The organism is Enterococcus sp. DIV0574 (genome assembly GCF_051711125.1).
Lineage (GTDB): Bacteria > Bacillota > Bacilli > Lactobacillales > Enterococcaceae > Enterococcus_D > Enterococcus_D gallinarum.
Genome location: NZ_JBIOMA010000001.1, coordinates 522,501 through 580,171, shown reverse-complemented (window position 1 = coordinate 580,171; position 57,671 = coordinate 522,501). Strand labels below are relative to the sequence as shown.

The 57,671-nt window shown below is 41.5% G+C and carries 49 protein-coding genes, 3 tRNA genes, 2 rRNA genes, 1 pseudogene and 1 other annotated feature (2 of these 56 cut by a window edge); of the genes and pseudogenes, 10 read left to right on the top strand and 45 right to left on the bottom strand.

Annotated elements, in window-relative coordinates:
• The 7 genes from IGJ45_RS02835 to IGJ45_RS02805 all read right to left on the bottom strand — a co-directional run.
• Positions 1-951, bottom strand: partial view of a CTP synthase gene (locus IGJ45_RS02835; protein WP_003127367.1) — the 5' portion only. Its footprint begins 654 nt before the window's first position; 951 of the gene's 1,605 nt are visible here — the first part of the coding sequence; it begins with the start codon at positions 949-951; the stop codon falls past the left edge of the window.
• Between the two features lie 555 nt (positions 952-1,506).
• Positions 1,507-2,847, bottom strand: coding sequence for a type I glutamate--ammonia ligase (glnA, locus tag IGJ45_RS02830; RefSeq protein WP_021149242.1), 1,341 nt, complete (start codon positions 2,845-2,847; stop codon positions 1,507-1,509).
• Between the two features lie 46 nt (positions 2,848-2,893).
• Positions 2,894-3,274 (bottom strand): MerR family transcriptional regulator, encoded by a 381-nt coding sequence (locus IGJ45_RS02825; RefSeq protein WP_003127364.1) that lies wholly within the window; start codon positions 3,272-3,274, stop codon positions 2,894-2,896.
• Positions 3,275-3,532: 258 nt separating this feature from the next.
• The gene (gene hflX, locus IGJ45_RS02820) at positions 3,533-4,771 is read right to left on the bottom strand and encodes a GTPase HflX (RefSeq protein WP_003127363.1); all 1,239 of its coding nucleotides are present in this window, start codon (positions 4,769-4,771) and stop codon (positions 3,533-3,535) included.
• Positions 4,768-5,688 (bottom strand): tRNA (adenosine(37)-N6)-dimethylallyltransferase MiaA, encoded by a 921-nt coding sequence (gene miaA, locus IGJ45_RS02815; RefSeq protein ID WP_005471628.1) that lies wholly within the window; start codon positions 5,686-5,688, stop codon positions 4,768-4,770. The genes hflX and miaA overlap by 4 nt, the downstream gene beginning before the upstream one ends.
• Entirely contained in the window at positions 5,688-6,431 is a 744-nt protein-coding gene (locus tag IGJ45_RS02810) for a glycerophosphodiester phosphodiesterase (protein WP_005471627.1), read from the bottom strand. The genes miaA and IGJ45_RS02810 overlap by 1 nt, the downstream gene beginning before the upstream one ends.
• A gap of 312 nt (positions 6,432-6,743) precedes the next feature.
• Positions 6,744-7,262 carry a hypothetical protein gene (locus IGJ45_RS02805; RefSeq protein ID WP_003127360.1) on the bottom strand — a complete coding sequence of 173 codons (519 nt, stop codon included), beginning with the start codon at positions 7,260-7,262 and terminating at the stop codon, positions 6,744-6,746.
• Between the two features lie 179 nt (positions 7,263-7,441).
• On the opposite strand from IGJ45_RS02805, the gene clpP reads away from it, so the two are divergent.
• Positions 7,442-8,032, top strand: coding sequence for an ATP-dependent Clp endopeptidase proteolytic subunit ClpP (gene clpP / locus IGJ45_RS02800; protein WP_003127359.1), 591 nt, complete (start codon positions 7,442-7,444; stop codon positions 8,030-8,032).
• A gap of 83 nt (positions 8,033-8,115) precedes the next feature.
• Here clpP and IGJ45_RS02795 read toward each other — a convergent pair whose 3' ends face one another.
• The 3 genes from IGJ45_RS02795 to IGJ45_RS02785 form a co-directional block, all read right to left on the bottom strand.
• Positions 8,116-8,658 (bottom strand): gamma carbonic anhydrase family protein, encoded by a 543-nt coding sequence (locus IGJ45_RS02795; protein ID WP_003127358.1) that lies wholly within the window; start codon positions 8,656-8,658, stop codon positions 8,116-8,118.
• 215 nt (positions 8,659-8,873) lie between these two features.
• Positions 8,874-10,631 (bottom strand): ABC transporter ATP-binding protein, encoded by a 1,758-nt coding sequence (locus IGJ45_RS02790; RefSeq protein ID WP_003127357.1) that lies wholly within the window; start codon positions 10,629-10,631, stop codon positions 8,874-8,876.
• Entirely contained in the window at positions 10,628-12,361 is a 1,734-nt protein-coding gene (locus tag IGJ45_RS02785; protein ID WP_005471624.1) for an ABC transporter ATP-binding protein, read from the bottom strand. The genes IGJ45_RS02790 and IGJ45_RS02785 overlap by 4 nt, the downstream gene beginning before the upstream one ends.
• A gap of 407 nt (positions 12,362-12,768) precedes the next feature.
• Here IGJ45_RS02785 and IGJ45_RS02780 point away from each other — a divergent pair, with 407 nt between their 5' ends.
• The gene (locus IGJ45_RS02780; protein WP_003127351.1) at positions 12,769-12,981 is read left to right on the top strand and encodes a DNA-directed RNA polymerase subunit epsilon; all 213 of its coding nucleotides are present in this window, start codon (positions 12,769-12,771) and stop codon (positions 12,979-12,981) included.
• 2 nt (positions 12,982-12,983) lie between these two features.
• A complete protein-coding gene (rnjA, locus tag IGJ45_RS02775) occupies positions 12,984-14,663 on the top strand; it encodes a ribonuclease J1 (protein ID WP_003127349.1) in 1,680 nt (559 codons plus the stop codon).
• Positions 14,664-14,904: 241 nt separating this feature from the next.
• Here the strand turns inward: rnjA and IGJ45_RS02770 are convergent, their stop codons facing one another.
• The 6 genes from IGJ45_RS02770 to IGJ45_RS02745 are packed head-to-tail and all read right to left on the bottom strand — an operon-like array spanning position 14,905 to position 22,332.
• Positions 14,905-17,967 carry an alpha-mannosidase gene (locus IGJ45_RS02770; RefSeq protein ID WP_147587117.1) on the bottom strand — a complete coding sequence of 1,021 codons (3,063 nt, stop codon included), beginning with the start codon at positions 17,965-17,967 and terminating at the stop codon, positions 14,905-14,907.
• A 56-nt stretch (positions 17,968-18,023) separates the two neighbouring features.
• Complete coding sequence (locus IGJ45_RS02765) at positions 18,024-19,565, bottom strand: extracellular solute-binding protein (RefSeq protein ID WP_147587118.1); 1,542 nt, start codon at positions 19,563-19,565, stop codon at positions 18,024-18,026.
• A 40-nt stretch (positions 19,566-19,605) separates the two neighbouring features.
• Entirely contained in the window at positions 19,606-20,208 is a 603-nt protein-coding gene (locus tag IGJ45_RS02760) for a DUF624 domain-containing protein (RefSeq protein ID WP_003127346.1), read from the bottom strand.
• Positions 20,209-20,220: 12 nt separating this feature from the next.
• Complete coding sequence (locus IGJ45_RS02755; protein WP_003127345.1) at positions 20,221-21,114, bottom strand: carbohydrate ABC transporter permease; 894 nt, start codon at positions 21,112-21,114, stop codon at positions 20,221-20,223.
• A gap of 11 nt (positions 21,115-21,125) precedes the next feature.
• Complete coding sequence (locus IGJ45_RS02750) at positions 21,126-22,088, bottom strand: ABC transporter permease (RefSeq protein ID WP_131731879.1); 963 nt, start codon at positions 22,086-22,088, stop codon at positions 21,126-21,128.
• A 19-nt stretch (positions 22,089-22,107) separates the two neighbouring features.
• Positions 22,108-22,332 (bottom strand): helix-turn-helix transcriptional regulator, encoded by a 225-nt coding sequence (locus IGJ45_RS02745; protein ID WP_003127343.1) that lies wholly within the window; start codon positions 22,330-22,332, stop codon positions 22,108-22,110.
• 158 nt (positions 22,333-22,490) lie between these two features.
• Here IGJ45_RS02745 and IGJ45_RS02740 point away from each other — a divergent pair, with 158 nt between their 5' ends.
• A complete protein-coding gene (locus IGJ45_RS02740) occupies positions 22,491-22,829 on the top strand; it encodes a helix-turn-helix domain-containing protein (protein WP_003127342.1) in 339 nt (112 codons plus the stop codon).
• 56 nt (positions 22,830-22,885) lie between these two features.
• Here IGJ45_RS02740 and IGJ45_RS02735 read toward each other — a convergent pair whose 3' ends face one another.
• The 10 genes from IGJ45_RS02735 to ezrA all read right to left on the bottom strand — a co-directional run bounded on the left by IGJ45_RS02735 (position 22,886) and on the right by ezrA (position 34,945).
• Complete coding sequence (locus IGJ45_RS02735) at positions 22,886-23,086, bottom strand: cold-shock protein (protein WP_003127340.1); 201 nt, start codon at positions 23,084-23,086, stop codon at positions 22,886-22,888.
• A 149-nt stretch (positions 23,087-23,235) separates the two neighbouring features.
• Entirely contained in the window at positions 23,236-23,916 is a 681-nt protein-coding gene (gene radC, locus IGJ45_RS02730; RefSeq protein WP_003127339.1) for a RadC family protein, read from the bottom strand.
• Between the two features lie 66 nt (positions 23,917-23,982).
• A complete protein-coding gene (locus IGJ45_RS02725) occupies positions 23,983-24,657 on the bottom strand; it encodes an HAD family hydrolase (RefSeq protein ID WP_003127338.1) in 675 nt (224 codons plus the stop codon).
• Positions 24,650-25,963 (bottom strand): bifunctional folylpolyglutamate synthase/dihydrofolate synthase, encoded by a 1,314-nt coding sequence (locus IGJ45_RS02720; protein ID WP_005471605.1) that lies wholly within the window; start codon positions 25,961-25,963, stop codon positions 24,650-24,652. Before IGJ45_RS02720 ends, IGJ45_RS02725 begins: the two co-directional genes overlap by 8 nt.
• A gap of 255 nt (positions 25,964-26,218) precedes the next feature.
• Positions 26,219-28,858 (bottom strand): valine--tRNA ligase, encoded by a 2,640-nt coding sequence (locus tag IGJ45_RS02715; RefSeq protein WP_003127336.1) that lies wholly within the window; start codon positions 28,856-28,858, stop codon positions 26,219-26,221.
• 84 nt (positions 28,859-28,942) lie between these two features.
• Positions 28,943-29,169 (bottom strand) — a binding site (T-box leader).
• A gap of 41 nt (positions 29,170-29,210) precedes the next feature.
• Positions 29,211-29,705 carry a thiol peroxidase gene (tpx, locus tag IGJ45_RS02710; RefSeq protein WP_003127335.1) on the bottom strand — a complete coding sequence of 165 codons (495 nt, stop codon included), beginning with the start codon at positions 29,703-29,705 and terminating at the stop codon, positions 29,211-29,213.
• A gap of 72 nt (positions 29,706-29,777) precedes the next feature.
• Complete coding sequence (locus tag IGJ45_RS02705; protein ID WP_003127334.1) at positions 29,778-30,425, bottom strand: redox-sensing transcriptional repressor Rex; 648 nt, start codon at positions 30,423-30,425, stop codon at positions 29,778-29,780.
• A 257-nt stretch (positions 30,426-30,682) separates the two neighbouring features.
• Positions 30,683-31,882: a tRNA uracil 4-sulfurtransferase ThiI gene (gene thiI / locus IGJ45_RS02700; protein WP_003127333.1), complete on the bottom strand. Its 1,200-nt coding sequence runs from the start codon at positions 31,880-31,882 to the stop codon at positions 30,683-30,685.
• Between the two features lie 45 nt (positions 31,883-31,927).
• On the bottom strand, positions 31,928-33,073 hold the full coding sequence (locus IGJ45_RS02695) for a cysteine desulfurase family protein (protein WP_005471603.1): 1,146 nt from the start codon (positions 33,071-33,073) through the stop codon (positions 31,928-31,930).
• A 150-nt stretch (positions 33,074-33,223) separates the two neighbouring features.
• A complete protein-coding gene (gene ezrA / locus IGJ45_RS02690) occupies positions 33,224-34,945 on the bottom strand; it encodes a septation ring formation regulator EzrA (RefSeq protein ID WP_003127330.1) in 1,722 nt (573 codons plus the stop codon).
• Positions 34,946-35,313: 368 nt separating this feature from the next.
• Between ezrA and IGJ45_RS02685 the strand changes: the two genes are divergently transcribed.
• Entirely contained in the window at positions 35,314-36,663 is a 1,350-nt protein-coding gene (locus tag IGJ45_RS02685; RefSeq protein ID WP_003127329.1) for an aspartate kinase, read from the top strand.
• 123 nt (positions 36,664-36,786) lie between these two features.
• Here IGJ45_RS02685 and IGJ45_RS02680 read toward each other — a convergent pair whose 3' ends face one another.
• From IGJ45_RS02680 to IGJ45_RS02670, 3 genes are all read right to left on the bottom strand, one after another.
• Positions 36,787-37,299, bottom strand: a complete 513-nt coding sequence (locus IGJ45_RS02680) for a haloacid dehalogenase (RefSeq protein WP_003127328.1) — start codon at positions 37,297-37,299, stop codon at positions 36,787-36,789.
• Positions 37,300-37,366: 67 nt separating this feature from the next.
• Positions 37,367-38,206, bottom strand: coding sequence for a Cof-type HAD-IIB family hydrolase (locus IGJ45_RS02675; protein ID WP_003127327.1), 840 nt, complete (start codon positions 38,204-38,206; stop codon positions 37,367-37,369).
• Between the two features lie 8 nt (positions 38,207-38,214).
• Positions 38,215-39,045 (bottom strand): DUF72 domain-containing protein, encoded by an 831-nt coding sequence (locus tag IGJ45_RS02670; protein WP_003127326.1) that lies wholly within the window; start codon positions 39,043-39,045, stop codon positions 38,215-38,217.
• 85 nt (positions 39,046-39,130) lie between these two features.
• Here IGJ45_RS02670 and IGJ45_RS02665 point away from each other — a divergent pair, with 85 nt between their 5' ends.
• Positions 39,131-40,099 carry an asparaginase gene (locus tag IGJ45_RS02665; RefSeq protein WP_005471602.1) on the top strand — a complete coding sequence of 323 codons (969 nt, stop codon included), beginning with the start codon at positions 39,131-39,133 and terminating at the stop codon, positions 40,097-40,099.
• A gap of 114 nt (positions 40,100-40,213) precedes the next feature.
• On the opposite strand, the gene IGJ45_RS02660 is transcribed toward IGJ45_RS02665, so the two are convergent.
• The 6 genes from IGJ45_RS02660 to IGJ45_RS02635 all read right to left on the bottom strand — a co-directional run bounded on the left by IGJ45_RS02660 (position 40,214) and on the right by IGJ45_RS02635 (position 47,036).
• On the bottom strand, positions 40,214-40,972 hold the full coding sequence (locus IGJ45_RS02660; protein WP_003127324.1) for an acyl-ACP thioesterase domain-containing protein: 759 nt from the start codon (positions 40,970-40,972) through the stop codon (positions 40,214-40,216).
• Between the two features lie 15 nt (positions 40,973-40,987).
• Complete coding sequence (locus IGJ45_RS02655; RefSeq protein ID WP_005471595.1) at positions 40,988-41,818, bottom strand: fructosamine kinase family protein; 831 nt, start codon at positions 41,816-41,818, stop codon at positions 40,988-40,990.
• A 14-nt stretch (positions 41,819-41,832) separates the two neighbouring features.
• Complete coding sequence (locus IGJ45_RS02650; protein WP_005471589.1) at positions 41,833-42,609, bottom strand: tyrosine-protein phosphatase; 777 nt, start codon at positions 42,607-42,609, stop codon at positions 41,833-41,835.
• Between the two features lie 237 nt (positions 42,610-42,846).
• The gene (locus IGJ45_RS02645; RefSeq protein ID WP_003127320.1) at positions 42,847-44,235 is read right to left on the bottom strand and encodes an L-cystine transporter; all 1,389 of its coding nucleotides are present in this window, start codon (positions 44,233-44,235) and stop codon (positions 42,847-42,849) included.
• A gap of 338 nt (positions 44,236-44,573) precedes the next feature.
• Complete coding sequence (locus IGJ45_RS02640) at positions 44,574-45,902, bottom strand: aminopeptidase C (protein ID WP_005471586.1); 1,329 nt, start codon at positions 45,900-45,902, stop codon at positions 44,574-44,576.
• A 117-nt stretch (positions 45,903-46,019) separates the two neighbouring features.
• Positions 46,020-47,036: an acyltransferase family protein gene (locus IGJ45_RS02635; protein ID WP_005471584.1), complete on the bottom strand. Its 1,017-nt coding sequence runs from the start codon at positions 47,034-47,036 to the stop codon at positions 46,020-46,022.
• 205 nt (positions 47,037-47,241) lie between these two features.
• Between IGJ45_RS02635 and IGJ45_RS02630 the strand changes: the two genes are divergently transcribed.
• Positions 47,242-47,631 (top strand): GntR family transcriptional regulator, encoded by a 390-nt coding sequence (locus IGJ45_RS02630; protein ID WP_003127317.1) that lies wholly within the window; start codon positions 47,242-47,244, stop codon positions 47,629-47,631.
• Positions 47,628-48,998, top strand: a complete 1,371-nt coding sequence (locus tag IGJ45_RS02625) for a PH domain-containing protein (protein ID WP_003127316.1) — start codon at positions 47,628-47,630, stop codon at positions 48,996-48,998. Before IGJ45_RS02630 ends, IGJ45_RS02625 begins: the two co-directional genes overlap by 4 nt.
• A gap of 277 nt (positions 48,999-49,275) precedes the next feature.
• On the opposite strand, the gene IGJ45_RS02620 is transcribed toward IGJ45_RS02625, so the two are convergent.
• Together IGJ45_RS02620 and IGJ45_RS02615 are read right to left on the bottom strand one after the other, a co-directional pair.
• Entirely contained in the window at positions 49,276-49,836 is a 561-nt protein-coding gene (locus IGJ45_RS02620; RefSeq protein ID WP_003127314.1) for a YdeI/OmpD-associated family protein, read from the bottom strand.
• Between the two features lie 322 nt (positions 49,837-50,158).
• Positions 50,159-50,232: transfer RNA gene (locus IGJ45_RS02615), tRNA-Asn, on the bottom strand.
• Positions 50,233-50,406: 174 nt separating this feature from the next.
• Here IGJ45_RS02615 and IGJ45_RS02610 point away from each other — a divergent pair.
• Positions 50,407-50,479: transfer RNA gene (locus IGJ45_RS02610), tRNA-Thr, on the top strand.
• Positions 50,480-50,647: 168 nt separating this feature from the next.
• On the opposite strand, the gene IGJ45_RS02605 is transcribed toward IGJ45_RS02610, so the two are convergent.
• The 4 genes and pseudogenes from IGJ45_RS02605 to IGJ45_RS02590 form a co-directional block, all read right to left on the bottom strand.
• Positions 50,648-51,085, bottom strand: a complete 438-nt coding sequence (locus IGJ45_RS02605; RefSeq protein WP_003127312.1) for a helix-turn-helix domain-containing protein — start codon at positions 51,083-51,085, stop codon at positions 50,648-50,650.
• Positions 51,086-51,088: 3 nt separating this feature from the next.
• Positions 51,089-52,660 carry an ATP-binding cassette domain-containing protein gene (locus tag IGJ45_RS02600; RefSeq protein WP_003127311.1) on the bottom strand — a complete coding sequence of 524 codons (1,572 nt, stop codon included), beginning with the start codon at positions 52,658-52,660 and terminating at the stop codon, positions 51,089-51,091.
• Positions 52,661-53,007: 347 nt separating this feature from the next.
• Positions 53,008-54,617, bottom strand: a pseudogene (locus tag IGJ45_RS02595) (ATP-binding cassette domain-containing protein).
• Positions 54,618-55,099: 482 nt separating this feature from the next.
• Positions 55,100-55,534: a universal stress protein gene (locus IGJ45_RS02590; RefSeq protein WP_003127309.1), complete on the bottom strand. Its 435-nt coding sequence runs from the start codon at positions 55,532-55,534 to the stop codon at positions 55,100-55,102.
• Between the two features lie 527 nt (positions 55,535-56,061).
• Here IGJ45_RS02590 and IGJ45_RS02585 point away from each other — a divergent pair.
• Entirely contained in the window at positions 56,062-56,406 is a 345-nt protein-coding gene (locus IGJ45_RS02585) for an iron-sulfur cluster biosynthesis family protein (protein ID WP_003127308.1), read from the top strand.
• Between the two features lie 100 nt (positions 56,407-56,506).
• On the opposite strand, the gene IGJ45_RS02580 is transcribed toward IGJ45_RS02585, so the two are convergent.
• The 4 genes from IGJ45_RS02580 to IGJ45_RS02565 form a co-directional block, all read right to left on the bottom strand.
• A complete protein-coding gene (locus tag IGJ45_RS02580; protein ID WP_003127307.1) occupies positions 56,507-57,157 on the bottom strand; it encodes an HAD-IA family hydrolase in 651 nt (216 codons plus the stop codon).
• A gap of 201 nt (positions 57,158-57,358) precedes the next feature.
• Positions 57,359-57,432, bottom strand: a tRNA-Asn gene (locus IGJ45_RS02575).
• Positions 57,433-57,440: 8 nt separating this feature from the next.
• A 5S ribosomal RNA gene (rrf, locus tag IGJ45_RS02570) occupies positions 57,441-57,556 on the bottom strand.
• An 82-nt stretch (positions 57,557-57,638) separates the two neighbouring features.
• Positions 57,639-57,671 (bottom strand): 23S ribosomal RNA (locus IGJ45_RS02565) (it continues 2,882 nt past the right edge of the window).

Sequence of the window (57,671 nt, the reverse complement as noted above, 5' to 3'; positions counted from 1 at the left end):
ACCAGAATGTTTCAATGCTTCAACAACAGACAGATACGCATCTGGCAATTCCACATATTTCCCTACCAATGCAATGCGGACTTTCTTTTTCAAGTTCAATACTTTTTCCTCTAATGCTTGCCATTCTGTCATATCAGCTACTGGCGCATTCAATTTCAAGTGATCACAAACGATTTGATCCATTCCTTGTGCTTGTAAAGCCAATGGGATCGAATAGAGTGTTTCTACATCTCGGGATTCGATAACCGCTTCAGGTGCAACATCACAAAATTGGGCCAATTTGTTTTTTGTTGATTGGGACACAGGTTGTTCAGTCCGAACCACTAGGATATTTGGTTGGATACCCAATCCTCGCAACTCTTTTACACTGTGTTGCGTTGGTTTGGTTTTCATTTCACCCGCTGCCTTTAAGTAAGGAATCAACGTTGTATGAATGTACATCACATTGTCCGAACCAACGTCAGCTTTCATTTGGCGCAACGCTTCTAGAAACGGCAACGACTCGATGTCGCCAACGGTTCCGCCGACTTCAGTGATGATGACATCTGAATCGGTCATTTTTGCTGCCCGCATGATTTTTTCTTTGATTTCATTGGTGATGTGCGGAATTACTTGGACAGTTGCTCCTAAGTATTCCCCTTTACGTTCTTTGCGCAAAACTTCTGAATAGATTTTTCCAGTCGTTACATTTGAGTATTTGTTCAAGTTGATGTCGATGAAACGTTCATAATGGCCTAAGTCCAAATCTGTTTCTGCACCATCATCGGTCACGAATACCTCACCATGTTGGTATGGGCTCATCGTTCCTGGATCAACATTGATGTAAGGATCAAACTTTTGGATCGTTACTTTTAAGCCACGATTCTTCAATAAGCGTCCTAGTGATGCTGCCACAATACCTTTACCGATCGAAGAAACCACACCGCCGGTTACAAAAATATATTTTGTCATAAACTGAAAAACTCCTTTTAAACTATTTTGCAGGAAAAGTACTTAGAAAATAAGAAAAGCTCCCTATCCATAAATGAATAGGGAGCGAAAATTCTAAATCACTTTCTGACTCTTTTTCAAGAGTGCCCAAACAGAATGATACAATCTTGCCTAGCAAAAGTCAAGCAAACTTTTCTCGAATCCTTTCTGGATGCGGATACATCGAAAAATCGCTGATTTCGATGAACATTCAATCGCTAAACTTCTTTCTTACTTTCTTAATGGATTCTTTGGGTCTGCTTGTCATAATGATTCTTGTAGAGGAAGCTCGGTGCTTTACTTGTTTTGTTACAAATGATCAGAAATCGTTTTCTTATCATTTTTGCGAAAACAAGGTGCAGGTTCGATTCCTGTCTTCTACTTTGAATAGATAACAGAACAAAACCGCTAGATTGGTTTTCTCTAGCGGTTTCTTTTTTTGTATCGGTTGTCACAGACGCTTCAATAGATTCTAAGGACCATCTTCCAATGACTTATTCGTTTGTTGCCTCTGCAGATCGAACGACTAGTAATTGATTAGTACAATTCAAGGTACTGCTCGCGTTCCCACTCAGAAACTGTTTGACGGAAAGCGGCCCATTCCAAACGTTTGGCTTCCACAAAGTTCGCAAAAATGTGTTTGCCCAATGCATCGATCATCACGTCATCTTTACGCAATTCTTTGATCGCATTGTGGATCGTTGATGGCAGGTCTTCGATTTGTGCTTCTGCACGTTCTTCTTCATTCATCACATAAATGTTGCGGTCCACTGCAGGCGGCGGTGTCAACTCACGACGGATACCATCTAAACCGGCTTGCAGCAAGACAGCCATTGCCAAATACGGATTAGCGGATGGATCAACGGAGCGCAATTCTAACCGGGTGGACAAGCCGCGAGATTCAGGAACACGAATCAGTGGTGAACGGTTGCGTCCTGACCAAGCAACATAAACCGGTGCTTCGTAACCTGGGACCAGACGTTTGTAAGAATTGACTGTTGGGTTGCAGACTGCTGTATAAGCACGGGCATGTTCAATCAAACCGGCTAGGAAATGATACGCCGTTTGGCTCAACTGCATTGGTCCTTCTTCATCAAAGAAGACATTTTCTTTTCCATTGAACAAGGACATATTGCAGTGCATACCTGACCCATTGATGCCATATAATGGTTTTGGCATAAATGTCGCATGCAAACCGTGTTTGCGGGCAATCGTTTTGACAACTAATTTGAAAGTTTGGATGTTATCGCACGCTTCTACCGCATCGGCATATTTAAAGTCGATTTCGTGCTGGCCTGGTGCTACTTCGTGGTGGGAGGCTTCTACTTCAAAACCAAGGCTTTCTAATTCTAATACGATATCGCGGCGGCAGTTCTCACCTAAGTCAGTCGGTGCAAAATCAAAATAGCCGCCTTTGTCATTTAGGTCTGTTGTGATTTCGCCATCTTCATCTAATTTGAAAAGGAAAAATTCCGGTTCAGGCCCAAGATTGAAAGAAGTAAAACCTAGAGATTCCATATCTGATAGTGACCGTTTTAAATTGCCGCGAGGATCGCCAGCAAATGGCGTGCCATCAGGGTTGTAGATATCACAAATCAAACGAGCGACTTTGCCATGCTCACTTTCCCATGGGAAAATCATCCAAGTAGATAAATCTGGGTAAAGGTACATATCACTTTCTTCAATCCGTACGAATCCTTCAATGGAGGAGCCATCGAACATCATTTTGTTCTCAAGTACTTTTTCCAATTGGCTAACTGGTACTTCTACATTTTTGATCGTTCCCAAGATGTCAGTAAACATCAAGCGCAAGAAACGTACATTCTCGTCTTTAACGATTTGTTTGATATCTTCGGCTGTTCTTTCAATTTTCGGCATAATATCCCTTCCTTTGACCTTTATTCTTTCGTGCCACAACATTGATCTACATTAGCGGACCTTTTTGTTGGAATGGCTGTTGTTGATTCAGACCACCTTGCGCTAGGAGTTCGTCATAAAAGATTCGACGAACATCTTCGTCAGTCAGTGGCGGTTTGTTCTTTGCTTCTTGTTCTTTGGCAATTTTCATCTCGTACACACGTTTGATCCCAGCCATATTCAAACCATCTGACAGATAGTCTTTGATTTCTAATAGCGTATCGATATCATTTAATGAATACATGCGTCGATTACCATCACTGCGTTCTGGATGGATCAGTTCTTGTTCTTCATAGTAACGAATTTGACGAGCCGTCAGATCCGTTAGTTTCATCACTGTTCCAATCGGAAAGACAGACATCGAACGCCGCAACTCTTTTTCCCGCATAACGTGGCGCCTCCCTCATTTAGATGATCCTGCATAACTTAATTGAAACTATACCAATTGTTTTTTCCACTGTCAACCCTTCATGTAAGAAAAAGTGACATAGACATTTATTTTTTTCTGTTTGGCAGAACAATCACTAGAAAACCATCCTTTTACTGGTCGAATGAAAAAAATTTCCAGTGGTAATAACTGAAAAAAAAACTGCGTGCAGGTATTAGAATTCCCTACACACAGCTCGACCACTTCATTTCCTGAGCGTTACTCTTCAATTGTTGGATAGATCCCGGCAGAACCTGGCAATGCAAAACCTTTTAGGTGATAGGTTTGATCTTCCTCGTCAAAGTCATTGGTAAGCAAGAGTGTTTCCCGCTTCAAACGGCTCAATCGCTTGCCTTCATTGGCAGCTAAAACGGTTTGATAAGGCTGCATGATTTGCATGAGTTCCATTTTAATTGCTTGGATCAGTTGTTCTTTCCCTTTACTGCTCTTGGCAGAAATCAAAACATTGGGGAACAGCGTCGGCACAAATTGTTCTGGATCAATGCGATCAGCTTTATTATAGATCGTCAGAACTGGGACTTGCGTCAATGATAGTTCTTCCATCAATGCTAAAACTGTTTTTTCTTGCTGTTGCCGATCATGAGAACCAGCATCAACCACATGCAGCAGCAGATCCATATTTTGACTCTCTTCTAATGTAGAATGAAAGGCATCGATCAATTGTGTCGGCAGTTCTTGAATAAAGCCGACAGTATCGGTAACGGTCACTTCCAATCCTTCCGGCAACCGCCAACGCTTTGTCAAAGGATCTAACGTCGCAAACAGTTGGTCTTGCTCATAGGTATCCGCACTAGTCAATAAATTCAAAATCGTTGATTTCCCAGCATTGGTATACCCGATCAAACCGATCTGAAAGACTTGACTGTCGCGGCGTTTCTGACGGGTACGATCACGATGAGCAGCGACTTCCTTCAACTCTCGTTTAATGATCGTGATCCGATTACGGATATGGCGTCGATCCGTCTCCAGTTTGGTTTCTCCTGGTCCTCTCGTTCCAATACCGCCCCCCAGACGGGACATATTTTTCCCTTGTCCGATCAATCGAGGCAGCAAATAATCTAATTGTGCCAGCTCTACTTGCAGTTTTCCTTCTTTTGAACGAGCGCGCATAGCAAAGATATCTAAAATCAATTGGACACGATCAATAACTGGCGCCCCTAATTCTTCACCAATCAACTGGCTTTGTCGGGGTGTCAATTCATGATTGAAAATCACCAAATCAGCTTCATGGGCATCCACTAACTGTTGCAGTTCCGCCAATTTTCCTTTTCCGATCACTGTTTGCCGATCAACTTGCGGCCGTTTTTGGATCAGTGAAAAAATCACCTCTCCGTTTGCTGTTTTGGTCAAACTTTTCAATTCATTCATTGAGGACGCAAAGGTCGAATAATTTCGTTCTGTTTCTACGCCAACAAGGATTACGCGTTCTTGTGTCATTCCTTCTCCTCCAACCATTGGTCGATCGCTTTTTCGATCGAAGATACGTCCTCAGGATGCTGGACAAGATCGACCCATCTAGGAGCGAGACGATTCTTGAACCAAGTCAGTTGCCGTTTGGCGTACCTGCGAGACTGTTGTTTGATTTGTGCGACCGTTTCTTCTAATGAACATGTACCGGCAAAATAAGGGGCAAATTCTTTGTACCCGATTCCTTTTGCTGCTTGGGTCTCAGGATGGATCAGCACCTGTTGTGCTTCCGCAACCAAACCTGCTTCCACCATTTGATCGACTCGCTGATCAATACGCTGATACAACAACTGTCGGTCTGTGGAAAGCCCAATCATAAAATAATCGTATACCGCTTCCGGTGCAGTAGTCGGGGCTGCAATGCTTATTCCCGTTGTTTCCAAGACTTCCAACGCGCGGATCACTTTACGTTCATTGTTGTAATGGATCTTTGCTGCGGCTAAAGGATCTAATACCTGCAACTTTTGCCATAGCGCTTCTTTGCCAATTCTTGCTGCTTCTTGCTGGTAGCGCTGCCGAACGGAAGGATCACTTTCCTCAGCGGCTCCTAATTGATAGTCATAGAGTAAAGCCTGGATGTACAATCCGGTTCCCCCTGCTACGATAGGCAGATGACCTCGTTGATGGGTGGCCGTGATCAACTCACGGGCTTCTTTTTGAAATTCTGCCACAGAATAGGATTCATGGCTGTCGCGAATATCGATCAGATGATGAGGGATTCCTTGCATTTCTGCAGCTGTTACCTTGGCTGTCCCAATATCTAAGCCACGATAGATCTGCATGGAGTCGCCGCTGATCACTTCTCCCTGATACTTTTTCGCCAGTTCGATGCTTAAGGCCGTTTTTCCAACCGCAGTCGGTCCGACTACCACAATCACTTTTTCCATCAATGAGCTTCCTCCTGAACCTTCCTTTGGACTTCCCGGACTCGCTCAGGAAAATTGGTAATAATTCCCGTGACCCCTACTGCAAGACAGTGACGAATTTCTGCTTCTGTATCGACTGTCCAAGGACGAATGGCAATCGGATAATCCGCGATCTGTTCCTCATGTTTCTTGACCCACTCATAGGCAGGATGAATCCCTTCAATGTAAGGGCGCGACAATGCTAACGGAGGTTTCGCCTCCGATTTTCCCATAATAAAGTCAAAGGTTGCTTGCGGTTCAATCGCATACAATCGATCCAATGTGTCAACATTGAATGAACAATACCAATGAGTAAAGGGCCAGCTTTGACTGGCTAACAATTCAGATACTTTCTTTTCGATCCCTTGATACTCGTAATGGTCTGTTTTCAATTCAATCGTTAAAATACCACGATAATTCTTTGCTGCTAAAAGATCGAGGACTTCCTTCAACGTCGGCACTTTTGTGGCGGCATAATCTTCTGAGAACCAGCTGCCGGCATTCAATTCTTTTAGTTCTGTCAGCGTTTTATCACAAATTCGGCCTTTGCCGTTCGTAGTGCGATCGACTGTTTCATCATGCATTACGATCAGGTGACCATCCTTTGATAGATGAACATCTAGTTCAATGATATCGGCTTTGACCCGAACTGCTTCTGCAAAGGCTGGTAACGTGTTCTCTGGACGGTCTCCACTACTGCCACGATGGGCAACGATTTGTACCATTTGTTTCACTCCAATCTTTTTCTATTTTACCACGGAACCCCATAGAACCAAACTCCTACTCCTTGTGCCATCCTCATTTTCTAAAGGCATCGCTAGGATTTGTATATATCAGAGAATCGACAAAAAAAGAGGCTATGACAGAAGTTTTTCCACAAAATGATCCTCCCAACAATCATGAAATTGCTCCTACTCTGCAGCAGGTCTTCATCAAATACACGATGCAGAGCGCAATTCCGTTCACGTCCTTCGGATCATCTCGTTGCAACTTCTGTCACAGACTCAATGTTATAGCCCCATTCTCGATTGACTCGACTATAATGGTTTAGAAAAATAAGTTAATGGTTCATTGGTCAAATTTTTCATTTGCGTTTTGCGCTCATTGACCATTTCAGTCAGTGTATCCAAGAAATTCTCCATGATGACACGACCGCCTTTATACGTATAACCGCCGATCTTCACCGTTTCTTCTGGTGAAAGGATCACTCTGCGGGTACCGATTTTCTTGAAAAATTCTTCTAAAAAATAATTCGGCAAATAAAAGTTATTCTGTGCGGCAAAAGACTGTAAATAAGCAAAATCATCGATCGTTATATAACAGTCATCGAAAGCATCGAAACTGACATATTCGTCCATCAGGATCACCCGTTTTTGTAAAATTTCGCTGATTTTCCTGTTCAATTGGAGAAGTGTCTCGATTTCTTTGACTTTATGCTCCAACAGCCGTCGCCGTTTTTCTTTTTGTTCATCGTAACGAATTCTGAGATTGAAGATGATCGTTACTAATAAGGCGCCTACTAATACGCCGATAAAACCTGCAATCGCTACTGCCATTTTCTTCTGACCCTTTCATGCTTACTTTCTTTTTATTGTATCATAATTTAAAAGAGAGGCAAAAAAGATAACGAACTTTTTATTTGACCTTTATTGACCTAATGGGTATACTTACTTTTAGATATTGCAAAAACTTTGTGCTAAACTATATCTATATCGATTTTTAGGAGGACTAAAAAATGAATTTAATTCCTACAGTCATTGAACAATCATCTCGTGGCGAAAGAGCCTATGATATCTATTCTCGTCTATTAAAAGACCGCATCATTATGTTAAGTGGTCAAGTAACAGATGATTTAGCCAATTCGATCATCGCCCAACTTTTATTCTTGGATGCACAAGATTCTGAAAAAGATATCTACTTGTACATCAACTCACCAGGCGGAAGCGTCACAGCCGGACTAGCAATCTTTGATACCATGAACTTCATCAAAGCAGACGTGCAAACGATCGTTATGGGGATGGCTGCCTCAATGGGTTCATTCTTATTGACAGCTGGTGAAAAAGGCAAACGCTTTGCTTTGCCAAATGCTGAGATCATGATCCACCAACCATTAGGTGGCGCACAAGGACAAGCAACAGAGATCGAAATCGCAGCTCGTCACATTTTGCAAACTCGCGAACGCCTAAACAAAATCTTGTCTGAGCGAACAGGTCAACCAATCGAAGTCATCGAAAAAGACACAGACCGTGATAACTTCATGACTGCTCAAGAAGCAAAAGATTACGGCTTGATCGACGAGATCATGGAATCAAACAGCTTAAAATAATTCATCCATCAAAAAACCAGCTGTGCTGAAGCACGCTGGTTTTTTTGCGTCATTAAACGAGATCCGATTGACTTCGCTTGCCATTAATAAACATATTTCCCTTGCAAGTAGTCTTTTCCCAAGGAAACATAATGGGCGATATTGGCTTTGTTTTTGGCAATTTCTTCCTCTGTCAACGGACGAATCACTTTAGCAGGACGTCCAAAAGCCAGCACATTGGGCGGAATGATCGTTCCTTGAGTAACTAAAGAACCGGCACCAATCAAACTGTTTTCACCGATAACTGCATGGTTCAAAACAATGGAACTCATGCCGATTAAGGCCCCTTTTTCAATCTTACAGCCATGAAGCATGCACTGATGACCGACAGTCACATCTTCTGCAATGATCGTGGGTGCATCATGATCCACATGAATGATCGTCCCATCTTGAATATTGGTCCGCTCACCTACTCGAATATAATTTGCATCTCCCCGCAAAACTGCTTGGAACCAGACAGTCGCCTCACTGCCGATGGTGACATCTCCGACGACAGTCGCATTTGGCGCGATAAAGTTTTGCGTACTAGCAGTTTCTGCGTTTAGTTGATTTCGTTTTTGGCTATTTGTCTCTTTTTTCCGATCCATTGTTAAACTCCTTTAGGATTTTTCTTTCTCCACTACACTTTACTACTACACTTTACTACTATACTTTACTACTATACTACTCTATTCCTGTACCCATGATACCATGAATAACTATGAAAACCACGAATCAGTCCGTAAGAGAACAGCGACTATATGCGGATATCTTCACACTTCATACAAAAAAAAGAGTGCGGCTGACACCACACTCTTTTGACCTATTCTGCTTCTTCTGAAAACTGACTCTGATAAAGCTGACTGTAAAATCCCCCAGCTGCCAGTAGTGTTTCATGATTGCCTTTTTCTATGATTGCTCCTTGATCCATGACTAAGATCAAATCGGCTTCCCGAATCGTAGACAACCGGTGAGCAATGACGAAACTGGTTCGTCCTTCCATCACTTTGTCCATCGCTTTTTGGATCAACGCTTCGAGCCGTGTGTCCACAGAGCTTGTTGCTTCATCTAAGATCAAGATTTTCGGATTAGAAATGACTGCTCGAGCAATCGTCAAGAGTTGTTTTTGACCAAGCGAGATATTATCCCCTTCGGAATTGATAAACATCTCATAACCGTCCGGCATCGTCCGGATGAAATGATCCACATTGGCTGTTTTAGCTGCATCGACCACTTCATAATCGGTCGCATCTAACTTACCAAAACGAATATTGTCTCCGATCGTTCCTTCATACAACCAAGCATCTTGCAGAACCATGCCGAATAACGAACGGACATCGCTGCGGGCCATTTTCTTCGTATCAATACCATCAATCTTGATCGCCCCTTCGTTGACATCGTAGAAACGCATCAACAAATTGATCAATGTGGTCTTTCCGGCTCCAGTTGGTCCGACGATCGCTACCGTCTGACCAGCTTTCACTTCAAAGTTCAAATCTTTGATCAGCGGTTTCTTCGGATCATAGGCAAAACCGACATGTTCAAATTGAACATCCCCATGAAATTCCGCTGGCAATGGAATATCTGTTTGGTTGACTGGTTCTTCCGGTTCATCCAAAATCTCAAAAACCCGTTTTGCAGCTGCCGAAGCACTTTGTAAGACAGAGGAAAGCTGGGTAATATTCCCCATTGGCTGACTCACTTGCCAAATGTATTGGATAAAGGCTTGCAGTTGCCCTACCACGATCACACCGCCAATTACATAGAAACTTCCCATAACTGCCATAGCAATATACGTAAAGTAGGCAGTCATTTGAACTAACGGCATCATCAATCCCGAGACGAAGGCCGAACGGAAGCCGTAATAGCGCAGTTGGTGATTGACTTTTTTAAAGCCGTCAAGTGTTTGTTTTTCTCGTCCATAGACTTTCAATACACTGAAACCAGTCATATTTTCCTGAACATAACCGTTCAAGTCTCCTAATGCATTTTGCATGCCTTGGAAGTCTTTTTGCGATTTCTTGACGATCGTTCTTGAAATGATCAATGACGTTGGAATCATGATCAATGCGATCAACGCCATAAACGAATTGATATAAAACATCATCGCTACCGCCATGATGATTCCTAGAAAGGCATTGACGATCCCGATCAAGGCTTGCTGCATCGCACCACTGACTGCATCCACATCGTTCGTTACCCGTGACAAGATATTTCCTTGCTGATTTTTGTCAAAATATGAAACAGGCAAGCGGTTGATCTTTTCTTCAATGTCTTGACGTAAATCACGCATCGCAGATTGAACGACATTTGTGATCAAAAGCCCTGACATTAATTGTGAGAAACAATACCCTACACCGACAACGGTGATCCAGATCAAACAAACGATGATGTAATCAAAATTCAGCGGCTCTCCCGCTGCAATATTCCGACTGATCTCTGTTGTAGGCAATCCGGACACATACGGCAATGCCGCGTTAAAGCCAACTGTAGCGACAGTAAAAAGTAAGACTAAAATAAAGGAGACTTTGTAGGGTTTGATGTAGCGCCCTAAACGTTTTAAAGAAGAGAATGCTTTCATTGTGCCAACTCCTCCTCTGATAATTGTGATGCTGCAATGTCGTAATAAACCGAGCAGTTTTCCAACAGTTCTTTGTGGGTGCCGATACCAACTACATCGCCTTCATTCAACACAATGATTTTATCCGCGTGCATGATCGTCCCCACACGTTGCGCCACGATCAAAACAGTTGATTCGGTCGTTTCTTTTTTCAAACGCGCCCGTAATTTGGCATCGGTTTGATAATCCAGTGCAGAAAAACTATCATCAAAAATATAGATCTCGGGACGACGGATCACCGCACGAGCGATCGCCAGCCGTTGTTTCTGACCACCAGAAAAGTTCGTGCCTCCTTCTGCTAGACGTGCATCAAAGCCATCCGGTGTTTTAGCAATAAAATCAGCTGCTTGTGCGATCTCAACCGCACGTTCTAAGTCCGCTTGTGTCGCATCTTCTTTCCCATAGCGCAGATTTTCTGCGATCGTTCCAGTGAACAGCAACGCTTTTTGGGGAATAAATCCGATCTTATTTCTCAAAGCGGACAAGCTGTACTCGCGAACATCGATCCCATCAATCAAAACCTGTCCTTTTGTGACATCATAAAAACGAGGGATCAATTGGATCAATGTTGATTTCCCGCTTCCAGTACTGCCGATGAAAGCAACTGTTTCACCAGGAGAAGCAGTAAAACTAACATTGCGGATCACAGGACTCTCAGCATGTCCCGGATAGGCAAATGTCACATTCTTAAATTCCACATATCCTTTGGTCTTGCCTTCTGTCACTGGCTGTTCGGCTTCCACGATTTCTGAAGTCATATCCAATGCCTCCTGAATCCGTCGGGCTGAGACCGCTGCACGTGGATACATCGTAAATATAGTCGCAAACAACATGAATGAGAATAGAGCATGGAAGATGTATTCGATAAAAGCAATCAAGTCACCGACTTGCAGTTGCCCATTTTCGATTTGAATACTTCCTGACCAAATGATCAGTACCATCACGATATTGAATAAGAAGAAAAAGCCCGGCTGTGCTGTCGCCATCAAACGGAACAAGCTGCGAGAGCTGGATGCATACGCTTGATTGACTTTGCTAAAGCGTTTCTCTTCAAATTTCTCATTTACGAACGCACGGATGACCCGTAAACCAGACAAGTTTTCCCGCAAAATACCATTGATCTTATCCAAATTGGCTTGCTGCTTGTTAGACAACGGCTCGGAAATCTTTGCGATGGCTATCACAGCAATCAACAAGATCGGCAGTGCCCCTAACACATACATCCCTAATTTTGTACTTGTCCGCATGACCATATACAAACTGACCGCAAACATCATCGGCGTCATCAATCCAATCCGCAGAATATTCTGCAAGAACAACATGATTTGATATGCATCATTGGTCACCCGAGTAATCAAGGATGAAACACCGATTTTTTCATATTCCGTATGTGAATAACCTTGCACCTTTTCAAAAAGATCATCTCGAACATCTGCTACGATATTCGTTGTGATTCTTGAGGTAAAGTACCCTAACATAATATTCATTGCGATCCCTGTCAAAGTAATAGCAATCATTGCCATTCCCATCTTCCAGATATACTCTCGGTCACCATTTCGAATACCGACATCGATCATTCGAGCCAGCAATGTGGGTAATCCTAGTTCAATCAAAATAAATCCAAACACACAGATGAAATTAAAAACCAACAGTTTTTTATTGCGCATTGTGTAATGCCACATTAATTTCAAAAAAGCCCCTCCTTTTTTTACACATTATTTTTACTATATCATAGTCCCAATTTCAAGTAACCCACTTCCCGAAGAAAAAAAGGAGATATTTTAAAGTATTTTTTTAAGGATGACCAAGGGAAGCCCTTTCAAACCAACTAGTTTCTATACTTATTTACTTTTCTATGATAAACTAATACTACTTGTAATGGAACGATTTACAAAAACCGGTGAATTTTTTATGACAACATTTGGAAAGCAAAGACGAGGCTTTCTCTTTTTTCTCACAACGATTGTCTGGAAAAAGCATGTAGCGGTCCACTGACGACCCCCACTTTTCAGGTCACTTATCTAGGGCCTTGATTTTGTGATGCACCGAATCGAACAAAACGATAAACTACTGCATTAGCAGATAAAGGAGAATTTGTATGATTTACAAAGTTTACTATCAAGAAACAAAAGACCGCAACCCAAAAAGAGAACAAACCCATTCCCTGTACATTGACGCAGAAAGCGCGGTTGCTGCACGCCGTACAGTCGAACAAAACACCCCATATAACATCGAGTTTATTCAAGAACTTGATGAAAAACATCTTGCGTATGAAAAAGAGAACGCTGATTTCAAATTAGCGGAGTTTTAATAATGAAAGTTTCTCTAAAAAATAATGAAACTGGCGTATTCGGCGTCGGCGGACTAGGCGAGATCGGAAAAAACTGTTATGGGGTTCAATTCCAAGACGAGATCATCTTGATTGATGCCGGGATCAAATTCCCGGAAGATGAACTACTTGGAATCGACTATGTGATTTCCGATTATAGCTACATTGTCCAAAACATCACGAAAGTCAAAGGGTTAGTCATCACTCATGGTCATGAAGATCATATTGGTGGTATTCCTTACCTTCTGCGTGAAGCAAATATCCCAATCTATGCTGGTCCATTAGCATTGGCTTTGATTACCAACAAGTTGGATGAACACGGGTTACTGCGAGATGCTACATTACATGAGATCAATGAAGATACCGTGATTCGCTTCCGCAAAACATCGGTCAGCTTTTTCCGAACGACCCACAGTATTCCTGATGCGCTAGGCGTTGTGGTGAAAACACCTTCGGGAAATATCGTAGCAACTGGTGACTTTAAGTTCGATTTCACACCCGTGGGCGAACCAGCAAACCTACACAAAATGGCCAGAATCGGAGAAGAAGGTGTGCTATGCCTCCTTTCTGACAGTACCAATGCTGAGATTCCGACCTTTACCAAGTCAGAAAAAACGATTGGTAGTTCGATCCGCAAGATTTTCGAAAAAATCGAAGGCCGGATCATCTTTGCCAGCTTCGCTTCCAATATTTTCCGTTTGCAACAAGCAGCAGATGCTGCGGTTGCCACAGGTCGTAAGATCGCTGTCTTCGGTCGAAGTATGGAAAATGCGATCGTTAATGGGCAGCGCTTAGGTTATATCAAAGTCCCTGACGGTACATTTGTCGAATCTCATGAGATCAATCGCTTACCAGCTAATGAAACCATGATCCTATGTACTGGCTCTCAAGGGGAACCAATGGCAGCCCTTAGTCGGATCGCCAATGGTACTCATCGACAAATTCAGATCCATCCAGACGATACGGTCATTTTCTCTAGTTCACCGATCCCTGGAAATACGACTAGTGTCAACCACTTGATCAACTTGCTGTTAGAAGCAGGTGCACATGTGATCCACGGGAAATTGAATAATATCCATACCTCGGGACATGGTGGTCAAGAAGAACAAAAATTGATGCTTCGTTTGATGAAGCCTAAGTTCTTTATGCCGGTCCATGGAGAGTTCAGAATGTTGAATATCCATACCCAACTGGCACAAGATGTCGGCGTTCCAAAAGAGAACTGTTTTATTATGGAAAACGGTGATATGCTGGCGTTAACTGCAGATTCTGCTCGTCGAGCAGGTCATTTCAATGCGGGTGATGTCTATGTTGATGGTAGTGGAATTGGCGACATCGGTAACGTTGTCTTACGAGACCGTCGTATCTTATCAGAAGAAGGCTTAGTGCTAGCCGTAGCCACCGTCGACTTGACGAAAAAAGAAGTCTTAGCAGGACCAGACATTCTTTCCCGCGGATTCGTCTATATGCGGGAATCTGGCGAGATGATCAATGAAGCACAACAGATCCTGTTCCGTGCCCTCAGAGAAGTCTTGAACCAGCCAGATCCTAGCGAACATAAAATGCGAGAAGCCATGTCAGCTGCTTTGCAACCCTTCTTATTTGAAAAAACAGAACGTCACCCAATGATTCTTTCGATGATCATGACACCTGACGACCACTAACAAAAAAACTCGACCAAACCCTCAATGGAAGTGGTCGAGTTTTTTATTTTTCATCCTACTGACTTCCTTAGGTTTAAGACTCTCTTCTTTCGAAATTGGACGCAGGATTATCGGTACTGTCTCTTGCCACAGCTATTTAAAACTACTTTGGAAACTTAGCTATATTGGAGGCTATATTAAAAACTGTCTTAAAAACGATCTAAGAAGTGATCTCACCGATACATCTCTTCAGGAGAACTATCTACTTTTCGCTAAGCACCAGTTTAATGGTTTTAACTTCATATGGATGCAATGAAAATGCGATCGGCTCCGCTTTTAACTCTTCGCTAGCTTCTTCCATCATGTTCGTCTCTTGCCAGCGAATTTTGCCAGTTCCATGACAGTGAATGGTGACGTCGCGATCGCTCCCTAAATGGTCATAGCAACGCAAAATCCACCCGCTTTGATCTTCCGCTAACTTCAATGCGTCGATTATCAAACTTTCATCAGCCTCGATTTCAAGAGGAATACTTGCCATCTCTGTTTGAAGTTGACTCAATGGTGCATTGATCTCCCAAGCTTCTTCCATCACCTGACCAGTTGCAAAATCTCCTTGATGCGGAAATAGGCTGTAGGTAAGCGTGTGGGAACCAAGATCTGCCTGAGGATCCGGGTATGTTGCTCCTTTTAATAAAGATAATCGCAGCTGATTGCCTTTGATATCGTAGCCGTATTTGCAGTCGTTCAAAAGGGCCACCCCGTAATCCATTTGTGCAACATCCGCCCACTGATGACCTACTGTCTCAAATTTGGCGATATCCCAGCTCGTGTTCCAGTGAGTTGGACGCTTCACATTCCCATGCTGAATATCAAAAATAGCTTCTGTCGCGCGAATATTGACATCAAATTTCACTTTCAACAATTGCTGGCGTTCTTGCCAATCCACCGTGGTAACAAAATCAATTCGCTTCGTATGAGCATAGAAATAGATTTTTTGTAAAATAGTTGACTGCCCAAAAGTGACTTGCTGTTCTAAGACAGTAAACAAAGGATTGTTCGCGATGACTTGAATGCCTGCACTGCTTAGCTCCGTGCCTTTTTCTTGATAAAAAAGATCGATATCCCACGCATCGAAATTCAATGGTTTGTCTTCAAATAATTGAAAGACATTCCCTGTCCCAGCAAGCACTTCTCGTTGTGCGGTTTTGTCATAGATCTGGGTCAAATGCCCCGCCTCATTCCATCGGACTTGATAAAACGGAGTCTCGAGTTGGTCTTTTTCACTAACGGACACTGCTTCCAATGGCAACGCACAGATACAATCCGGCAAAAGACTCGCTTGGAATGCTGGCAAATGTACCAGAGCGTAACAGGAACCGTCGAAGAAAACTTGCTGCTGTTCAGGTACCGTGCCCGGTGCTACTGCAATGATGCTTGTTCGCTGCCAAGCGGCTGTATTGATGATACGTAATTGTTGTTCTTCTGTCTCAAGAGCAGTTGTCAGAGCATGAAGCTGCTTTTGACAAGCAAGTGCTTCGTTCCGATAATCTTGATAGACTTCTTTGATGGAAGAGCCCGGGATAATGTCATGAAATTGATTCTTCAAGACGCTTTTCCAAAGCTTTTCGAATACTGCAGCAGGATAAGCCGTTCCTGCTGTCATAGACTGAAGACTGTACAAACATTCAAGTTCCCGCAAGCGTATTTCAAACCAGCGATTCATTTTCTTGATAAAGGCCTGCGAAGTATAGGTACCGCGATGGTACTCCAAATACAGTTCCCCATCCCAGATTGGTAGATCGTTCGAATTTTGGTCGACAGTTTCATGTAACTCTTCAAAAAAGTCAGCAGCCCGACCCGTTTTAAGCATCGGTAATCCCGGAATCTCAGCCATCTTTCTGCGGTTTTCCAACATTTCTCGGGTGACACCACCGCCGCCATCTCCATGTCCATAGGAAATCAATAGATGTTGATTCAATGCTTTATTTTGATAGCTGCGATATACTCCTAAAACCGTCTCCGGGGTCAGCAACCCATTATACGTGTAAAACCAATTGGATTTTTCTGTCCAGCTGCCACCACCTGGAACGGGTGTCGTGATGAAATGCGTCAAAATTTCAGAGCCATCGATCCCCTTCCATAGAAAGGTGTCGTTTGGCATGCGATTGTATTGATTCCAACTTATTTTCGTCGTCATAAAGGTATTGATTCCACTTTTTTTCAGAATCTGCGGCAACGCCCATGAATACCCAAAAACATCCGGCAGCCAGAGATAGGTGCTTTCCCGCCCGAATTCCTCGCGAATAAACTTTTTTCCGTAGAGAATCTGGCGAATAAGGGATTCGCCACTAGGCAGATTACAATCTGCTTCGACCCACATGGCGCCATCAACTTCCCAGCGGCCTTCTGCGATTCGTTGTTTGATTTGCACATACAATTCAGGATAGTCCTCTTTGATATATTGGTAAATTTGCGGCTGAGTTTGAAGGAACACATATTCTGGGTATTCTTTCATCAATTTCAAGACTGTAGAAAAGCTGCGGGCCGCCTTTTCACGCGTGTGCTTCAACTGCCAAAGCCACGCAAGATCAATGTGGGTGTGTCCAATCGCTGTGACTTGAACCAAGTCACTTTTGGGAAGTGCTTGCAGCGCCTCTTTTAGAAAAAGATGTGCTTCCCGCAAACTATCATAAAACTGCGGTGATCCTTTTTCTCGCCAATCGATCCGTTGAAACGAACCATTCAACATCTTGAGCAGCCGAACCTTCCGGTCATGATCCTCTGCTAATTGCTGGATCGTTTCTAAAATCATTTTAGAAAGATAAAAATAATCGTTGGCTTCTTCATCCAAACAACCGATAAATGCAGCTTTCAGTTCATGAATCAGCTGTCGTTCCTCGCCACCGCCTTCTAGTCCAGACCATAGCTTCAGCGCAACGATCACTTCTTTTCCTAAATTTGCAGGTTCTAATAGAAATTCTTTGTGGTTGGCGTCGATTCCCTGAACAGGGACACCATCAATAAATAAAAGTGATTCAAAACCAGAGTTATTGCCGCCACCAGTTTTTCCAAAATCAAAAAACAATATATTCATCTTCGGGGGAATGGTGACTTTCGCTTGAAGCCATAAATAGCGATCCCTTCCTTGCCACGTTTCCCCTATGTGCATGACTTGTTCAGTCGAAAAGAGTGGCGGATATTTCTGACACTTTGTCTGATCCTCTGTGACAAACCATTGCTGGATCTGACGCTTGTTTCGATACCTCAATGCCTCGATTTCTTGAATGCGGTGCTTGATTTTTGCTTCTTGCATAAAATAATCCATTTTGTTCTGCTCCTTTGGCATTCACTTGGTTTTCCTACTGCTTATTCGCCCTTAAGTTAGTCTTGATTAAAGCGTTCAAATTGTTGCCGACGGATCTCCAATAAGCGTTGAGCACCGATACGATCCAATTGCTGCACATAGTTGGTCCAATCCTTTTCAAAATTCCATTCACCTGTAATGAACTTTACCCGCGATTGTTCCACATGGGTTGAGATATCTGTAACGATCGTTGACAATTCTGCTGCTTCTGCTTCGGTTGCCATAAATGTCGGCAGCATGTATTCCGGCATATATTCTTCTTTGACATCATCATAGACAGCCGGTTCTTTGCCAAACGCTCGATCTCTGATTTCTTGATCCAATTCCGCATAAGGGAAATAGCCTCCATACACATTATCGACCCACTGGAAAGCACCGAGTTGCGGCCCGTTTTGATAGTTTAAGATTTCGTCAATATAGACCATGTGCCCATCTTCGTCAACTTCATAGGTCACTCCTTCTTCTCCTAAATAAGCAAAAATCTGCCCTTCAGGACTATAGAAGTAATCCACCCACTCAAGAAGTAATCCTGGATCTGCTGCATCCTTCGTAATGATAAATGCTGAAGTACCAGAAACAGGCGGTTCCGTATAAAGTGTCTTGTCGCCATAAGGTCCTTCAATGACATTGATCGGCGTATACGTTTCTGGTCCAAATGGGCCAATGAAATCAGGATCGACCCACTGGAAGAGACCAACTTTGTCTTGGGCAGCATCCGCTCGCCATTTGTCATCATCCACGCCGGCAAAGGATTGTTTTGCAACTAATCCTTCTGCATACAACTCTCTTAGGTACATCCAGACTTCCCGCATCCGTTCATGGTTGATGGTCAACTGTAATTGCCCCGCTTCATCCACAAACAGCATATTCCCCATCGCCTGTCTGCCGCCTGTCCCCAATCCATAGGAAGCCATGAAGACCTTTTCCAGTCCGCCGGCTAACCAGCCACTTGGCATATAATACCCTTCTCGTCCTTCCCCGCTCGCTACAAAAGCAGCTAGAACCTCTTTCAGTTCATCTGTTGTACGAGGGACATCCAAGGACAATTCATCCAGCCAATTTTGATTGATATACAGTCGAACCGTTCGCCCGCCGCTCATTGGATCCAAAGACATATACGGCAGCGAGTACATATGACCATCCGGTGCTGTTAACGTCTTTTTGACAATCGGATTTTCATCTAAGATTTTTTGCAGATTCGGTGCATGTTCGGCAATCAGATCTTCTAATGGAATGAACAATCCTTGCTGTCCGTATTTCACGATCTCATCATTGCTCCAGCCGGTCTGATAAAAGGCATCAGGCAGCTTTCCTGATAGAATCAAATTCTTCTTTTCCCCAAACTCTTTTACTTCTTCCCACTGTACTTTGACTCTAGACTTCTTCTCGTACTCTTGCCACATCCACAGGTCTTCGCTTTTCGGCCTCACGTCTGTAAAATCATTCCTCATTAAATGAATCGACTTTACGTCATCTGCTACTTTTTCACTTGGACTAGATTGGCAAGCCGACAACAGCCAGACGAAGGACAACAAAAACAATAGCACTCCTTTTTTCATACAGTTCTCTCCTTTTTATACAATCGAACAACGGGCGACATCAAAAATAGACTCCTTTCATTTTGTTAAATTTATTGAAAAACAAGAAACCTATCCCATAAGCAGGCAATCCGATCCCTAAACAGATCCCTAAAAATGGATAGTAACAATAAAGAAGACTAACCAATCCAAGAAGTCCCATACTTATTAATAGCTGAACGGGACAAATGAACACAAACAGTAACGGCTGTAACCAACGATGGACTTTGTCTAATGAAAAATAAGCATGCACAGGGAAAAATGTGATCGCCAGCAATAAAATAATCAGGAGATTCGTCCGCATCGTAAACTCAAACAAGAAATTGGTGGGATAATCACTCGCTAATGTGTGATGAACCCCAATAACAAAACCAGTCAGAACAATAGCCGCAACATGAAACCAGCGATTTTTTTGTTTGTTGTGCCGATATTGATCTGAAAAAATTTCTTTGAGAGGAGCTTCATTTTTCTGCAGAATCCTTTTTCGAATGCAATCGTAGACAGTAATCGTTGCCGGTATCAGACTAAACAGCACACCGCCCAGAAGCATGTAGCGCCACCAATACACATTCAAAAGCATCATATCGTACACTAATTCACAAAATGCAGCGATCGCTTTTAGCATCGAAACACCTCCTCATCCCTTGATGGATCCTACTAGGATGCCTTTTTCAAAGTATTTGGCTACCACAGGATAAAATAGGAGCACAGGCAGACTTGAAACGATCACTACGCTGTATTTGAGGGTCATTTTCAGCATAAGCAGTTCGGATTCCGCACTACCGGCAATGATTTGGTTCATATCTTGGCCAAACTGTCCCTGAACCAGTATTTCTCGCAGAATAATCTGCAGAGGATACTTGGCACGATCCTGTAAATAAATCAACGCGTCAAAGTAGGCATTCCAGCGACCGACACCATAGAACATTGCCATCACTGCGATGATCGGGGTAGCCAGAGGCAAGACGACTTTCCATAATAACCATAAATCGTTGGCACCATCGATATAAGCGCTTTCAATCAAATCATTAGGAATATTTTGACTGAAATACGTACGCATCAAAATCATATTATAAACACCCAACGCTCCAGGCAAGATCATGACCCAAAGTGTGTTAACGATCCCTAACTGCTGATTGACTAAATAAGTGGGGATCAACCCTCCGCTAAAAAACATTGTAATCGTAAAAAATAAAGTAAAGAAACGCTTGCCTCGTAAGCCGGAACGAGACAATGGGTAGGCAGCAATCGTCGTGACGATTAAGTTGATCACTGTCCCTAAACCCGTGTAGATCACTGCGTTGCGAAAACCCGTCCAGATATCACTGCTCTTGAGCACTTCCTTGTACCCTTCAACATTTAATCCACGGGGATACAAAAGCAACGGGACCTCATAGATCCTAGTGGGATCACTGAAGGAAGCATTGACCACAAAGATAAGCGGATATAAGATAATCAGGGCAATCAGACTGACCAGTAAGATATTGATAGTATTAAACAGTTTATCCCCTTTCGTTGCTGATACTTTCATTCGTTTTCCTCCTACCAAAGACTCGATTCATTTGTCTTTTGTGCTAGTTTATTAACAAAAAATAAAACAATAAAATTAATCACGTTATTAAAAAGACCGACTGCAGCAGAGAAACTATACTCCCCATTTATGATCCCCATTTTATAGGTATATGTCGAAAGCACCTCAGAGGAAGCGAGATTCGCAGCGTTCTGTAAGAGAAAAGTCTTCTCAAAGCCCACGGATAAAATGCTTCCTGTCGCCAATATCGTGGAGATCACGATGGTCGGCATGATGGAAGGAATCGTGATATGACGAATACATTGCAAGCGAGAGGCACCATCCAAGTAAGCGGCTTCATATTGATCGGGAGAGATCCCGGACATCGCTGCCGTATAAATCAACGTTCCCCACCCCACACCTTGCCAGACACCCGACCACACATAGATATGCGGAAACCATTTAGGACTTCCGAGAAAATCGATCGATGGAAACCCAAATGTATTCAGCAACATATTAATCATGCCATCTTGACTTGAAAAAAAGAATTGAACCATCCCGATCACGACAACCACCGAAATAAAATTTGGGATGTATGAAATCGTCTGAGCGGTTGATTTGAACCATTTCCGATTCAATTCATTGAATAATAACGCCAAAATGATCGGTAATGGTACACTGACCAACAAACTGTAAAGACTCAAGCGCAAGGTATTAACAATGATCTCGAGAAAAAAATAGGAAGCAAAAAAACGCTCAAAGTGCTTCAATCCCACCCAAGGGCTACCTAAGATCCCAAATGCGGGAGAATAATCTTTGAATGCGATAATCACGCCATACATTGGCCAATAATTCCAGATCACGACAAAAATAACTGGAATGATCAGCATGACGTAGAGCCACTTGTGTTTCTTTAAATCTTTTTTTAGATCCTGGAAATTTCTTTTGTTTTTACCCAGATAGCCGATTTTTGCAACTGTACCTTTTACAGGCATCTTGAGTCCCCTCCTCCATTTAACTAGGTTTGTCTTTTTGTGTCGTTATGTTACCTTCGATGCTAAAAAAATACGTCCAATCAAATTGGAGCACTTTACCGATCCGCTTCGCTACTTCTACACTTGGTCGGCGTTTTCCTCGTTCAATCATATTGTAATATGTTCGCTCAATTTCGGATTCCTTAGCTACTTGATCCTGAGTGAGTCCATTTTTTTCACGTTGCCTAATGAGCCACTCCCGCATACAGTTCCCTCCTTCTTCGGAATGTAACGTTTCGACACACACTCATTATATGTTTCCTTATGACACTTGTCAACGACATTTAGTAACAAATAGACACCAACCGACTCTTTTTTTCTAAGTAACGGTGTGTTACTATCACGAGAGAGGCAGGTGTCATTATGTTTCCGCAAATCATAAAAAAATTACGTCTGGAAAAGAAGTTAACTCAGCAAGAAGTGGCAGACAAAATCGGGATCACACGTCCAGCTTATACTGCCTATGAATCAGGAAAAAGAGAGCCCGACTTTAGCATGCTGCAAGTGTTAGCCGATCTATTTGGTGTGTCGACCGACTATCTCTTAGGCCGATCTGATAAGAGACACCTCTATCCTAAAGTAGAAAGTGACTTGATCAGTTCCCATATCGATGAATCAATCTCAGAAGAAGGAATCAAAGAAATCCTCACGTTCATTGATTTTGTCAAAGAACGCGAGCAAAAAAAAAGACCATCTGAATGATGGTCTTTTTTGACTGTGCCTTCACTAATCCCATGAATGCAGTCTTGTAAATAAGCTTACGCTTTGTTTACGTTTACTGCTTGAGGTCCACGATCTGATTCTTCAACATCAAAAGTCACTGCTTGGCCTTCTTCTAAAGTCTTGAAGCCTTCACCTTGGATTGCTGAGAAATGTACAAATACGTCTGTACCGTCTTCACGTGAAATGAAGCCAAATCCTTTTTCAGCATTGAACCATTTAACTGTACCTTGTTCCATTATAAAAAACCTCCTCGTGCATAAGCACTTAATTATGTGTAACATTGCTCGTGTCCGATAGAGGTGTAACAAGCGTTTCAACATCTATTCAGCAAACAAAATTACACTAATATTTTACACTTGCTACTATTTTTTTGCAAGGTAGACGATCAGCCTTCCCAGAGTCCTTCTTCTCGCAAGCTGATATATGAATTATTACCGATAATCAAGTGGTCCAGCAAGTCGATACCCATCAATTCCCCACACTTCATCAATCGTTTGGTAAAGGTAATATCCGCCTGCGAAGGTTGGGGACTGCCGCTGGGATGATTGTGCACGCAGATCACTCGGGCGGCACAGCAACGAACTGCTCCGTGATAAATTTCTCTAGGATGAGCAATCGACTGATTGAGACTGCCGATGAATAACGTCTTTTTTTGGATGATCTCATTTTTGGTATTTAGGTAGAGACACAGCAAATGTTCTTGCTGGTAATCTTTTAATTCCTCCATCATCTGATTGGCAATATCCACACTGGAATGAACTCTGCCATATTTTGGCTGTGCTGCTCGTTGGATGCGGGCGCCAAGTTCTACGGTAGCTTTGAGTTCGATCGCTTTGATCTGGCCTACCCCACGAATGGCCTGCAGTTCGTCCAATGTCACGTGCTTTAGCTCATACAAGTCTTCAAACTCGTTGAGGATCTGACCAGCTAGTTCGATGACATTGAAAGGATGAGAACCCGTTCGTAAAAGAATCGCTAACAATTCTTGATTGGATAAAGCTTCAGCGCCATAATGCAATAGTCGTTCCCGAGGATAGGAACTTTGAGGAATTCCATTGTCTTTCATAAAAAAAAACTCCTTTGCGTTAGTCTAAAATAAAACTACGCAAAAGAGTTCATGGTTGATGCGACACTACCAAGTATAGGCCTGCTCAAAATAATCCGGCACTTCTACCAGTGAAGGCAAGATATGCAGCACTTTTTCTTCGATCACTGACGTCGGAGCAACCAGATCAGGTACCATGATCACCGGAATGCCAGCTGCATGCGCAGCATGAATACCGTTAGCGGAATCTTCAAGAATGACTAATTGATTTTTCGGAACCCCTAAGCGATTATGGGCTTTTTCGAAAATTTCAGGATCCGGTTTCGCCCGCACAACATCATCGAAACAAACGATTTCTGGAAATTCTTGCGTCAGACCTGCGGAATCCAGCAATGTATCGATGACTCGTCGTTGGTTGCTAGAAGCAAGGATCCGCGGAATCCCTTTTTCATCCAAATAGCGCAGCAAGTCATGGACCCCCGGTTTTAATGCTGCTTGACCTTGCTCAAAGAGCAGCAGAGTTTGATCAAAAGCGGCTTGGATGAAACGATCAACAGTCTCTGGACCGAAGGCAGCATCATATCGTTCATGATAAGCCGCCCAGACTTCTTCATCTGAAACACCAACGTATGCTAGATAGACATCTTTTGTATAGGGGATCGCCATCTGATCGGCCACGATCTGTGTTGCCTGATAGTAAAGAAGCTCCGTATCAAAAATCAGTCCGTCCATATCAAAAATCACACCATTTAATTCAGCCATTTCTTCCTCCCATTCCCAACAAAAGTTCCCGAACTTCTGATACAAAATAAAGCGAACCAGTGATCAGAAGCAAGTCTTCATTGGTCATTTTTTCTAATAATTCTGCTAAGCCAAACTGCCATAGTGAAACGATCGAGATGCGCGCTTCATTCAATTGCTGGTAATCATCACTTAAATGGATCGCTTTTGGAAAATCAAATGTGGTCAAATAGATTTCAGCTTTCGGGATCGTTAACAGCTGTTGCAGCATCTCATCGACATTTTTTGTCTCCAATGCTGAAAACAAGATATGGATGCGATAGTTGGTGAATTCTTCTCTAACTGTCTCAACCAAGCGTTCCATGGCGTGCGTGTTATGCGCACCATCTATAATGATCAGCGGTTCATTGCTGATTTTCTCCATTCGCGCGGGCCAATAAGCTTTCTTTAAGCCATTGCGGACTACTTTTTCCGAAAATGGCAGTTTTTTTAACTCACAGAATAAATAATATAATTGAATAGCGACACCGGCGTTTTCTGGTTGGTGTCGACCAATCATCGGCGTTTTCAGTCCTTTGATTTTTCCGCGGTCATTCTCAAAATCGAACCACTCTCCCCAGATTTCATCCGGACGATGATACGTGACTCGATAGTCTTCTCCCAAGTGGGATACAGGAGCCTCAGATTCTGCAGCTTCAAGGTCGATTACGGATAGCGCACTTTCAGGGATCTTCCCAGTCACTAGTGGCACCTTGGGTTTGATGATCCCGGCTTTATGGGCAGCAATGGCCTCAATCGTGTCACCAAGCATATCCATATGGTCCATTCCAATAGTCGTGATGGCCGTCAAGATTGGTGTGATCACATTTGTACTATCCAAACGGCCGCCTAAGCCAACTTCTATGATAGCCACATCGACTTGTTGCTGGGCAAAGTAGCCGAATGCCAGTGCAGTCAAAATCTCAAATTGGGTGATTCCGGTCAATTCTTCTTCCTGATCCAGTTGCATGACGAGTGGTTGAAGTGTTTCGACCCATTCAATCAGCGAGTCATCTGGTATAAAACGCCCATCAATCTCGATCCGTTCATTGAAAGACTCGATATGGGGCGATGTGAACGTTCCAACTTGCAGCCCACTTTCTTCTAGAAGACTTCGTAAATAGCTGACAGTCGAACCCTTGCCGTTCGTTCCGGCAACATGGATCAATGTCAGATTTTTTTCTGGATTGCCTAATCGTTGTAGCAATGCTTCTACTCGCATCAATCCTGGACGCATCCCGAAGGTCTTTCTTCCGTGGATCCATGCAATTGCTTCTTCACTTGTCATGTTCTTCACCTCAAAATCATTTTAGCAAATCTTCCCTTTTTTTCCTAATTCTACTGCTCTTTCTCTCAGAGCGTTCCCAACAAAAATCGATAGGAAAACTACCCGATCTATAGCGGTTAGGAATTCTTTCCTCTATAGATCGGGTAGCTAGAGATCGGGTAGTTAGAGAGTAAATAGTTAGATCGGTAATTTGCAACAGCTAGTGTTCCATAGGAATATCGATGATTAGCTTGCTGCCTCGATTCAATAAATAGATTATTGAATCGTACGCAATTGCTCGATCCGTTCTTGAACTGCTTTTTGTTTATCCAAATAATCGGCTTCTTTCGCTCGCTCTTGCGCCACAACTTCTTCAGGGGCATTGGCAACGAAACGTTCGTTTGCTAATTTCCCTTGCACGCGTTTGACCTCTTGATTGAATTTCGCCAATTCTTTTTCTAAACGGCTGATTTCTTCTTCGATATTGATCAAGCCGGCTAATGGCAAATAGATCGTTGCTCCGGATAAGATAGCTGACATCGCCAATTCCGGTGCTTCCAGTGTATTGGAAATCACTAGCTCTTCTGGATTGCAGAATCGTTCGATATAGTTTTTGTTGGTGATCAGGAAGCTCTCGATCTCAACATCGTTGGTTTGGATCAGCAATGTAATTGGCTTAGAAAGCGGCGTGTTGACTTCCGCCCGAATGTTGCGGACAGAACGAATCAACTCTTTTAACACTTCCATTCCTTGTGCTGCTTTCTCATCCGACCACTCTGGCTGAACTTCTGGATAAGCAGCTACTACAAGCGAATCGCCTGTATGAGGCAGTTTACTCCAAATTTCTTCTGTGACAAACGGCATGATTGGGTGCAGCAAGCGTAATATTTGATCCAACACATGAACCAAAATGCTCTTATTGACTTGTTTAGCTGCTTCATTTTCACCATATAAGGTTTCTTTGCTCATTTCGATATACCAGTCACAAAAGTCATCCCAAATAAAGTTGTATAACTGGCGACCTGCTTCACCGAATTCAAAACGATCAAACAACTCAGTCACTTTCTCGATCGTTTCATTTAAACGAGTTAAGATCCAACGGTCCGCTACGGATTTCTCGCCAGAAAAGTCAATATCTGTCACCGTCATTCCTTCAACATTCATCAAGACAAAACGGGACGCATTCCAAATCTTGTTGATGAAGTTCCAAGCAGCATCCATTTTTTCATAGCTGAAGCGAACATCTTGTCCTGGTGCAGAGCCATTTGATAAGAACCAGCGCAATGCATCGGCGCCATATTTTTCGATGACTTCCATCGGATCGATCCCGTTCCCTAATGACTTACTCATTTTACGTCCCTGTTCATCACGAATCAGTCCATGGATCAGCACATTTTCAAAAGGACGTTTGCCTGTGAATTCCAAGCTTTGGAAAATCATGCGGCTTACCCAGAAAGCAATGATGTCGTAGCCTGTGACTAGCGTGTTGGTTGGGAAATAACGCTGATAATCAGCACTATTTTCATCTGGCCAGCCCATGGTTGAAAATGGCCATAATGCGGAGCTGAACCAAGTATCCAGTACATCAGGATCCTGTGTCCAGTTTTCGGCATCTGCCGGTGCTTCTAAGCCCACATACATTTCACCAGTTTCATTGTGGTACCAAGCAGGAATTTGATGTCCCCACCACAATTGTCGGGAAATAACCCAGTCGTGAATATTTTCCATCCAGCGCAAGAAAGTTTGATTGAAGCGCGGTGGGAAAAACTCGACTGCCTGATCCGTCGATTGGTTGTCGATCGCTTCTTTAGCCAATGGCCCCATTTTGACAAACCATTGCGTAGATAAACGAGGTTCAACAACGACACCGGTTCGTTCTGAATGGCCAACACTGTGAATCATTTTTTCAATCTTTAACAAACGTCCGATATCTTCCAAATCTTTGACGATCGCTTTACGAGCTGCAAAACGATCCATGCCAGCATATTTACCGGCTAAATCATTCATGGTTCCGTCATCGTTCATAACATTGACCCGTGGCAAGTTATGGCGGTTACCGACTTCAAAGTCATTCGGATCATGGGCAGGGGTGATTTTTACTACGCCGGTTCCAAATTCTTGATCCACGTAAGTATCCGCAATGATTGGGATCTCTTTATTAACTAATGGCAAAATAACCTTTTTGCCGATCAATTCTTGGTAGCGTTCATCCTCTGGATGGACAGCGATCGCAGTGTCTCCTAGCATCGTTTCTGGACGAGTGGTGGCAATCTCTACGGTACCAGAACCATCTGCCAGTTCATAAGTCATGTGGTAAAAAGCTCCTTCGATCTCTTTATGGATGACTTCAATATCAGATAAGGCCGTACGTGCTTGCGGATCCCAGTTGATGATATATTCGCCGCGATAGATCAAGTCTTTTTCGTAAAGAGTTACGAAGACTTTACGGACAGCATCTGACAGACCCTCGTCTAATGTGAATCGTTCTCGACTATAGTCAAGAGACAATCCTAGCTTTGCCCACTGCTCACGAATATGGCCTGCATATTCTTCTTTCCATTCCCACACTTGGTCGACAAATTTTTCCCGACCAAGGTCATAGCGGGAGATCCCTTGTTCTCTTAGTTTTTCTTCGACTTTTGCTTGTGTCGCAATTCCAGCGTGATCCATACCTGGTAACCACAATGTATCAAACCCTTGCATCCGTTTTTGGCGAATGATGATATCTTGAAGGGTTGTATCCCACGCATGGCCTAAGTGTAGTTTACCAGTAACATTTGGCGGAGGAATAACGATTGAATAAGGCTTGGCTTTTTGATCACCACTTGGTTTGAATAGATCTTTGGCTAACCATTCCTGGTAGCGTCCCGCTTCGACTTCTTGCGGGTTGTACTTTGTTGATAAGTTATCGGACATTGTTTTACCTCCTACTTTTTTTGATCAGTTCCTTCAAGACCGCTCGGCTTTTGGGAATAAAAAAAGTCCTAAAATGCCGAAGCATTTTAGGACGCAAATACGCGGTACCACCTAAATTGTAGATTTCTCTACCTCTTGGGCGTGAGTTAACGGTCACGAAGCGTTTGATTCTACTGAACAAGGTGTTCCTTGCTGTTCCAATCAAAGACTCACAAGCTACCTTCTCAGATTCCTGCTGAAAACCTTGCACCAATTGGTCTTCTCTCTGTAAAAACAGTCCGTCTGATACTCCTCTTGATCCTCGTCTTCTTTCAATTGATCTTGTTCATTCTACAATGAACTTTTTTGAAAGTCAAACAGCGATTGATCTGGCAGCGGCCAAAGCCGATTGATAGTCCGGTTCTTGAGAGATTTCAGGCACGATCTCTTCGTAGCGGATCACCCCTTTTTCATCTAAGACAAAAATCGCGCGGGCAAAATGTCCAAACTCTGGGATCATAATTTGATAGGTTTCTCCAAACGTATTTTCTGGATCATGCAGCATCAGCATATCGATCCCTTCTTGTCCACACCAATTTGCTTGTTCTTCTTTCGTATTGTTCGAGATTGTCACAAAATTAACCTCATCAATCTTACTTGCTTCTTCATTGAAGCGCTTCGTCTGCAATGCACAGACCCGCGTGTCAATGTCGGGAACAATGCTTAAGATCGTCGGTTTACCTAAGAAATCAGCCAAGCGATAAACTTTGTCATCTAAACTTTTCAGTTCAAATTCTTTGGCTTGATCCCCTACTTTTGGCTGAATGCCTGGTACTTCAAAAATGGTTCCTTTACGTGTTACTTGCATGTCATCTCTCCTATTACAGTTTTCTCCAGTATAGGAGAGAACCCGCGAAAGCCAAAAGATTTTGCTCAAAACCTACGATTTCTGAGAATAGGTATTGTCAAAAAAGATCAACGTCTGTAATTCTGTCGTCAGATCGATGTATTGGATATGAACATTTTTAGGTACATTGACGCGATCAGGGGCAAAATTTAAAATCGCTGTAATGCCAGATTCTACGATCGTATCGATTGCCGCCTGAGAATATTGACTAGGTACTGTCGAGATAGCTACAGTGATTCCTTTCTCCTGAACGATCTCAGCTAGCTGATCCATTCCATAAACATAGTGACCGTCGATGGTCTTACCGATCAATTGCGGATCATTATCAAATACAGCAACGATCGAAAGATTCTCATTGCGGCGAAAGTTGTTATTTGCAAGAGCTTTACCTAGATTGCCAAAGCCCACTAATGCAATGTTCTTTGCTTCGTTCGTTTCTAATATATGGCTAAAAACTTCAATCAAGTAAGGAACTTCATAACCATACCCGCTTCGTCCTAATTCCCCTAAGTGGGAAAAGTCCCGACGAATCGTTGCGGAAGGAACTTGTGTGATCTCAGCAAACTCTTTTGATTTGATTCGATGGACACCTGATGCATCCAAAAATTTTAAATGCCTTAAATAAGCAGGCAGACGTTTCGCTGTTGCTTTAGGAAGTTTTTTTTCTCTTAATGCTTCCATGGTTTCCGTCCTCCTTGTTAAACAGTTCACATATCGAGTTTAGCATGCTCGTCATTGAATAGCAAGCAATTTTCACAAACTTTTAATGCTTCCTAGATTCCAGTCAAACGACTGTGAGAAATCTCTCACAGGTCCAGCATAAACGAAAAAAGACGGCTACTTGGGCACACCCTTTGTAACCATCTTTTTTCTTTAATTGCCAACAGTCAACAGCTGGTTTTTATCCCCTGATATCAAAATTTTTTCTGATGTGAAGATCAAAGAAAATCAGCGAATTCTGCTTTTTCGGAAGCTTGGATCTCTTCGATTTTCAACCCAGCTAATGCCCGCTCCATCATGCCTGCTATATCTAAGCGCTCTTCATATAAATGCACTTTCTCCAACTTCGGTCTTGTCTTAGGCTGTGGCGGAGCAAAAATCGTGCAGCAGTCTTCAAATGGCTGGATCGCCAGTTCAAACGTATCGATCTCTTGAGCTACATCAATGATTTCTAATTTATCCATCGTTGCCACCGGACGAATGATTGGCGTATTCGTTACTTCATTGATCGCCACCATACTTTGCAATGTTTGTGAAGCCACTTGGCCTAGTGATTCTCCGTTCAAAATAATCAATCCATGACGAGCTTCACGGATCGCATCTGTGAGTCGCAGCATCATCCGGCGAGTGATCGTCATCCAATAGCCTTGAGGCACATGCTTCTTGATTTCTTCTTGAACTTCAGTGAATGGGACTTCAATAAACTGAATACCGCCAACATAAGGGGTTAGTTTCTTTGTCAGATCTTTGGCTTTTTGTAGTGCCTGTTCGCTAGTATAAGGCGGGCTGGCAAAATGGACCGCTTCGATCTCTACCCCGCGTTTCATCGCAAAATAACCGGCAACGGGGGAATCGATCCCGCCTGAAAGCATCAGCATCCCTTTCCCACTCGTTCCAACCGGTAACCCACCAGCTCCTTGGATCGTCTCGTAAGAAAGGTAGGCTCCATCCATACGGATCTCTACCCGTAGATTGATATCTGGCTTTTTCATTTGAACTTTGATTTCTGGAAAGCGATCAATTACAGCATTTCCTAACGTCAAATTCAACTGATTACTGTCTTGGATGAATTGATGGTCACTGCGTTTGGCAGTGATTTTGAAGGTCTCAGTCCCTGTATAGATTTCACTCATCACTGTTTGTACGGCTTCTTTTAACACTTCGACGTCTTTTTCTACCCGAATGCTGGGAGAAAAATTTTGAATCCCAAACACTTTTTGCAATTTCAATATAATTGCCTGACTGTCTTCCCCATTCAGAAGCAAATGCATCCGATCACGTTCTGCATGAACTTTGACTTTAGGAAAGTCGGCAAGTGTTCGCTTCACATTCTCCGCCAACTGCATAATGAAACTGCGGCGGTTTTTTCCTTTGGTTGATAATTCGCCGTAGCGAACCATGATCTCTGTATAATTCACGAGTAAAACTCCTTTGTTTGTCGTTGGTATGTTCGCAACATGCTCTTATTGGCTTAATTTTGAGAACTTTTGATAAAGCTGATTAAATACAATCAAAAATTGTTCTACTTCGGCCATCGTATTACTTTCATCCAAGCTGACCCGAACTGCTGAAGTAGCTAAGCGACTAGGGACATGCATCGCATGCAATGTGCTGCTAGCCATTTTCTTGCGGGAAGAGCAGGCACTAGTCGTTGAGAGATAAATCTGTTTTTCTTCAAAGGCATGGACAAGCACTTCTCCTCTGATCCCTTCCAATGAGAAACAAAGAATATGCGGCGCAAAATGTTCGGCTCCAGAAAACACCGTCACTTTCTCATACTCAGATAATGCTTCTGAAAGGTAACTTTTCAATAAGCCCACATGGTTAGGCCGGGCAGCTTTTTGTTCAAGTGCTAGTCGCAACGCTTTAGCCATTGCAACAATTGCCGGTAAATTCTCAGTCCCGCTGCGCTGATTTTGTTCTTGCCCGCCACCGGTCATCAATGGTGTTAGCTTACGGCCTTTTTTCCAATAAATAAAACCGACGCCCCTAGGTCCATGAAACTTGTGGGCAGAAAATGTGGCAAAGTCTACCCGTTGTGGCAACCATTGCTGCTGATCAACCTTCGCAATTGCTTGAACAGCATCCACATGGAAGTGGATGCGAGGATGAGCTTCTAGAATTTCAGCGATTTGATTGATTGGCTGGATCGAACCAATTTCGTTGTTGACTGCCATCACAGAAACAAGAATCGTTTCCTTTCGGATCAGTTGCTGCAAAGCAGCGACATCTACAAATCCAGTAGAAGTAACGGGTGCGATACTCACGTCAAACCCTAGTTCTTTCAACTGTTCTGCGGTCTCACTGACCGCTGGATGTTCGATGCCAGAAATAATCAAGTGATTGCCATAAGCTTTTTTGGCGATCGCGGTGCCTTTTAAGACCCAATTGTCTCCTTCCGTCCCCCCACTGGTAAACCAAATCTCTGAAGCAGAAACTTGCAGCAGCTCAGCAATTTGCGCCCGAGACTGTTCCAAAAGACGGCTGGCTTGACTGCCAAGATCGTGAAGACTTGAAGGGTTGCCGATAATACGCTGACTAACTTTTACATATGTATCTAATGCTTGCGGATAAATTGCGGTTGTGGCGCTGTTATCAAAATAAATCAATGCTAGGACCCTTTCTTTGAAAAATTCTTTCCCATTATAACTGCTCTTTCCTGCTCTTTCAAGAAGTTCCTCTTCTTGGATCGATTTGTCGGTAGAGAATCCGCCAATTCACTAAAAAAGCCAGACAGTTTTTCACTGCTGGCTTTTGCTTTATACTAAATCACGATTCTTGAAATAGAAGTTCTCGATCCGCTTGAAAGCACCTGGTTCGACGCGTTCCAAAGCTGTCCCGATCTCATCTAATGCATCTTGATAACGATACTCTTTCGTAAACAGATACAAACTCTTATCAATCGCTGCTTTGATGTCGGCATGTGAATGACGGTAACGGTTTGCATATTGCATCATTTGTTCTGTCAATGCAGCTGCATCCACTAAATCTTTCGTTTGTTCATCAAGCATGTCTAAATCTTCTTCACAAACTGAAACCAATTTATTGATTTCTTGCATGTTGATCCGAATTTTATTCAATTCTTTGCCTAATTCTTCCACTCGGTCAGTTGCGACAAAGAAGAATTCTAAGTATTCCCCTGGTAAGCCTGGCAAACGCTGTTTCTCAACAAAACGTTTGAGGTTACGTAAACGAAATTCGAAGTTCTCTACTTTCTCTTGTGCGACCTTTTCACCACGGCGTAGATCACTTAGCGCTTCATCGATTTCAACTTGTTGCGCTTCGACATCATCTAAAATTTTGTAAGCATCTTTATAAAAACTTTGTACTTCTGAATAAGGGATCTCATGGTTTTCCAACTGCGGCAAGTATTCATTGTTGCGGCGAGCCAATTCATCGACTTCTGTTTGGAAGCCACGAACCCGACCTAATTCATTATGATTCAATGTATAGCTTTGAGCGGTATGATCCAACTCAATCAATAATTGACGATTGTTTTTCGTCGCATGATCGATGTAGTCAACAATCACTTGACGATTTTTAAGAACATATTTCTTCGCATTGATTTCACGTTCCATTACCGTATACAAAGCATCGATGTCACTAGCTGTATCCCGATTAGCTACCTCCACAGAAGCAACTTCTGTTTTGGCTAAATCATTCATAGAATTTTCAACCCGTTTTTTCACGCGGTTGATATCTTCTTGGAAGTTAGCTTCAGGAAAGACGTATTTTTGATCCAATAATTTTTTGTATCCATCTTGGATTTCTTTTAATTGATCAGGGAACGTACGATTCAGCTCTTCATAAGCAGCTGGGATTCGTTTCATCAAATCTTCGACTTCATAGGTGTGTTGCTCTGCTTGTTCTAAAACTTCCCGAGCTTCGACCGGATCACCGGAAGTATTCAGCGTAACAAATTGAGTGAATTCAATCTCGATATTTTTGATTTGCTTTTGCAGTTCGTTATAAGCTGGACCAAATTCCTCTCCATGCTCCCGCAAGTTTTTCTTCAAATCTTCATAAACATCCAATGCTTTTTGGACTTCTAGGGAATTGCGTTCTTCACTTTCACGAAGTTCTTTCAAGCCGGCACGAATCTCTTCGACTTGACGTTCCATATCATCCATGGTTGCTTCCGCTTGTTCGATCGCTGTTTTAGCTTTGAAAAAGCGAATCCGTTCATTCAACTCTTCGACTTCAAAGATTTGGCTTTCCAGTTCCGCAAATGAGGAGGTGGAAATATCTGTCCATTGCTGGTTCCATTCTCGGAATGTGTTTTGGCTTTGACCCACCAAATGCATTTTTTTCACTTCATCGACTTCTTCAATGACCGGCAGATCAAACAGGTTTTCTTTACGTTTCTCTAAGACATCCAGTTTCTCCTGATTTTTCTTTCGCATAAAGTAACCGATCGCATATAAGATCGCCGCGATGACGACAATGGCAATAACGATTCCAAAGATGATATTAGTTCCCATTTTATGGTTCCTCCAATTTTCAAATCTACACTTTTCGTATGAAATCCGCGTTTTCACAGATCCGTTTTTGGGTATGTAAGGTATCTCAAATAAAAGGACCCACTTGTCCCTTTTCAAAAAAAGCATCTACGCTAGATTATAGCATAAAGAAAAAAATCAAGCATTAAATTGCGGCAAAAAAGATTGACTTTTTTGCGACTTCCTCCAATTTTTCATTCTTTTTTTAACAAGCTCTCTCTAAATTTCCTTGGAAAAGCCGAAATCAAAAAAGCTTTTTCCTGTTTTTTGGTGCCTTTTTTAAGAAATGCCTTGATTTCTCACTTTTGACACTGTACTCTAGAAAAAAGCTTGAACAGGAGTAATGCAAGATGAAAGTAGCAAAATTTGGTGGTAGTTCGCTCGCTTCAGCCGAGCAAGTGCAAAAAGTAGTTGATATTATCCAAGCAGATCCACAACGCCGTTTTGTTGTTGTTTCTGCCCCCGGTAAACGCCATGCAGACGATACCAAAGTGACTGATCTTTTATTAGCCACTTGTGAAGGACTAGCTGCATCAAAAGATGTCCGTCCCTTATTAACAGAAATTTATGCGCGTTATGCTGCCATCGCTGCCCCTTTTCAAGTGGCGCCTGAATTATTGGCAGAGATCCAAAGTGCTTTACAGCAGTTTCTGACATTGTCGCCTAATGATGACCCACATTTTCATGACAAGATCTTAGCTAGTGGAGAAGACAATAACGCTCGTTTGATTGCCGGAATTTTACAAGCATCCGGTCTAGCAGCACGTTACTTAAACCCAGAGGAGCTAGGGATCTTAGTCACTGATGAACCCCAAAACGCCCGGATCTTGCCAGCATCTTACACAAAAATCAATGCCTGGGCAGAAACAGAAGAAATTTTAGTGATCCCAGGATTTTTTGGGTATACGGAGGATGGAGAAATCTGTACTTTCTCTCGAGGCGGATCAGATATTTCTGGTGCATTGGTAGCTGCTGGTGTCAACGCGACGCTTTATGAGAACTTTACAGACGTCGATGGTATTTTTTCGGCTCATCCAGGTTATGTCCATCACCCAGAACCCATCAAAGAACTGACTTATCGAGAAATGCGGGAACTTTCGTATGCCGGATTCACGGTGCTGCACGATGAAGCGTTGATGCCTTCTTATCGGGCAAAGATTCCCGTCGTTATCAAAAATACGAATAATCCCACACATCCAGGAACCATGATTACCAACCAACGGAACAACTTGACACAACCAGTTGTCGGTGTTGCTAGTGATGAAGGCTTCTGTATGATCTACATCCGTAAATACTTGATGAACCGAGAAGTTGGTTTTACTTTACGCGTCCTTGAGATTTTCAAAGAATTTGATTTAAACTATGAGCATATGCCGTCCGGAATCGATGATATCTCGATCATTATGAGAGCCAATCAATTAAATCCGGTGTTGGAAGAAGAATTGCTGCGCAAGATCGCTTATGAGATCGATCCAGATGAATTACGAATGACCCACGACTTATCCATGGTCGTAGTCGTCGGCGAAGGGATGCGCCAACGAGTGGGGATCACTGCAGACAGCACAGCTGCATTGGCCCGCAAGAACATCAACTTGGAAATGATCAACCAAGGTTCTTCCGAGGTCAGTATTATGTTTGGTATCCATAAAGAACAAGAGAAAGCCGCTGTTCGAACTTTGTATTATACCTTTTTTGATTGATAGTCAGTGGCCTTTCCCAACAAAGCCGCCCCTCAAATACACTTAGAACAAAAAAACAAGATGACCCTTGCGAATGATTTTGCAAAGGTCATCTTATTTTTATGGGTGTTCACTCGTTTCAAGTCAACTCTTCATTTTTGCTACGATCTGACGTTCAATTTCAGCTTTGATGCGGGGCTCTGGAGCAAAACGTTCTTCCCAATCCGCAGGTTTCATGACTTTATGAGTCACAGGATGGTAATGGGGCATGCCATCTGGAAAAAGTTTCCCCATATTGGCTTCATGAACGATTTTCAAAATTGGTGCCGGATCGACACCCAATAGTGAAAAAGAGCCATAGGTGAAATACAAAAGATCGCATAAGGCATCGACTTGCTCGACTAACGTATCCGTCACTGGTTTTTGTTTGCTAGTGATCTTTTCTTTTGCTTGCTCGATTCCCTGATGCAGATCCGCCACTGACTGTGCGAACTGCTCGGGATCATTGTTGGCCGCTGCATACAAAAACTCAACTAATTCTTCTACTTTGAACCCTGCACGGAAACTGGCCTTTTCTGGTGTGAATGGCCGTGGTTGCTCCGGACGTGTCGGGTCAAAGGTTTGATGAAATTCTTCTGTCATTTCAAAAGGACTCATCTTCTTTCCTCCTCCGTTGATCTCACTCAATCAATTCGTGTATTCCATTTATTCCTCTAGTTATGTGTTATTCGATGATGCCATAGTGTTTCAGAGCCTGAGCGATACCATCTTCATTATTAGATGCTGTTACATAATTGGCCGCTGTCTTTGCCACTTGCTGCGCATTCCCCATAGCCACCCCAATACCAACACCTTTCAACATCTCGATATCATTTTCGTGATCCCCAAAAGCCATGGCTTCCTCGATCGCGATCCCTTCATAAGCCAAAAACTCATGGATTCCCTTCATTTTCGAGCCTTTCTTGGGGACGATATCCACTGAATAGGCATTGGAGCGTTTGAAATCACAGGAAGGCAGTTTTTGCTTTAGCTTTTCTTTCTCTGATTCGGGACTCAGCATAATGCACTGATAAATTGGTTCCCGCAAAATATCCAGAGACTGATACCGTTTGGCATTTCGATTTGGACTGAATCGCTGCAGCAATTTTTTTAGCACCCCAACGGGAAACTTCTTTGGGACGAATCGCAAATAACGTTGCATCACTGGTGATTGACTCAAACGAATCGTCAAGCTGCCAGCCACTTTGGTTTCTCCGCCAAACATTACCTGCCGATAATTTTCATCTGCATATGCAACAATTTCTTCAAGGATGTTCTTCGAGAAAGGTTTGGCATAAATCAAATTTTGTTTGGTGTAGACAAACTGCCCATTATAGGTGATGAACATATCCAAATCTAAATAATCGATGACTTTCTCTAATTCTACAGGTCCGCGGCCTGTCGCCACGCCACATAAAACACCTTGTTTTCTGGCTTCTTTGATCGCTGCTCGGGTACTTGCCATCGCTTTCCCGTTATCTGCGATCAATGTACCATCGATGTCAAAAAAAATTGCTTTAATCATATAACTCCTCAAAATAGCTCCAATTGGCTAGGATTCAGTTGTTGGTAATCGATTTGCATGGCTTCGATCAACGCGCGGGCATTGTCCGCCGCATCACCGCCAGCATTATTGTTAAAAATAACAGCAACTTCTTGTGCGTGAGCCGCTGTTTCTTCGACTGCTTGACGTAGTTCACTTAATTCTTTCTCATTGTAGCGATAGAGCGTCCGATTCTTTTTGGCGTCAGGTCCGGTAGCTGTCCAACCAACATCATTTCTGCCATGAAAACGACATACGGCAAATGCCGGGTTAGTCACTAGCGGTTCTAAAGGAACCGTAGTGGAGAGTTTCTTGGGCTCATCAACAATAACCAACGAGAACTTTTGCTTGCGCATATAGGCTTGCATCGAAGAGCGGAACTCTGGCTGATACCAACTATTATCCCGCAACTCGATTGCCACCGGATACGCTGCAAACCACTGACGTACTTCATCTAAATACGCCACACTTTCTTTCGTACACTTAAACCGGTTGGGAAATTGTGCCAGCAAACAATAAAGCCGGCCAGCATCCACCATAGGTTGAATCGCCTGCTTGAAAGCTGTTAGTGCTTCTGCCATAGACATACCTTCCGGCAAATCACCTTGTGTCGTTACGCTTTGATGCACTTTAAGAATAAAACGGAAGTTATCCGGTACCTGCGTCAACCAATTCCGCACATCCTTCTCTTTGGGTAAATAATGATAAGACGTATCCAGTTCAACCACAGGAAAGACACTGGCATATTCAAAAAGTTTTGATGTTTTTCTCTGAACAAGAGAACCATGTTCACTAAATGTCGTACAACCAATTCGAATCATTTTTCCTCACCTTGCTTGTTTTCTTATTTGATTAGTATACAATAGTTTTGGAGTTATGAGTAAAATAATCTTTGAGGTGACAAAAATGAAAAAAATCCTCGTTTTGCATACAGGTGGCACCATTGCCATGAAAGAAGATGTGTTGACCGGTGGTGTCAGTCCAGACGTCACAAACCCATTGATGGACGCCCCTATCCATATCGATGACGATGTTGAACTGATCGTTGAAGATATCTTTAATCTACCTAGTCCTCACATTGCACCTGAGCAAATGCTGCAAATCAAAGAACGCATCCAGTTGGCTCATTTAAGTGGAATCGATGGCGTAGTTGTCACTCACGGAACAGATACATTAGAAGAAACTGCCTTTTTTCTAGATACAACGATCGGCAATCAGCTGCCTATCGTCATTACAGGTGCCATGCGCTCCAGTAATGAAGTCGGCAGTGACGGTTTATATAATTTTGAAAGTGCCATTCGCGTAGCAAAATGTGATGATGCTCAAAAAAAGGGTGTTCTAGTCGTTATGAATGACGAAATCCACTCTGCTCGTTATGTCACAAAGACGCATACAACGAATGTTGCAACTTTTCGCACGCCAACACTAGGTCCCATTGGGCTGGTCACAAAAAATCGAATATTATTCATGCAGGAACTATTAGAGAGTCGCCAATTGGATGTTGATCGGGTCGATGGCTTGATTCCGATCGTTAAAGCCTATGCCGGCATGCATGGAGAACTTTTTGAGGCCTTAGCAGAATCCAATATCGATGGATTGGTCATTGAAGCCCTCGGAGCTGGCAATCTACCACCCCAAACATTACCGCCGCTAAAAAAATTACTGGCGAAACAAATCCCAGTCGTACTAGTCTCCCGCTGTTTCAACGGTATTGCCGAACCTGTCTATGGTTATTCTGGAGGCGGAAAAGAACTGCAGGAGATGGGAGTCATCTTTTGCAATAGCATCAACAGTCAAAAAGCCCGAATCAAATTGCTGATCGCCAAAAATCGTCGGCTGCCATTAGTTGAATTACACGACTTTATGGAAAACTGATTGTTGACTTTTTTAGAAACTAAACTGACAAAAAACCGCACCTTCGCTTGTTCTTAGCAACTGACCTTTTTTAAGAGAAGGTCAATCGCTAAGAACAGACGATTGTCAGTGCGGTTAGTTGTTTTCATTATTTTTTGTTCGTTCATGCCACTTCATTGCGGCTTCGCAGTACGTCGTCTCTCCGATTCTGATCTCATGTAATGTTTCCAAATGGTTCTCATCCCGAATCGTTTCAAAATGACTTTCTACTAAGTTCCCGTACTCAACTTCTCGGTCAAAACGAATCGTTATTTCCTTCACCTGATGCGTCGTCAAAAATTCATAGCCTAAAACATCCAGCAGCCAATTAAAATACATTGCATTGTTGACGTGCTGATTGCTGTCGATATCATAAAACCGAACCCGATAAGGTAAAAAATGTCCTTTTTCTGGGGAATTGATTTTAGGATAGCGCTTGATGCGCTTGATTTTCTCACTTTCAAAAGGAGCGACGATCTCATCTGGAACACTGCTGACTTTGCGTGTTGCCAAATCCATCAATGCAAAAACCGACTCGATCTTCACTAATTCATTTCCTTGGGCGTCGTGCAGCCAGAAATAGCGGTAGCAAAAATATTTATTGTATTCTTTTGCTTGTGTTGAGACCATGATCTGTTCCCCGACCATCGGCAACCGATTGACCGTGATATGGTAAGTAGTAATGATCCATGTCAGTCCAAAAGAGCGAATGTATTCTGGCCCACGCTCCAATACTGCACTTTGCTCTTCGGATACTTTGATTGCCACTCCCAACATTGCTGGAAACGTCATTGTCTGATTGATATCGCACTCATAATAAGCGACTTCATGTTCTTTTTGATACTTTGCTACCATCTTGCCAAATGCCTCCTAATATCTACTCAAAATCTCATCTACATTATTGCCGTAACTTTCACCGAATAGATTCAAATGAACCAATAAATAGTACAACTGATACACAGGAACCCGCTCTTGCCAATTTTTTTCCAGCGGGAAGACTTGCTGATAGCGTTGGAAAAATTCCGGACGAAATCCGCCGAATAATTGCGCCATCGCCAGATCAAGTTCGCGATCACCAAAGGATACAGCCGGATCAATGAAAACTGGATCACCCTTCTGATCAAACAGCACATTGCCGCGCCAAAAGTCACCATGCAGTAAAGAAGGTTGAACCTGTCGACCTGACCACTCTTGATACAGCGTTTCTTTCAGATTTAGGTACTTATCTTCTCGGCGAGGATTCCAATGATTTCCTAACTTGGCCAATTCCACCTGAACGTCTAAGCGGCACGTGGTATAAAAACTCACCCAATCCTCTGCCGCGGGATTCACCTGCGGCAATAAGCCAATAAAGTTGTCCTGTTCAAATCCAAACGTTGGGCTTGTTTGCCGATGGATCTCAGCTAAAGCAGTGGCGATCGACTCTTGATCACCTTCACCAACATCGATCCATTCTAGCAAAAGGTAGGCGCCATGTTCGTTATCTCCATATTGATAAACGGCGGGTACGCGAACATAGGGACGTAATTGTGCCAATCCTGCTGCTTCTGCTTGAAAAAACTGCTGGGATACTCCTGGATGATACTTCAAGAAATACTGTCTTTCTTCTGACCGCAACCGGAACGTCTGATTCACGTCACCCCCGCTGATCGGCGTTAATGTTCCGGATAACCCAAACTGGGCAAGCAATTCCTGATTCATGTTGGACACATCCTTTACTCGGTAAAGTGGGCGTGAAAATACTCTTTTTCGTCTTTTGTGATTGCCAGTCCTTCTTTTAAATACTGATCCACCGTGCCAAATTCTTTTTTGATCGCTGCTAAACTTTCATCAAGAAAACTTTCTTTTGCACTCATCAATGTGGTGATGGCTTCAAGAACTTCAGGCGGCATTTGCTGCGCCATAGGGGCAAATTTCTCTTTTAAAAAAGGCCCCAGATAGCGATTCGTTGCCAGATAGTCTTGTTTGATAGTTGATTGATCCACCTCTAATAAAGATAAGAGCAGAAATGCCCCGAAGCCTGTTCGATCTTTCCCTGCTGTACAATGAAATAGGGTTGCTCCTGCTTCCGCATTTTCTAATACCAAGTCAAAAAAATGACGGTATTGCTTTCGAGCATGCGGACTTTCGACAAAGTGGCGATATACCTTCTTCATCTGATCTTCTGCATCATCCCCATCTGCCAGCTTTTGCTTCAATGTCTCTGGTGATAAGGAAACCATCGTTTCATCTTCGCTAAAAATCGGCAAAAAGAACTGCTGGGCATAACGGATTGGCTGATCTGGCTGTGCTTTGGCTTCTTCATAGGAACGAAAATCAATGATTTGATTGATGCCATAGTTGCTCAATGTTGCTTGATCTGTCTCAGACAGCTCATTGATCGCGGCACTACGAATCAGTTTTTTCCGCTTAATGGTCTTCCCTGATGTCGTTTTATAACCGCCTAATTCTCTGACATTTGCTGCATTTTCTAACTGAATCAGTTGTGTCATCTTGATCCCTCCTGCGCCTGTATACAAAAAGTATAGCAGAAACCCATAAAAAAAGCGGTGAATATTTCTTTATTATTCTCTCATCTACTAAAGATAGCGGTCAGAGTAAGCCATAATGACACATAATAACAATAGTGACTCTGATTTTTGGTCACAAAAAAAGAAAGACCACACGCAGTCTTTCTTAATAAACACTCTTTTGTTATCACTTGATTTTAGTAGCGGCTTCTACTTGAATCAATCGGCATCAATCACAGCAGTTTGACTTTCAAGTGTTGCACGATCTAGTTCATGGATACGACTGCTAGTCACCACACCGGCAACCATGCTGTCACTGACATTAACCAGTGTTCGAGCCATATCGATCAGTGGTTCAACAGAAATGACTAGACCAACGATTGCGATCGGCAAGTTCATTGATCCTAAAACGATCAATGAAGCAAAGGTTGCCCCACCACCGACACCAGCAACACCAAAAGAACTGATGGTTACGACCGCCACCAAAAGCAGGATAAACTGCCAATCAAAGACATTGATTCCTACCGTAGGCGCTACGATCGTGGCTAACATCGCCGGATACACACCAGCACAGCCATTTTGTCCAATTGACAAGCCAAAGCTACCAGCAAAATTGGCGGTTGCTTCGTCGACACCTAGCGCTTTTGTTTGCGTTTCGATATTCAATGGCAACGCACCGGCACTTGAGCGTGAAGTAAATGCAAAACTTAACACTGGAAAAGCTTTCTTGAAATAAGTAATTGGATTGACTTTTACACTCGCTAACAACAAGGAATGAACGAGCAAGACAATGATCAATGCTGCATAAGAAGCTAAAATAAATTTCCCAAGATTTAGGATCGCTTCGAAATCACTTGATGCTAGAACATTTGTCATCAACGCCAATACACCATAAGGAGTCAACCGCAACACAAGTGTGACGATTCGCATCACGATCTTGTACAAGCTATCCATTAGATCAGCAAACGTTTGCGCCTCTTTCGGGGCTTTTTTCTTCACCCCTAAGTAGGCAATCCCTACAAAAGCAGAAAAAATTACCACTCCAATCGTACTCGTTGAACGTGTCCCAGCTAGATCGGCAAAAACATTATTCGGAATAAAGGATACGATCTGTTGAGGAATTGACAAGTCTTGGACTTGGGTAGAACGTTCTGCCAACTCAGCGATCCGTGCGGTCTCCGCTGCGCCTTCAGTAAAACTCGCACCGTCTAAACCAAACAACATAACCATCACGATTCCGATCAGTGCAGCGATTGCTGTCGTGCCCAACAAAGTAGCCAACACAGTAAAGCTGATTTTTTTGATTTTTTCGCTTTCTTTCATCTTGGTAAATGCCCCGACGATCGAAACAAAAACCAATGGCATGATCAACATTTGCAGCAGTGCTACATAGCCGTTCCCCACCATTGTGATCCACTCTAGTGATTGGGTGATCACTTCCGAGCCAGTTCCAAAGATCGCCTGTAAGATACCACCAAAAAGTATCCCGACAAACAACGCTGTAAACACTCGTGTAGAGAATTTCAGATGACGCTTTTGCATCAGGTAGAACCCATAAATAAGGGCAGCAAAAATAAGTACAACAATAACTATAAACAGATTTGTCATTAGTCTCCTCCTTTAACATTAAGTAAAATGACAAAGTCTGTCAGTGGAAGTAAAGGTTCCCAGTGACCATTCTTCAACAGTTCACTCTAATGAGACGTGTGGCATCATTAGTGACTGTTTTATTTTATAGAAAGAATGGCGATCTTACAATTAATAAGTTTCACATTTTTCTGCTAAAGATCATAAAAATGGACAAAAAAAGCTGTGACAGCGCAGCTAATAAACGGTCCATCAAACAAATTGGTCTACCTGATAGAAAATGAACCGTTTCTATCTCAGTCCTCGTAAAATTTGTTCGATCGTCTCTTAACATACGCCCACAGCTTTTCATTTCTTCATTATGCTAAAGCTCCCATAGGGTCCCAAGGAGCTAAGACTTGCGGCTCTGCTTCAAAAGCAGCGAGTTGTTCGGCCGTCAAAAATTCCTTGCGAACAACGATTTGATAGGTGTACTCATCCATCCATTCATCACTCATTACAAAAAATCCATTGGTACCGACTTTTTCTCCCCAGCTGTTTTCGACTTTCCATTTTGTTGATTTGCCATCAACGATGTCCACACCAGTCAAGACCATCGCATGGGTCATCAGACTTTCACCATAATCTAAACGTTGAGCTTTCGTCATCGTGAAATCGATATCGAATAAGTCGTTCATATCATACGCATCCAATGCCATGATTCCAGAATCACGGGTAGAAGATTGCCCAACATCACAGCCAAACCAGACAGATTCTCCTTGTTCTAATTGGGCAATCGCCAATTTTTTGAATGTTTCCATATCCACATTCAAATATTTCACTTCTTTACCTCCAACAACGTTCCCCAACATTTCCACTGTATAGGACTTGTTATAAGGTTTGTCAGCAGTAGGGGCGTTGATGATGCTTACATAATCATCCAGATCTACCCCTACATATTTGTCATAAAATGTTTGCGGCGTCAGTCCGCGATCAATATGATAATTTTTCTCTTCATCACGGTATTCAAAGTCAAACGTTTCTGGTGGAGTCCCCAAAGAAGTCGCTAAGAAATTGTAGATTTCTTGTAGCATCCCTTCTTTTGCTTCTTGAATAGCTGCTTCGGATTGTCCATCCGCCACTAATTGGCGCAATGTCCCAGCATCTTTGCGCAATTTTTTGTTCAAGTAGTTGTTCAAGTCACGGGAATTCGATGAATTACTGCTTTCTGGCATCACTGCTTTTGGCACGACACCATATTTTTGAAAGATCGACACGATCATATCCCATTGTCCGCCATCTTGTTGGGGTGTTTGCAGCAAGAAAGCAACCTTGCGGCTAGATAAAGGCTCTTGTGCTGTTGCCAAGACATTTTCATAAAAATAGTTGGCTTTTTCATATTTATCCCAGAAAAAAGTATGGTTCTGTGACAATTCAAAGTCCTTCAAATTAAAGGCATTCAACATTTTGTGACGGAATGTGTTCAATGCTGCAAACATCCAGCAGCGACCTGATTGTTTTTGGTTTGACACTTTGCCAGTCGTCACATCAACTGAAAAGACTGGTACATTGTTGACATGGCCTTGAATCGTTTCTGCTGAAGCAGTGATCCCGTTTTTGACCACGCCTCTTTGCAGTGCATTTTGCTTGTTATTTTGCTGATACGCTTCAGCAAATTTTTCAGTAGTATTTTTGGAAATTTCTGACATATTTCTCCATCCTTTCACTTTATTCTCTTCATTTTACTCTTGTCCAAATCAAATAACAACCGCCTGAGCAAAAGTCTGGCAGATCCAAACTTGCGAAGGCGGTGTTTCCATTTAGATTCAGTTCGCAATCATGAAGATACCCAAGCCCAATAGGACAAAAGAAATCCCTTCTTCAAAACGGGCGTAGAACTGCCGAACAGGTCTGCTGGCTAATAGGATCGTCAGTAAAACACTGACGACGATCAACGCCATAAATCCGAGCAGTGACAAGTTTAGTTCAGTGATTGCCAGTGCTCTCAATCCTTTAATAAAGATCCCTTGCAGCAAATAGACTAACAGTGTGTTCTTGCCCCATTTGGTAAAAAACAGCTGTTGCCGTGGGACGAGTCGCAGAAAACCAATGATCCCCAGCAGTCCAATCACAAAGAACACCCCTCGTAATGGTCCTCCGAACAATGGATAGCTCAGATAGTCTTCATAAGGTTTCGAGCCAAAGACCATGTACTTATTCATCCCATGGAAAAGCGCAATAAACAAGTAGATAATCGGCAAGAAAACCAGACTGATTTTTTTTATTCGTGTTCCTTGTAAAAACTGCATCTCATTTTTAGGAAAATAAAAACCGATGATAAAAAATGGTAGAAAGACAAATGTCCGCTGCAGTGTCAGAACTTGATTAATAAAAGGGAGGTAACCAGCAAAAATGCTCAGCAGCACACTAAGCAAGATGGCTTTTCTGGCAGTCATTTTCTGAAAAAAGACGAGAGAAAGCTGCCAAAAGAACATGCTGAGTAAGAACCACAATGCCCATTGAGGGTTGAGCAGCTGAATATTCAACGACGCGTCAAGTCCAATCACCCAGTAATAAACTGTATAAAAAAGTTGAAAAAACACATAAGGAAGTAGAAACTTTTTGACCAGATCTCGAACTTTTGAACCTTTTGTGAGCGGTTTGGCAAAATAACCTGCTAAAAAAACAAAGGCTGGCATATGAAAGGTAAAAATAAAATAGTACAGATCATGATAAAACTTGTGATCACCAATGAATGGTTGCAATAAGTGGCTGAAAACCACTAAAATCATTAATAAAAATTTTGCATTATCGAAGTAAGCCGTCCTCGGGGAGTGGCTCATAATGTCTCCTCCTTTATTTTTTCTAACTAAAAGCATACCGTAATATTCAGTCACTGCGATAACAAAGTGATTGCAAAACAGCAACGAAAAATTTCAGTTTATTACTCCTAATGCTGCGAAGTGAGTTCCTTATAGAGAGGATGATTATTGATTGCATGTTCCATCTATTTGTATTAATATAGATAATACAAAGGAGAGAGCGCCAGTGCAATTCGAAATCAAACCTCAAAGCAATACACCCATCTATCAACAATTACGCGATCAAATCATTCTTGGGATCGCAACAGGCGAATTAGCTGTCGGCGAACTACTTCCCTCTGTCCGTCAACTTGCAGAAGAGATTGGCATCAACACGATGACTATTTCTAAAGCCTATAATTCACTGAAAGAAGACGGGCTGCTGATTACCGATCGGCGCAAAGGAACTGCTGTCGCAGCGCCTCGCAGCTTTACCTTCTCCGAAGAAGAATATTATCAACAACAGCTGCAGCTGCAAGTAGCCTCTGCATTGATTCACGGAAAAAGCGAAGCAGCGATCATTGCCGATATTCAGCAATGTTTAGAACAGTTTTCTGAAAGGACCGAATTGAAATGAATTACATTTTCTTTGGCATAAATCTGATCGTCATTTTTTCTATCGCTTTTACAATGAATCTGCTCAGTAAGCCCCACAAAAACGTATTATTGGAAAATACATTATCTCCTGATCACTTGCAGCATCCGGACGTTTTGGCGTTAGTTGCTGAATACCGCCGCCGTATTATGCAGTTTGTCGGTATCTTAAGTGTAGCAAGTCTGATTTTTTTGTTCAATTTATATGGCTCTATCCTCATGACCTTTTTCTGGCTGCTCTTGTTTTTGCTTCTGGGGGCAAGCTACGTCTTACAAATTCATTATATTGGAAAAATGCACGAACTAATTGAGCATAAGAACTGGGGACTCCCTATCGATCCTGTTTTAGTAGACACCAAATTGATCCAGCAAAAAAATAGAAAACTGTTGCCATTAGTCAGTTTTCTTCCATCATTGTTATTAGTCATTGCTGGTGTAATTTATTTCCCTACCGCGGAGAACGGACCCGGTTGGCTATTCAGCCTCATCAACTGCTTGATCTTTTTGCTTTTCCTCTATTTATGGCAAGTGATTCGCCGCTTACCAGTACGTCCATTGACGAAGGATTTTCAAATCAATCAACAGTTCAATGATTTAACGAAATTCTATTGGTCCCTTCTGGTCGTCTTAATGAGCACGGGCACACTGCTATTGTTTTTTGTTCCACTGCTCTCGACCCAGTTGACGGGGGTAGTTGGAGAGTTATCCGCTGTTCTTTTCGTCTTGTTACTGGTCTTCTTGATGGTCGTTCCTTTTGGGCTATTGCTGCGATTACGAAAAAAACAAGATCAATTGTTGGCTTCTACGGAACAACGGTATTATGATGAAGACCGTTATTGGCGTTATGGCGTGTACATTAATCCAACAGATCCTCGATTATTTGTCCCTGACCGCGTGGGGTTGAATATCGGTATCAACTTAGGCAAAAAGACCGGAAAAGGTTTAGCAATCGGCACCGGCATTCTGATGATCGCGATCATGGTTGTCACTATCGTTCCTTTGTATCAATTAGATTTTAATCCTGATGCAATAAGTGGAGAGATGACAGATCAATCCGTACAGTTTGATGCCCCATTAGCTAGCCGACAAACGATTCCGTTGGATGAAATCAGAACAGTCACGCTTGTTGATACACTTCCAGAGCCAACGGTTCGCACAATGGGGATGGCGACAGATCATTACCTGACAGGCAACTTTAACGTTGCTGGTCAATCTGCGAAACTATTCATGGACAAACGATCGCAACCCATTCTTCGGCTCTCGACAGCCGATATCACGATCTACTATACGAACAAAGACGCCTCTGAGACCGTCAAACTGTATGAGACTCTGGAGCAAAAGCTTCAGTAGGCAATAAGAAGATATTTAGCAAGCAAGACAAACAAGCGAAGCGACACCTGCAATTAGTAAAAATTGCCCGAGTCGCTTCGCTTGATTTTTCATGCTTCTTAGCTATCAGGACTGTGCCATATGTCATCATCCAACAAGTTAAACCGAATAATAGTCTGTTGCTAGGATAGATTCCTCTGACTTTTGCGACGAGGAGTCCCTGCACCGCAGGAGCAATAATCATTAATGTTCGGATAGTGTTACTTGTAGGAGACTTATGGCACAGTCCCAAAAATCGCTACATTGGTTTCAGATTCTTCGCTAGCCGTTCAATCATCCAAGACAAACGCTTTTCGCGTCCAGTGTCGGTTTTTGCATCATAGTATGCCCGCGTGTAGGTCTTTTTGACAGAGAGAGACATTGCTTGGAAATTTGTATAAGCTGCCTCATGTTTCTTTAATAAGCTTGCTACGGTATAGATTTGTTCCTCCGAAATCTTTGGAGACTGAACCGCATCCCATTGACCGTTTTTCTTGGCCTCTTCTATTTTTCTTCGACCATAATCAGTCATTAGTCCTTGGCTTTCCAATGTTTCAGCTAGTGCTTTGTTTTTTTCTGACCACTTGCTGTTCTTTCTGCGCCTCGCAAAGTATTTCTTGTATGTTTTATCATCAATCTTTTGCATGACGCCATCGATCCAGCCAAAACAAAGCGCTTCTTCAAGTGCCTCGTGAGCCTTTATCGTCTTAGGACCGCCAGCTTTTCCGATCAAAAGCCAAACCCCTTCACTTGATACACCATACTCTTGAAGCCAGTCACGAAATTCATTTCTATTTGTAAATGTAATGCTGTTGTCCATAGAATCCCTCTCATCTTCTTTATCCACTTTGGACACCTTTTTAAGGAAACTGGGTCTTGACTTGCGCAATAGTCGAATGAGTCATTTTCCAATAAATCACTGTGGGGTAGGTCAACATATAAGCATCGTAAAGCAGCAGACAACTATCGAGTCTCTGAAATAAAGTGACTTCCCTATGTCGACTGCTTTGCTTATCCAAAAAACAAGTAGCCGCAAGGAGATAAACTGTTGAATCTATCTATAAAGCAACCCCCCTGAATTTCAGGGGGGTTTGCTTTACCCATCCATCATCTTTTCATCAATGGGGACGTTTTATTTATGACTCCGGCAGTAGGACTCGAACCTACGACATCATGATTAACAGTCATGCGCTACTACCAACTGAGCTATGCCGGAAGAATCTACCTGTAATATAGCAAATATTCAGATAAGTTGGCAAGTGAAAAAAGAAATTTTTGCTTCTTTGTCTTGTTGTTCACCTTTTTTGACAAAAAATCCCAGTACTCTTGAAAAAATGGAATTGACAAACAGCAGGCTTTCAGGTATTCTATATCTTGTGTTAAATAACAAGCCGCTTTAGCTCAGTTGGTAGAGCGCATCCATGGTAAGGATGAGGTCGACGGTTCAAGCCCGTCAAGTGGCTTTCTCAAAACAACGTTCTTGGGACGTTGTTTTTTTGTTTGCAGTTAGCACCGATGATTTTCAGTTGCTCCTTATTTCAACAACGAAAATGATAAACGGTCCATGCATTGCATCACTATTTCACACTGTTCATTATGTTCATTTGAACAATCATAAATATCAATGATTCTCAAGAATAACTTCTTAGCCTATTATTTATCCAGTCACCAAAACTAGCTACGTATTCTATAGGGCCTTGTATTATTACTCTGGCTTGTTCTTTAGAAATTGCCTGATAAAAGAACTGTCGGTTTTCTCCATCGTATACATTGTTATATTGATTCAACAAATCATTTTTTAAATTTTCAACTAACCTCATACTAGAGATTGGAATATTAATGACGAGTATTGAACCCGTTTTAAAATGATTCTCGTTTTCAAAAAAGTTAGTAACAGGGTTCTCAACTGACTGACCTATAAAACGATACACTTCGGATTTCAAAAATTTCCATTGTCCACCAATCTTTTGCCCTTTTAATTTACCATCAGACAAGTAGTTTCTAATAGTTCTTGTAGTTACTCCCAATGCATCCGCAACTTCAGATACACTTAGCAAATCGTGATTCATAGTTTATCTCCTTACATTAATAATTTTGTTCGCGTATTTCTTGAATGATTTATCATGGGTTGTATATAAAATAATTTTCTCTTGTGATTTGATTGTAATGAAATTCAATATTGCATTTGCAGATTCTTTATCTATATTACTAATGCTTTCATCTAAAATATATAATTCTGCATCAGATATAATTAATCTACATACTGCAATTCTTTGTTTTTCTCCTCCAGATAAATTCGCACCATTTTCTAATAATACACTATCCCAATGCTTTTCTTTAAATATCGGACTTAAAATACCAGATGTTTCAATCAAATATTTTTCATCTCTGGTTAGTTTTCTTCCCATTCCTATATTGTTTTCTAATGACGTAGACAAAATCGTTGGATCTTGTGAAATATAAGCAATTTTATTCCTTAAACTTGAATTTTCCAAGCTGTTAATTTCTAATCCATTGATCTTTATTCCTTTAGATTTTCTAAATTTCAACATCAGTCTCAATAGAGAAGTTTTTCCACTACCAGAATCTCCTTCTATATAAACTATATCCCCTTTATTCACTACTTCTTTTAAATTATAATTAAAAATTTGTTTATTTATTAAAAATGATGGGAAATTAAACTCAATATTGTTTATATTTTGTATTTTTATTTCCCCATTTTCTTCACGTAATAAGTCAAGATTATTCTTAATGAACTCATTAGAAATAGTTAAAGATTTATAATCTACATTTGCCTTAGATAAATCACTTAAAGCGGAATAATACATTGGAATAACAATACTTAGAATAATTAAATTTCCCACAGGAAATTCATTTTGAACAATTAATATACTCGCCCAAATATAAGTCATATTTTGAACCAATTGATTAATAAAGACAATAGCATTACTAGTAACTTGTGCATATTTATTATTATTTGCTAATGAATCATACATTGCAATCATCTTTGGTTTAAGCAGATGTTCTAATGCAGATACATTAGCTTGGGATTTTATATTATCCACATTTGATAATGTCACAATTAAATCTTTATTTGCACTTGCAGCATCTTTTTGCATTTTTTCCATTCTAATAGATAATTGCTTGTTAATATGCTTAAAGCCAACTAAATTTAAAGGAAGTAATATCAATAAGAGCAAAAAAATTTTCCATGATATAAATCCAACAATTCCTAGAGATAACAAAATTACAAAACATGACTTTACTATAGTCGATACACTATTAATCAAAAATAAATATAAAGAATCCACTGAAGTAAATATACGATTAATTAAATACGTGGGTTCTTTTTCAATAAAACCATCATAAGAAATTTTAGTCAGCTTACTTATCAGTTTGAACAAATAATTCGAATTAAACTTTGCTGCAAAATTTTCTCTATACACGAGCATGAAAGTCTGCAATAAGAAAGAAAACAACATAACTATAACTATAAAGAGCATTATCTCATAGGTTAGTTTGATCTTATTTTCATTAAAATATTGTATGAATAGAGGAGTAATCATTGATGTTAAAGAGCCAATAACAACTAATAGACTGGTTATTAATACAAATTGCTTATTTTCTTTTAGAACATTTTTCATATTTTTTCCTCTTTTTCGTTTTATTTTTCATAATTGTACTCTTTATCATTTATAAAAGTCAATTATTTCCCTTAAATTAGGAAAAAATACGAAAAAACAAAACGACACTTCAATTAGAAAATATACGAACACCTGCCTTGAATAAAGCAACTACAAACTATTTAAATAGTACGTGTGGGAAATTAGTTGGAAGTGGGAAATTAAATAGTTACGGAAAACAGGAAAATGGAGAGTTATTGCAGAAAAAATAAACTAGCATAAACATTCCCAGCTTATTTCGTATTCAGACCTTGCTGCTCTCCAGTTAGTCGTAGTTAGTCTATTTACTCCGTATACGGTGAAATCACTTATCTGATTTTATAACCATTACTAAGTACGATTACTTCATCAACAATTTCAAGGTTTTTCGGACGATGGGTAATCATAAGGACGATCCTATTCTTAAATATTTTCATTACTTCTTTGAGCAACTTTTCTTCGGTTGATTCATCCAATGCCGAAGTGGCCTCATCTATCACTATTATCTCTGCAGTAGAAAAGACCATTCTCGCAAACGCAATACGCTGCTTCTCTCCACCAGAAATATTAGAACCTTTTTCACCAATTCGTGTATCTAATCCTTCTTCAAGTGAATGATAAAAATGTCCTAATTGACATTTCTCTAGTGCCTCTATTACTTGAATATCTGGTATATTTTTGTCAAAAACAATATTTTCTTTTAATGTTCCCTGAAAAATAGGAGCATCTTGTGAGAGATAGAAAATATGATTGTAGTATTCATTTAAATTATACGAAGATAAATTCTTATGATTCACAAAAATATCTCCACTAGTGGGTTTGAATAATCCCAATATAACTTTCATCAAAGAAGATTTCCCAGCTCCACTTTCTCCAACAAGTCCAAAATTTTATCTTTCTCTAAGTCTAAATTGAAATCTTTCAATATTCGTTTGTTTTGAATGGTTAAATTTAAATTGGTCAGACTGATAGTTGCTATGGATTGTATAGGTGCTCCTTCGATGAAGAGGCCTTCATCATTTGAAGTATCATAAAAATCTTGTAATCGTTGATATGTAACTTTATCCAAATGATATTGGACAAAAACTACATTGAAGATAGCAATTGGTGTATAAACTCTATCGACATAAGTAACCAACGCGACTAATCCACCTAAACTAATAGATATAACGTTTGCAAATGTTAATATAACGATGACTAATTTAATGACCGCAACTAGAAAAGCAAAAAAGCCAAAGAAAAATTCATGTATCATTGTCATTTTTATTAAATTGTTTGTTGTAGAAATTGACATTTCGTGATAGTTAGCTATTTCTTTTTTATAGCGTTTATTTATTCGAAAAGTAACCATTTCTGTGATGCCACGTATTAAAGTATTATTCATTATTTCTTCAGAGATTAGTGAGTTTTCTTTTATAGCTTTTAATATTTTCAACAAATACTTGGTTACAATAAAGATAAAAATGTAGCCGATTAAAATGGCTGGAACTAATTTTAAATCGATTATCGCTATAAAAAACAAATTAAAAAAAGTTTCTGGTATTAACTCTCTAAAAAGTCTTCCGTAAAAGTTTAAATGAATGTTTCTACCAGCGCTTGACCCAGCCTCAACTTTTTGCAAAAGCGAGCCCGAACCAATCTTTAGATATTCCGAATAGGAAATTCTACTAATCTTGTCTAATGCCATTTCTTTTAAATAAAAGAAAATACCACTTTGGAGTTTCATTTTAGGCTTTTGTTCTAGATAAGAAAATATTGGAACGAAGATAATTGTCAATCCATAAATCACTAGATTTAGAATAGGCATGCTTTGACCAAATGCATCTAGCAACTTTTGAAAATAAAACACATTAATAGCACTTACTAAAGAAACTGCTACACCAATACCGACATAAACTGAGAACTCTATTTTGAAGCGCTTCCAAATTTTTGTAGTCATTTTTCTCCACCATTCTGATACTAAAATAATCTGTTTCCTTCGTTTTTCACATAGTATGTATGCAACTAAAATTTTACTTCATGGCGGGATGAAATTCTAGCAATAAAATAAAGAGAAATCTGTACAAATTATAGATATAATCACAAAACAGCACTATCATTGAAGCTAAAAAATATTATTTTGTTTTCAAACAAATCCAATTGCTTGATTGAAAAGAATCAAATCTAAAATCATCGATAGATACACTACTGCTGTCCATAATACTTTCCTCATGTCTGAATAAAAATATAAAAGTTTTTCTCAAATCTATATCAACTAGATATAGTACAACTGCACTAGATTTTGTTGTATTCACCATGTGTGATTCCTATCTGATAAATCAACTTAGACCTATCAGATTACGTTATCCAAAACTTCATCAAATAAAAAAGGGAAATCAGCAGTTACCTGATTTCCCTTTTTTGATCAAACAAATCAATAGTTTATTTCACAACAAATACCGAACATTTTGCATGGTTGACGACATAGTCAGTTGTCGATCCCACTACAGCTCTTGTGAGAGTTCCTTTACCCGTCGCACCAATCACGATTAGATCAATTGGATAAGTTTCTGTTGCTGCATGGATGATAAATCGCTTAGGGTCTCCTACCTCTACGATCACCGCAACGTCTTCGACACCATGGTTATTTGCATCATAGATTTTCTTTAGCATCTCGGTTTCAACCCTCGTCTTTTCCTGTTCAAATAGCTTTGAAAAAGAATAAGCACTCGTTGAAAGCTCTGCATTGTTAATGATTGAAAGGACATACAGTTTGGCTTTGTTTCGTTTGCAAATATCGACAGCTTCCCAAAAGGCCTTTTCTGATTGCTCAGAACCATCTAACGCAACGAGAACATTTTGACATGTACGCAACATTTTTATCCCCTCCTCTTTAGTTTACCACATTCAAGTGACAGCTGAAAGATTCATGAATGAACTGCTTTGTTATTTTTATTTTTTCTGTTCCAATTGCATGCAATATATGTTTTTTTACTTCATTTCCCATGAATAAACCTTAAACATCTACAAAGATTTCTAGAATTTCATTCAAACAGGCTCTTTCATGCTAGAATCATAGTGAACAACTGATTTGAGGTGAAGACAATGCGTCAATTCTTTCAAGCCCTGTTAACTTTTATTCTGTATATTGGTCTTTTTTTCGTGATTCTCGGATTGATAGCCTACTTCTTACTACGATAGGAACGAAATAACACCTGAGTCTTTGCATCTTAGCATTTCCATGTTAAAATAACAAAAGAAGCAGTGTGCCCTTTTAGTCGTCTTCCCCAAGCTAACTATCTGGTCCAATGCTTTTCGTTATCTGTTTATAAGTTTTTTATGTTCAAGTCAATCAGCCAACAAAGAAAAATAGCAATTGCTTTTATAGAAAGAAGGTACTAGAAATGGAGCTAACGATTACCACAGAAGCAGCACAACGTCTTCCACAAGGTACAACTCAATTTATCTTGACAGCCAATGATGGTTCCAACCAGTTTTCCTCTGCTGAAGGCTGCTGTATGATTGGCGAGCGTTTCTTGATCGCACCTATTGAAGAAATCATTGTTCCTTTTACATTAGAGATCCCTAGCAATTTGTTTACTTTCTATACTTCTGAGTACGACACAATGTTTTTAACTGGTCACCTCGAGTTAATGGTGCATCCGACGTCCGGCACCCTCGTTTTGAAAAATGAGAGTGGCTATCTGGATAATAACGTCTTAGTCCTAAAAACTACTACCATCAAATAACATTCATGAGCTTAAAAAAGAGTCGAAGTAAGTCCCGCTACTAATCAAACATCGCGGGGATAATCACCTTTCTTCCTCTGTTCTAAGCTCTTTTTTGCATTTATTTTCCAGCATGATCCATTCTGATCAATTCCAGCAAATCTAGGGGTTTTTCTGCCAAGGCGACTGCTCCTGCAGAAAGTAGTTCTTCCTCACTACCAAATCCATAAAGAACACCGATCGCGGATAACCCATTGGCTTTTGCTCCTAGAATGTCATGGCTTCGATCACCAATCATTAAGGCACTTGTATTGCCATCCGCCTTCTCTAGTGCATATGCAAGGACTGCCGCTTTTTCTCCCCGCTTATTTTCAAGATCAGCTCCGTAAATTCCTTTGAAGTAATCTGTAAAATCTAAGTAACTTAAAATTTCTTTTGCGAATATCTCTGGTTTTGACGTAGCAATGAAGACATCATGTGTTTCCGAAAGTTCAGCCAAAGTGGTTTCGATTTTTTCGTAAGGCGTAATCTGAAACATCCCTTTTTCTCGATAATTCTCCCGATAATATTTCACAGCACGCTGCGCAGTCTCTTCTGTAAAGCCTAGATCACGAAAAGAATTAATCAGTGGTGGACCAACAAAGGCTCTCAATCCATCGGTTGAGAGAGGTTCATGTCCTAATTTTTCCAGTGCATAGCGAATCGAAGAATAGATTCCTTCGCTAGAATCAATGATCGTACCATCTAAATCAAAAAATAATTGTTGTTTCATGTCATCTCCCCTTTTCCTTATTATAGGAAAAAAAGGACTCTCCCGCAAACGCTTCTTTTTTGAAACATTCGACAAATCGACTGATCTTTTGGTTCCTCAAAATAGTTTTAACTTTTATCTGCAAAAAAAGAGCGATCTTTCCGCTAGTAGAAAGACCGCTCCAAAATGGCAAAAAAAAGATAGCTTCACAGCTATCGATAACTCCGGCAGTAGGACTCGAACCTACGACATCATGATTAACAGTCATGCGCTACTACCAACTGAGCTATGCCGGAATGAAACAGCGTGGCGACGTCCTACTCTCACAAAGGGAAACCCTTCACTACAATCGGCGCTAAGAAGCTTAACTTCTGTGTTCGGCATGGTTACAGGTGTATCCTTCTCGCTATCGCCACCACACTATTCAATTGAGTAAGTATTGCTCACTCAAAACTGGATCGAAGAATCAAAACTCTTCCGAGTTTCCTTGCTTTTTTCAATTGTGGTTAAGTCCTCGATCGATTAGTATCAGTCC

What these genes read in the sequence shown, in the direction of transcription:
- glnA (WP_021149242.1), bottom strand. Translation starts at nt 2,847, where the DNA reads ATGCCGAAAATTGAAAGAACAGCCGAAGATATCAAACAAATCGTTAAA.
- IGJ45_RS02825 (WP_003127364.1), bottom strand. Translation starts at nt 3,274, where the DNA reads ATGCGGGAAAAAGAGTTGCGGCGTTCGATGTCTGTCTTTCCGATTGGA.
- hflX (WP_003127363.1), bottom strand. Translation starts at nt 4,771, where the DNA reads ATGACACAAGAACGCGTAATCCTTGTTGGCGTAGAAACAGAACGAAAT.
- miaA (WP_005471628.1), bottom strand. Translation starts at nt 5,688, where the DNA reads ATGGAAAAAGTGATTGTGGTAGTCGGACCGACTGCGGTTGGAAAAACG.
- IGJ45_RS02810 (WP_005471627.1), bottom strand. Translation starts at nt 6,431, where the DNA reads ATGGTACAAATCGTTGCCCATCGTGGCAGTAGTGGAGACCGTCCAGAG.
- IGJ45_RS02805 (WP_003127360.1), bottom strand. Translation starts at nt 7,262, where the DNA reads ATGGCAGTAGCGATTGCAGGTTTTATCGGCGTATTAGTAGGCGCCTTA.
- clpP (WP_003127359.1), top strand. Translation starts at nt 7,442, where the DNA reads ATGAATTTAATTCCTACAGTCATTGAACAATCATCTCGTGGCGAAAGA.
- IGJ45_RS02795 (WP_003127358.1), bottom strand. Translation starts at nt 8,658, where the DNA reads ATGGATCGGAAAAAAGAGACAAATAGCCAAAAACGAAATCAACTAAAC.
- IGJ45_RS02790 (WP_003127357.1), bottom strand. Translation starts at nt 10,631, where the DNA reads ATGAAAGCATTCTCTTCTTTAAAACGTTTAGGGCGCTACATCAAACCC.
- IGJ45_RS02780 (WP_003127351.1), top strand. Translation starts at nt 12,769, where the DNA reads ATGATTTACAAAGTTTACTATCAAGAAACAAAAGACCGCAACCCAAAA.
- rnjA (WP_003127349.1), top strand. Translation starts at nt 12,984, where the DNA reads ATGAAAGTTTCTCTAAAAAATAATGAAACTGGCGTATTCGGCGTCGGC.
- IGJ45_RS02770 (WP_147587117.1), bottom strand. Translation starts at nt 17,967, where the DNA reads ATGGATTATTTTATGCAAGAAGCAAAAATCAAGCACCGCATTCAAGAA.
- IGJ45_RS02765 (WP_147587118.1), bottom strand. Translation starts at nt 19,565, where the DNA reads ATGAAAAAAGGAGTGCTATTGTTTTTGTTGTCCTTCGTCTGGCTGTTG.
- IGJ45_RS02760 (WP_003127346.1), bottom strand. Translation starts at nt 20,208, where the DNA reads ATGCTAAAAGCGATCGCTGCATTTTGTGAATTAGTGTACGATATGATG.
- IGJ45_RS02755 (WP_003127345.1), bottom strand. Translation starts at nt 21,114, where the DNA reads ATGAAAGTATCAGCAACGAAAGGGGATAAACTGTTTAATACTATCAAT.
- IGJ45_RS02750 (WP_131731879.1), bottom strand. Translation starts at nt 22,088, where the DNA reads ATGCCTGTAAAAGGTACAGTTGCAAAAATCGGCTATCTGGGTAAAAAC.
- IGJ45_RS02745 (WP_003127343.1), bottom strand. Translation starts at nt 22,332, where the DNA reads ATGCGGGAGTGGCTCATTAGGCAACGTGAAAAAAATGGACTCACTCAG.
- IGJ45_RS02740 (WP_003127342.1), top strand. Translation starts at nt 22,491, where the DNA reads ATGTTTCCGCAAATCATAAAAAAATTACGTCTGGAAAAGAAGTTAACT.
- IGJ45_RS02735 (WP_003127340.1), bottom strand. Translation starts at nt 23,086, where the DNA reads ATGGAACAAGGTACAGTTAAATGGTTCAATGCTGAAAAAGGATTTGGC.
- radC (WP_003127339.1), bottom strand. Translation starts at nt 23,916, where the DNA reads ATGAAAGACAATGGAATTCCTCAAAGTTCCTATCCTCGGGAACGACTA.
- IGJ45_RS02725 (WP_003127338.1), bottom strand. Translation starts at nt 24,657, where the DNA reads ATGGCTGAATTAAATGGTGTGATTTTTGATATGGACGGACTGATTTTT.
- IGJ45_RS02720 (WP_005471605.1), bottom strand. Translation starts at nt 25,963, where the DNA reads ATGACAAGTGAAGAAGCAATTGCATGGATCCACGGAAGAAAGACCTTC.
- IGJ45_RS02715 (WP_003127336.1), bottom strand. Translation starts at nt 28,858, where the DNA reads ATGTCCGATAACTTATCAACAAAGTACAACCCGCAAGAAGTCGAAGCG.
- tpx (WP_003127335.1), bottom strand. Translation starts at nt 29,705, where the DNA reads ATGCAAGTAACACGTAAAGGAACCATTTTTGAAGTACCAGGCATTCAG.
- IGJ45_RS02705 (WP_003127334.1), bottom strand. Translation starts at nt 30,425, where the DNA reads ATGGAAGCATTAAGAGAAAAAAAACTTCCTAAAGCAACAGCGAAACGT.
- ezrA (WP_003127330.1), bottom strand. Translation starts at nt 34,945, where the DNA reads ATGGGAACTAATATCATCTTTGGAATCGTTATTGCCATTGTCGTCATC.
- IGJ45_RS02685 (WP_003127329.1), top strand. Translation starts at nt 35,314, where the DNA reads ATGAAAGTAGCAAAATTTGGTGGTAGTTCGCTCGCTTCAGCCGAGCAA.
- IGJ45_RS02680 (WP_003127328.1), bottom strand. Translation starts at nt 37,299, where the DNA reads ATGAGTCCTTTTGAAATGACAGAAGAATTTCATCAAACCTTTGACCCG.
- IGJ45_RS02675 (WP_003127327.1), bottom strand. Translation starts at nt 38,206, where the DNA reads ATGATTAAAGCAATTTTTTTTGACATCGATGGTACATTGATCGCAGAT.
- IGJ45_RS02670 (WP_003127326.1), bottom strand. Translation starts at nt 39,045, where the DNA reads ATGATTCGAATTGGTTGTACGACATTTAGTGAACATGGTTCTCTTGTT.
- IGJ45_RS02665 (WP_005471602.1), top strand. Translation starts at nt 39,131, where the DNA reads ATGAAAAAAATCCTCGTTTTGCATACAGGTGGCACCATTGCCATGAAA.
- IGJ45_RS02660 (WP_003127324.1), bottom strand. Translation starts at nt 40,972, where the DNA reads ATGGTAGCAAAGTATCAAAAAGAACATGAAGTCGCTTATTATGAGTGC.
- IGJ45_RS02655 (WP_005471595.1), bottom strand. Translation starts at nt 41,818, where the DNA reads ATGAATCAGGAATTGCTTGCCCAGTTTGGGTTATCCGGAACATTAACG.
- IGJ45_RS02650 (WP_005471589.1), bottom strand. Translation starts at nt 42,609, where the DNA reads ATGACACAACTGATTCAGTTAGAAAATGCAGCAAATGTCAGAGAATTA.
- IGJ45_RS02645 (WP_003127320.1), bottom strand. Translation starts at nt 44,235, where the DNA reads ATGACAAATCTGTTTATAGTTATTGTTGTACTTATTTTTGCTGCCCTT.
- IGJ45_RS02640 (WP_005471586.1), bottom strand. Translation starts at nt 45,902, where the DNA reads ATGTCAGAAATTTCCAAAAATACTACTGAAAAATTTGCTGAAGCGTAT.
- IGJ45_RS02635 (WP_005471584.1), bottom strand. Translation starts at nt 47,036, where the DNA reads ATGAGCCACTCCCCGAGGACGGCTTACTTCGATAATGCAAAATTTTTA.
- IGJ45_RS02625 (WP_003127316.1), top strand. Translation starts at nt 47,628, where the DNA reads ATGAATTACATTTTCTTTGGCATAAATCTGATCGTCATTTTTTCTATC.
- IGJ45_RS02620 (WP_003127314.1), bottom strand. Translation starts at nt 49,836, where the DNA reads ATGGACAACAGCATTACATTTACAAATAGAAATGAATTTCGTGACTGG.
- IGJ45_RS02605 (WP_003127312.1), bottom strand. Translation starts at nt 51,085, where the DNA reads ATGAATCACGATTTGCTAAGTGTATCTGAAGTTGCGGATGCATTGGGA.
- IGJ45_RS02600 (WP_003127311.1), bottom strand. Translation starts at nt 52,660, where the DNA reads ATGAAAAATGTTCTAAAAGAAAATAAGCAATTTGTATTAATAACCAGT.
- IGJ45_RS02590 (WP_003127309.1), bottom strand. Translation starts at nt 55,534, where the DNA reads ATGTTGCGTACATGTCAAAATGTTCTCGTTGCGTTAGATGGTTCTGAG.
- IGJ45_RS02585 (WP_003127308.1), top strand. Translation starts at nt 56,062, where the DNA reads ATGGAGCTAACGATTACCACAGAAGCAGCACAACGTCTTCCACAAGGT.
- IGJ45_RS02580 (WP_003127307.1), bottom strand. Translation starts at nt 57,157, where the DNA reads ATGAAACAACAATTATTTTTTGATTTAGATGGTACGATCATTGATTCT.